The organism is Acidiphilium sp. PA (assembly GCF_026191915.1).
In the GTDB taxonomy this organism is placed as follows: Bacteria; Pseudomonadota; Alphaproteobacteria; order Acetobacterales; family Acetobacteraceae; genus Acidiphilium.
The window spans coordinates 1-56,628 of record NZ_JAIMBY010000002.1 but is presented as its reverse complement, the minus strand read 5'-3'; the positions used below and the strand labels follow the sequence as shown (position 1 = coordinate 56,628).

General features: G+C 64.3%; 50 protein-coding genes, 1 tRNA gene and 2 pseudogenes (1 of these 53 only partly in view). 21 read left to right on the top strand and 32 right to left on the bottom strand.

Translation table 11 applies throughout. The features are described 5' to 3' along the window. Nucleotides 1-249: the beginning of a hypothetical protein gene (locus AruPA_RS03810; RefSeq protein WP_265635215.1), read on the bottom strand. Its footprint begins 285 nt before the window's first position; only the first 249 of its 534 coding nucleotides appear in the window; its start codon is at nt 247-249; the stop codon falls past the left edge of the window. Between the two features lie 68 nt (nt 250-317). On the opposite strand from AruPA_RS03810, the gene AruPA_RS03805 reads away from it, so the two are divergent. Together AruPA_RS03805 and rnhA are read left to right on the top strand one after the other, a co-directional pair. Further along, nucleotides 318-1,277 (top strand): homoserine kinase, encoded by a 960-nt coding sequence (locus tag AruPA_RS03805; protein ID WP_265635214.1) that lies wholly within the window; start codon nt 318-320, stop codon nt 1,275-1,277. Next, nucleotides 1,267-1,719: a ribonuclease HI gene (rnhA, locus tag AruPA_RS03800; protein WP_265635213.1), complete on the top strand. Its 453-nt coding sequence runs from the start codon at nt 1,267-1,269 to the stop codon at nt 1,717-1,719. The genes AruPA_RS03805 and rnhA overlap by 11 nt, the downstream gene beginning before the upstream one ends. 269 nt (nt 1,720-1,988) lie before the next feature. On the opposite strand, the gene AruPA_RS03795 is transcribed toward rnhA, so the two are convergent. Continuing rightward, nucleotides 1,989-2,378 carry a tautomerase family protein gene (locus AruPA_RS03795; RefSeq protein ID WP_265635212.1) on the bottom strand — a complete coding sequence of 130 codons (390 nt, stop codon included), beginning with the start codon at nt 2,376-2,378 and terminating at the stop codon, nt 1,989-1,991. Between the two features lie 78 nt (nt 2,379-2,456). Between AruPA_RS03795 and AruPA_RS03790 the strand changes: the two genes are divergently transcribed. After that, entirely contained in the window at nt 2,457-2,960 is a 504-nt protein-coding gene (locus tag AruPA_RS03790; RefSeq protein ID WP_265635210.1) for an OsmC family protein, read from the top strand. A 249-nt stretch (nt 2,961-3,209) separates the two neighbouring features. Here the strand turns inward: AruPA_RS03790 and AruPA_RS03785 are convergent, their stop codons facing one another. Beyond that, on the bottom strand, nt 3,210-4,103 hold the full coding sequence (locus AruPA_RS03785; RefSeq protein ID WP_265635209.1) for an N-formylglutamate amidohydrolase: 894 nt from the start codon (nt 4,101-4,103) through the stop codon (nt 3,210-3,212). Between the two features lie 83 nt (nt 4,104-4,186). Between AruPA_RS03785 and AruPA_RS03780 the strand changes: the two genes are divergently transcribed. Next, nucleotides 4,187-4,531 carry a YbjQ family protein gene (locus AruPA_RS03780; RefSeq protein WP_265635207.1) on the top strand — a complete coding sequence of 115 codons (345 nt, stop codon included), beginning with the start codon at nt 4,187-4,189 and terminating at the stop codon, nt 4,529-4,531. A gap of 8 nt (nt 4,532-4,539) precedes the next feature. Here AruPA_RS03780 and AruPA_RS03775 read toward each other — a convergent pair whose 3' ends face one another. The 3 genes from AruPA_RS03775 to AruPA_RS03765 form a co-directional block, all read right to left on the bottom strand. Then, complete coding sequence (locus AruPA_RS03775) at nt 4,540-4,956, bottom strand: DUF4168 domain-containing protein (RefSeq protein WP_265635205.1); 417 nt, start codon at nt 4,954-4,956, stop codon at nt 4,540-4,542. A gap of 123 nt (nt 4,957-5,079) precedes the next feature. Then, on the bottom strand, nt 5,080-8,514 hold the full coding sequence (mfd, locus tag AruPA_RS03770) for a transcription-repair coupling factor (protein ID WP_265635204.1): 3,435 nt from the start codon (nt 8,512-8,514) through the stop codon (nt 5,080-5,082). Beyond that, on the bottom strand, nt 8,511-8,807 hold the full coding sequence (locus tag AruPA_RS03765; RefSeq protein WP_265635202.1) for a succinate dehydrogenase assembly factor 2: 297 nt from the start codon (nt 8,805-8,807) through the stop codon (nt 8,511-8,513). Before AruPA_RS03765 ends, mfd begins: the two co-directional genes overlap by 4 nt. Between AruPA_RS03765 and recG the strand changes: the two genes are divergently transcribed. Both recG and AruPA_RS03755 read left to right on the top strand, forming a co-directional pair. Beyond that, nucleotides 8,742-10,910: an ATP-dependent DNA helicase RecG gene (recG, locus tag AruPA_RS03760; protein WP_408858569.1), complete on the top strand. Its 2,169-nt coding sequence runs from the start codon at nt 8,742-8,744 to the stop codon at nt 10,908-10,910. The two genes, AruPA_RS03765 and recG, sit on opposite strands and share 66 nt — an antisense overlap. Beyond that, a complete protein-coding gene (locus tag AruPA_RS03755) occupies nt 10,907-11,329 on the top strand; it encodes an NUDIX hydrolase (RefSeq protein WP_265635200.1) in 423 nt (140 codons plus the stop codon). Before recG ends, AruPA_RS03755 begins: the two co-directional genes overlap by 4 nt. Here AruPA_RS03755 and AruPA_RS03750 read toward each other — a convergent pair. Next, the gene (locus tag AruPA_RS03750; protein WP_265635198.1) at nt 11,282-13,009 is read right to left on the bottom strand and encodes a Na/Pi cotransporter family protein; all 1,728 of its coding nucleotides are present in this window, start codon (nt 13,007-13,009) and stop codon (nt 11,282-11,284) included. The genes AruPA_RS03755 and AruPA_RS03750 overlap by 48 nt on opposite strands. Nucleotides 13,010-13,011: 2 nt before the next feature. Here AruPA_RS03750 and AruPA_RS03745 point away from each other — a divergent pair, with 2 nt between their 5' ends. After that, nucleotides 13,012-13,203 (top strand): hypothetical protein, encoded by a 192-nt coding sequence (locus AruPA_RS03745; protein WP_265635197.1) that lies wholly within the window; start codon nt 13,012-13,014, stop codon nt 13,201-13,203. Here AruPA_RS03745 and AruPA_RS03740 read toward each other — a convergent pair. From AruPA_RS03740 to AruPA_RS03710, 7 genes are all read right to left on the bottom strand, one after another. Then, nucleotides 13,193-15,556, bottom strand: coding sequence for a TonB-dependent receptor (locus AruPA_RS03740; protein ID WP_265635195.1), 2,364 nt, complete (start codon nt 15,554-15,556; stop codon nt 13,193-13,195). The two genes, AruPA_RS03745 and AruPA_RS03740, sit on opposite strands and share 11 nt — an antisense overlap. Nucleotides 15,557-15,774: 218 nt before the next feature. Further along, nucleotides 15,775-16,257 carry a 1,2-phenylacetyl-CoA epoxidase subunit PaaD gene (gene paaD / locus AruPA_RS03735; RefSeq protein WP_265635193.1) on the bottom strand — a complete coding sequence of 161 codons (483 nt, stop codon included), beginning with the start codon at nt 16,255-16,257 and terminating at the stop codon, nt 15,775-15,777. A 21-nt stretch (nt 16,258-16,278) separates the two neighbouring features. Continuing rightward, a complete protein-coding gene (locus AruPA_RS03730) occupies nt 16,279-17,247 on the bottom strand; it encodes a glycosyltransferase family 2 protein (RefSeq protein ID WP_265635191.1) in 969 nt (322 codons plus the stop codon). An 11-nt stretch (nt 17,248-17,258) separates the two neighbouring features. After that, nucleotides 17,259-18,164 carry a polyprenyl synthetase family protein gene (locus tag AruPA_RS03725; protein WP_265635189.1) on the bottom strand — a complete coding sequence of 302 codons (906 nt, stop codon included), beginning with the start codon at nt 18,162-18,164 and terminating at the stop codon, nt 17,259-17,261. After that, nucleotides 18,161-18,427 (bottom strand): exodeoxyribonuclease VII small subunit, encoded by a 267-nt coding sequence (locus AruPA_RS03720; protein WP_265635187.1) that lies wholly within the window; start codon nt 18,425-18,427, stop codon nt 18,161-18,163. Before AruPA_RS03720 ends, AruPA_RS03725 begins: the two co-directional genes overlap by 4 nt. Nucleotides 18,428-18,466: 39 nt before the next feature. Further along, entirely contained in the window at nt 18,467-19,396 is a 930-nt protein-coding gene (locus tag AruPA_RS03715) for a histone deacetylase family protein (RefSeq protein WP_265635186.1), read from the bottom strand. Between the two features lie 7 nt (nt 19,397-19,403). Then, nucleotides 19,404-19,652, bottom strand: coding sequence for a sulfurtransferase TusA family protein (locus AruPA_RS03710; protein ID WP_265635184.1), 249 nt, complete (start codon nt 19,650-19,652; stop codon nt 19,404-19,406). Between the two features lie 86 nt (nt 19,653-19,738). On the opposite strand from AruPA_RS03710, the gene AruPA_RS03705 reads away from it, so the two are divergent. Next, nucleotides 19,739-20,632: an ROK family protein gene (locus AruPA_RS03705; RefSeq protein WP_265635182.1), complete on the top strand. Its 894-nt coding sequence runs from the start codon at nt 19,739-19,741 to the stop codon at nt 20,630-20,632. Nucleotides 20,633-20,635: 3 nt separating this feature from the next. Here AruPA_RS03705 and AruPA_RS03700 read toward each other — a convergent pair whose 3' ends face one another. Then, nucleotides 20,636-21,007: a hypothetical protein gene (locus tag AruPA_RS03700; protein ID WP_265635180.1), complete on the bottom strand. Its 372-nt coding sequence runs from the start codon at nt 21,005-21,007 to the stop codon at nt 20,636-20,638. Between the two features lie 143 nt (nt 21,008-21,150). Between AruPA_RS03700 and AruPA_RS03695 the strand changes: the two genes are divergently transcribed. The 6 genes from AruPA_RS03695 to AruPA_RS03670 all read left to right on the top strand — a co-directional run bounded on the left by AruPA_RS03695 (nt 21,151) and on the right by AruPA_RS03670 (nt 27,424). Further along, nucleotides 21,151-21,819, top strand: coding sequence for a tetratricopeptide repeat protein (locus AruPA_RS03695; RefSeq protein ID WP_265635178.1), 669 nt, complete (start codon nt 21,151-21,153; stop codon nt 21,817-21,819). Next, nucleotides 21,816-23,174, top strand: coding sequence for a PQQ-binding-like beta-propeller repeat protein (locus AruPA_RS03690; protein WP_265635176.1), 1,359 nt, complete (start codon nt 21,816-21,818; stop codon nt 23,172-23,174). Before AruPA_RS03695 ends, AruPA_RS03690 begins: the two co-directional genes overlap by 4 nt. After that, on the top strand, nt 23,171-24,541 hold the full coding sequence (gene der, locus AruPA_RS03685; protein WP_265635174.1) for a ribosome biogenesis GTPase Der: 1,371 nt from the start codon (nt 23,171-23,173) through the stop codon (nt 24,539-24,541). Before AruPA_RS03690 ends, der begins: the two co-directional genes overlap by 4 nt. 116 nt (nt 24,542-24,657) lie before the next feature. After that, nucleotides 24,658-25,500 carry an undecaprenyl-diphosphate phosphatase gene (locus AruPA_RS03680; protein WP_265635173.1) on the top strand — a complete coding sequence of 281 codons (843 nt, stop codon included), beginning with the start codon at nt 24,658-24,660 and terminating at the stop codon, nt 25,498-25,500. After that, the gene (locus tag AruPA_RS03675; RefSeq protein WP_265635172.1) at nt 25,500-26,672 is read left to right on the top strand and encodes an MFS transporter; all 1,173 of its coding nucleotides are present in this window, start codon (nt 25,500-25,502) and stop codon (nt 26,670-26,672) included. Before AruPA_RS03680 ends, AruPA_RS03675 begins: the two co-directional genes overlap by 1 nt. Further along, nucleotides 26,672-27,424 carry a GDSL-type esterase/lipase family protein gene (locus AruPA_RS03670; RefSeq protein WP_265635171.1) on the top strand — a complete coding sequence of 251 codons (753 nt, stop codon included), beginning with the start codon at nt 26,672-26,674 and terminating at the stop codon, nt 27,422-27,424. The genes AruPA_RS03675 and AruPA_RS03670 overlap by 1 nt, the downstream gene beginning before the upstream one ends. Nucleotides 27,425-27,431: 7 nt before the next feature. Here the strand turns inward: AruPA_RS03670 and AruPA_RS03665 are convergent. From AruPA_RS03665 to AruPA_RS03625, 8 genes and pseudogenes are all read right to left on the bottom strand, one after another. Continuing rightward, nucleotides 27,432-29,213, bottom strand: a pseudogene (locus AruPA_RS03665) (glycoside hydrolase family 15 protein); the annotation flags it as partial. 39 nt (nt 29,214-29,252) lie between these two features. Continuing rightward, on the bottom strand, nt 29,253-30,542 hold the full coding sequence (rpiA, locus tag AruPA_RS03655) for a ribose 5-phosphate isomerase A (RefSeq protein WP_265635169.1): 1,290 nt from the start codon (nt 30,540-30,542) through the stop codon (nt 29,253-29,255). Further along, nucleotides 30,530-31,270 carry a 6-phosphogluconolactonase gene (gene pgl / locus AruPA_RS03650; RefSeq protein ID WP_265635167.1) on the bottom strand — a complete coding sequence of 247 codons (741 nt, stop codon included), beginning with the start codon at nt 31,268-31,270 and terminating at the stop codon, nt 30,530-30,532. Before pgl ends, rpiA begins: the two co-directional genes overlap by 13 nt. Then, entirely contained in the window at nt 31,267-32,088 is an 822-nt protein-coding gene (locus tag AruPA_RS03645; RefSeq protein WP_265635165.1) for a Cof-type HAD-IIB family hydrolase, read from the bottom strand. Before AruPA_RS03645 ends, pgl begins: the two co-directional genes overlap by 4 nt. Continuing rightward, entirely contained in the window at nt 32,085-33,689 is a 1,605-nt protein-coding gene (gene zwf / locus AruPA_RS03640; protein ID WP_265635163.1) for a glucose-6-phosphate dehydrogenase, read from the bottom strand. Before zwf ends, AruPA_RS03645 begins: the two co-directional genes overlap by 4 nt. 2 nt (nt 33,690-33,691) lie before the next feature. Beyond that, nucleotides 33,692-34,699 (bottom strand): annotated as a pseudogene (gnd, locus tag AruPA_RS03635) (phosphogluconate dehydrogenase (NAD(+)-dependent, decarboxylating)); the annotation flags it as partial. 27 nt (nt 34,700-34,726) lie between these two features. Next, complete coding sequence (locus AruPA_RS03630) at nt 34,727-37,555, bottom strand: bifunctional transaldolase/phosoglucose isomerase (RefSeq protein WP_265635161.1); 2,829 nt, start codon at nt 37,553-37,555, stop codon at nt 34,727-34,729. A 142-nt stretch (nt 37,556-37,697) separates the two neighbouring features. Next, a complete protein-coding gene (locus AruPA_RS03625; RefSeq protein WP_265635160.1) occupies nt 37,698-38,456 on the bottom strand; it encodes an ROK family protein in 759 nt (252 codons plus the stop codon). Between the two features lie 162 nt (nt 38,457-38,618). On the opposite strand from AruPA_RS03625, the gene lepA reads away from it, so the two are divergent. The 5 genes from lepA to AruPA_RS03600 all read left to right on the top strand — a co-directional run bounded on the left by lepA (nt 38,619) and on the right by AruPA_RS03600 (nt 46,489). Continuing rightward, complete coding sequence (lepA, locus tag AruPA_RS03620; protein ID WP_265635159.1) at nt 38,619-40,424, top strand: translation elongation factor 4; 1,806 nt, start codon at nt 38,619-38,621, stop codon at nt 40,422-40,424. Further along, nucleotides 40,424-41,794 carry a DNA recombination protein RmuC gene (locus AruPA_RS03615; RefSeq protein ID WP_265635158.1) on the top strand — a complete coding sequence of 457 codons (1,371 nt, stop codon included), beginning with the start codon at nt 40,424-40,426 and terminating at the stop codon, nt 41,792-41,794. The genes lepA and AruPA_RS03615 overlap by 1 nt, the downstream gene beginning before the upstream one ends. A 68-nt stretch (nt 41,795-41,862) precedes the next feature. Next, a tRNA-Ser gene (locus tag AruPA_RS03610) sits at nt 41,863-41,952 on the top strand. A gap of 95 nt (nt 41,953-42,047) precedes the next feature. Next, the gene (locus tag AruPA_RS03605; protein WP_265635156.1) at nt 42,048-45,713 is read left to right on the top strand and encodes a hydantoinase B/oxoprolinase family protein; all 3,666 of its coding nucleotides are present in this window, start codon (nt 42,048-42,050) and stop codon (nt 45,711-45,713) included. A gap of 152 nt (nt 45,714-45,865) precedes the next feature. Continuing rightward, complete coding sequence (locus AruPA_RS03600) at nt 45,866-46,489, top strand: isochorismatase family protein (protein ID WP_265635154.1); 624 nt, start codon at nt 45,866-45,868, stop codon at nt 46,487-46,489. A gap of 109 nt (nt 46,490-46,598) precedes the next feature. On the opposite strand, the gene tatC is transcribed toward AruPA_RS03600, so the two are convergent. The 9 genes from tatC to AruPA_RS03555 are packed head-to-tail and all read right to left on the bottom strand — an operon-like array spanning nt 46,599 to nt 54,550. Next, on the bottom strand, nt 46,599-47,405 hold the full coding sequence (gene tatC / locus AruPA_RS03595; protein WP_265635153.1) for a twin-arginine translocase subunit TatC: 807 nt from the start codon (nt 47,403-47,405) through the stop codon (nt 46,599-46,601). 9 nt (nt 47,406-47,414) lie between these two features. Further along, complete coding sequence (tatB, locus tag AruPA_RS03590; protein ID WP_265635151.1) at nt 47,415-47,861, bottom strand: Sec-independent protein translocase protein TatB; 447 nt, start codon at nt 47,859-47,861, stop codon at nt 47,415-47,417. Between the two features lie 48 nt (nt 47,862-47,909). Beyond that, complete coding sequence (gene scpB, locus AruPA_RS03585; protein ID WP_265635149.1) at nt 47,910-48,476, bottom strand: SMC-Scp complex subunit ScpB; 567 nt, start codon at nt 48,474-48,476, stop codon at nt 47,910-47,912. Next, a complete protein-coding gene (locus AruPA_RS03580) occupies nt 48,469-49,224 on the bottom strand; it encodes a ScpA family protein (protein ID WP_265635147.1) in 756 nt (251 codons plus the stop codon). The genes scpB and AruPA_RS03580 overlap by 8 nt, the downstream gene beginning before the upstream one ends. Further along, on the bottom strand, nt 49,211-49,906 hold the full coding sequence (locus AruPA_RS03575; RefSeq protein ID WP_265635145.1) for a site-2 protease family protein: 696 nt from the start codon (nt 49,904-49,906) through the stop codon (nt 49,211-49,213). Before AruPA_RS03575 ends, AruPA_RS03580 begins: the two co-directional genes overlap by 14 nt. After that, nucleotides 49,903-50,829 carry a beta-N-acetylhexosaminidase gene (gene nagZ, locus AruPA_RS03570; RefSeq protein WP_265635143.1) on the bottom strand — a complete coding sequence of 309 codons (927 nt, stop codon included), beginning with the start codon at nt 50,827-50,829 and terminating at the stop codon, nt 49,903-49,905. Before nagZ ends, AruPA_RS03575 begins: the two co-directional genes overlap by 4 nt. A 7-nt stretch (nt 50,830-50,836) precedes the next feature. Further along, nucleotides 50,837-51,598 carry an SPOR domain-containing protein gene (locus AruPA_RS03565; RefSeq protein WP_265635142.1) on the bottom strand — a complete coding sequence of 254 codons (762 nt, stop codon included), beginning with the start codon at nt 51,596-51,598 and terminating at the stop codon, nt 50,837-50,839. Nucleotides 51,599-51,611: 13 nt separating this feature from the next. Beyond that, entirely contained in the window at nt 51,612-53,402 is a 1,791-nt protein-coding gene (locus AruPA_RS03560) for an arginine--tRNA ligase (RefSeq protein ID WP_265635140.1), read from the bottom strand. An 8-nt stretch (nt 53,403-53,410) separates the two neighbouring features. Then, a complete protein-coding gene (locus AruPA_RS03555) occupies nt 53,411-54,550 on the bottom strand; it encodes a deoxyguanosinetriphosphate triphosphohydrolase (protein ID WP_265635138.1) in 1,140 nt (379 codons plus the stop codon). 144 nt (nt 54,551-54,694) lie between these two features. Between AruPA_RS03555 and erpA the strand changes: the two genes are divergently transcribed. Continuing rightward, on the top strand, nt 54,695-55,024 hold the full coding sequence (erpA, locus tag AruPA_RS03550; RefSeq protein WP_408858568.1) for an iron-sulfur cluster insertion protein ErpA: 330 nt from the start codon (nt 54,695-54,697) through the stop codon (nt 55,022-55,024). 12 nt (nt 55,025-55,036) lie between these two features. Beyond that, on the top strand, nt 55,037-55,807 hold the full coding sequence (locus tag AruPA_RS03545; protein WP_265635136.1) for an exodeoxyribonuclease III: 771 nt from the start codon (nt 55,037-55,039) through the stop codon (nt 55,805-55,807). Nucleotides 55,808-56,628: the final 821 nt, after the last annotated feature.

The following is a 56,628-nucleotide window of genomic DNA, read 5'->3' as shown; positions in this document are numbered from 1 at the left end:
GTTCACGGTTTCCATGTGTTTGCCGGCTTCGTGGCATGTGCCGGCGACCCCGGTGATCCGCGCATCGAGCGTCTGTGCTGCGATATCGTTGCTGTTGCCGTTGGCCAGGATGACGCGGCTGGCCTGCTGGAGGACCGCGACCTGCGGGCAATAGAGGTCCGGCGCCTTGCTGCCGGTGCAGGCTGAGACGGACAGGGTCGCGAGCAGGATCGGGGCGAGCCGAACGAGGCGATGGGCGGATCTGGTCACGAGCGTCTCCTGAAGAGTGGTCCCGCCTCCCTTGCCATCAAATCGCCGATCGGTCATCTCCACCCCCCATGGCAGTCTATACCGAAGTGACCGATGATGCGTTGGCGGGGTTCCTTGAAGCCTATGACATCGGCCGCGTCGTCGCGTTTCGCGGGATCGCCGAGGGGGTCGAGAACAGCAATTACTCGCTGCGCACCACCACCGGCGATTTTATCCTGACGCTCTATGAAAAGCGGGTCGATCCGGCGGAACTGCCGTGGTTTCTGGGCTTGATGGAGCATCTCGCCGCGAAATCCCTGCCCTGCCCGCTGCCGGTACGCGCACGCGATGGCCGCAACCTCAATCCGCTTGCCGGGCGAATCGCCGCGATCACCACGTTTCTGCCCGGCATCTGGCCACGCCGGCCAACCGCCGCGCATTGCGCACCGCTCGGCGCGGCCCTGGCGCGGTTGCACATCGCGGGGGCGGATTACCAGGCCGAACGGGTCAATGCGCTGGGCCCGACCGGCTGGCGGCCGCTGCTCGAACGCTGCGGCGACAGCGCAGACGGCGTCGAGCCCGGGTTGGGGGGCGCGTTAGCGGCTTCACTCGATTATATTCTGGATCACTGGCCGCAGGGCCTGCCGCGCGGGCAGATCCACGCCGATCTGTTTCCAGACAACGTGTTCTTCCTGGATGGCGCCATCTCCGGCCTGATCGATTTTTATTTCGCGGCGACCGATTTTTTTGCCTACGATATCGCGGTCTGCCTGAATGCCTGGTGCTTTGAGGCCGATCTGAGTTTCAACATCACCAAATCACAGGCCCTGCTGCGCGGCTATCAGAGCGTGCGGCCGCTTGGCGCCGAGGAAGGCGCGGCGCTGCCGGTATTGAGCGCGGGGGCGGCCATGCGGTTTCTGCTGACGCGACTGTATGACTGGATCAACACACCGGACGGCGCGTTGGTGACCCGCAAGGACCCGATGCCCTACTACCGCCGGCTGCGCTTTCACACCCAAACCAGATCGGCCGCCGATTATGGACTCTGACACCGAACGTCTGGTCGAAATCTGGACCGATGGCGGGTGCAAACCCAACCCCGGCGCCGGCGGCTGGGCCGCGGTGCTGCGATTCGGCGATCATGAGCGGGAATTGTCCGGCGGTGAAGCCGCGACCACCAACAACCGGATGGAACTGACCGCCGCCGCCGCTGCGCTCGAATCGTTGAAACGTCCCTGCAAGGTACGCCTGCACACCGACAGCGAATATCTCCGCAATGGCATCACCCGCTGGCATTCCGGCTGGGTGCGGCGCAACTGGCGCAACGCCAAGGGCGATCCGGTCGCCAATTACGAATTATGGCAACGCGTGCTGGCGGCGGCGAAACCGCACAGCATCGAATGGGTGTGGGTACGCGGCCACGCCGGCGATACGATGAACGAACGGGTCGACGTGCTGGCGACGAAAGCCCGCGAAACCCTCGCGCCGTGAAAGAGAACCAGCAGCCATAATTGGCCGCTGGTTCTCCTGTGGCGGCGGGGGTGGGGAGCCCGCGCCGTATCGGGTCAGCCTGATGTTACGGCATCAAAAGGCGGCTGAGACCCGAAGCTGATTCGATCACCCCGTCCTCTTTCCTTCAGGTGTTTGCGGTCAACTCAGACAGGGACACTGACGAGTATAGGACCGAACTCAGCGTAACGCGATAGCTCCGTTGCGAACGGTTCGAATGCCATCGCGGTCCGTAAGCGCGACGAAGCGGTTTACAGCGCGCCGGTCAGGAACTGCGCCTCGCCGTTGCCGAAAGACCAATCCTCATCGGCATTTTCGGTGATCGCGATTACCACGTCGGAGGGCGCGATACCGCAACGCTCCTGCAACGCCGCACAAAGCCCGGTATAGAACGCCTGCTTTTCCGCCCGCGTGCGCGGACGGGAGGTGACCTGAAACACGACCACGCGATCGCTGCGCGCAATGCCGAGGCCGGTATCCTGGACGATCAGGCGCGAGGGCTTGTGCTCATGGACGATCTGGTAACGATCGCGCGCCGGCACCCCGAATGCCGCCAGCATCGCGCCATGGGCGGCATCCAGCAGGGTTTCGAGTTCCGCATCGCTGCGACCCTCCAGCATATCGATTCGCAGCAGGGGCATGATACTCTCCTTGAGTTGGTTCGCCGCGATATGGTGCGCCGCAACATGATTGACCAGACTGCCGCAAGGGGAAACACCATGAACGCCACTGAACTGCGCGCCATGCAGGCGCCGATCAAACAAGCCTACCGCGACCACCCGGAAACCGCCGTGATTCCGGCGCGCGCCACCGGGCGGATCGATCAGACCGCACTCGCCTGCATCATTGAAACCGCACACGCCACAATCAAGGCCGGACTCCACCCCGCCGCAGGCGGCGATGGCAGCCTGGCATGCTCGGGCGATATGCTGCTCGACGCCGTGGTGGCCTGCGCCGGCGTGACCCTCGCCGCCGTGGCGACCGCCATGGGCATCACCATCCATCACGGCACCGTCACCGCCGAAGGCCATTGGGACGCCCGCGGCACCCTGGGCACCGACCGCACCGCACCCGTCGGCGTCACCGACATCACCCTCCGATTCGCCCTCGATACCGACGCCGATGCCGCCACCACCACACGACTGATCGCAACCACAGAACGCTACTGCGTCGTGCTGCAAACCCTCCGCAATCCACCGCAGATCACGGTCGATCCGGGTTAGACCGGGGCTGGGACGCTCGTGAAGAAAGTAAGGCCAGGGGCTCTGCCCCTGGACCCCGTTAAAGGCGGAGCCTTTAAAATCCATTCGTTTTAGGCAAGGGGAGGGCGACACAGGCCAGATCAGCGGAAAGTCCGAGGCAGCGCCCTCCCCTTGCCTAAAACTAGCGGGTTCTAAGGGCTCCGCCCTTAGTGGGGGTCGAGGGGGCAAAGCCCCTCGCCTTGCTTCCTTCAGAGCGCCCCAGCCTTGGTCTCACACGAAGCTCGCGGCTGATTGTGCGATGGCGGCGATGGCGCGGGTGAGGCTGGCTTGGACGTTCGGGAAGTTTTCGTGGCGGGTGATGGTGCGTTCGTCCATGTAGAGTGGTTTGGCGATTTCGATCTGCAGGACGTGGGTGCGTTCGCGGGGGCGGCCGTAGTGGCGGGTGACGTAGCCGCCCGCGTAGGGGTCGTTGCGTTTCACGATATAGCCTTCGGTGCGCAGCGCCTGTTCGACGAGGGTGACGATGGGGCGGGCGCAGGCGGCGCCGTGGGCATCGCCCAGTACGATATCGGGGCCGTGGCCGTGTGTGATGCCGTACGGTTTCGGCATCGAGTGGATGTCGAGCAGGAGGCAGGCGCCGAAGGCCACCCGGGTTTCGGCCATCAGGGTATTCATGGCGTCGTGGTAGGGTTGCCAACAGGTGGCGATGCGTGATGAGGCTTCGGCGAAGGTGAGTTTGCGCCGGTAGATCGGCTCGCCGGAGGCGACGACGCGGGCGATGGTGCCGAGCCCGGCGGCGACGCGGGGGCTCGTGGTATTGACGTAGTCCGGCAGCCGGTCCTCGAACATGGCGGGGTCGAGTTCCCAGGGTTCGCGGTTGGCGTCGCAATAGGCGCGGGGGAACGCGGCGGTGATCAGCGGGACGCCGAGGCCGGGGGCGGCGGCGCAGAGTTCATCGACGAAACTGTCCTCGCTTTTGCGCAGCGACCGCGCATCGAGGCGGGAGGCGGCGAGGAATGCCTGCGGATAGAGGTTGCCCGAGTGGGGCGATGCGATCACGATGGGGGCGGTTTGGCGGAGCGGGCGGGTGATTGTGAAGGTTTCGCGCGGCAGAGCCTCGGATTGCGGGGGATCTTCCGACCGGTGCGGGGCGCTGACATCCATGACCATTGCTGCCCCTCATAAAGCCGATGCGGAGCGCGTTGGTCAATGTTATGTGAAGCAACCAATCAGGGGGAGTGCAGACAATGCCCGATATTCTCGTGGTTACCGTCAACGAGGTTGCCCATGCGCAAATCAGCCGGGTGATCGGACCGGTCTATGGCACGTCGATTCGCAGCCGCACCATCATCGGCAACATGCTTGGCGGCATTCGCGCGATTTTCGGCGGGTCGCAGGGCGGTTATATTGCAATGGTCAACCAGACGCGTGATGAGGCGATCGAGGCGCTGAAGGCCCACGCCGCCTCGCTGGGCGCCAATGCCGTGGTGGGCATGCGGTTCGATTCCAGCGAGTTCGACGCGGGGCAAGGCCAGGCGATGAACGAGGTGACCGCTTATGGCACGGCGGTACTGATCCACCCGGTCAACTGAGCACGGATTTAGTTGTTGGCGGTCGCACCCGCCGTGCTGAGCAGCTGCTGGCGGACGGCGGGGTTGCTCTGCGCCGAGGCGAGCACCTGATTGTATTGGCTGACCGTGAGACCCTGCGCGCTGATGGCTGCCACGGCCTTCTGCTTGGCGGCTGCGATGATCTGCGCTTTTGCCGCGGGATCGGTCGTCGCACTCATTTTGGCGCCGTAGGATTGATTGATTGCCATGACCTGCCGCATCGCCTTACCGGCTTTGGCAAGGGTGGTGCGTGACACGTTGGCGGCGGGCATCGAACGGCCCATTGCCTGCGGCGTGACGGGGTGAGTGGTCGCGGTCTGCGCGAGGGCCGTGCCGCTTGCCAGCGGTACCGCGATGAGGCCGGCGGCGAGTGCCAGACGAGACATGAAGCGCGTGTGCTGTTCCATCGTCAAAATACTCCTTCTGATGGGACGACCCGGCTTGGGACGTCTTCATACCAGGCAGATGAGACCGCCTGGCCGTGATGCAAATTGCAATTCGGTCATCACCGGGTAATCACGAGGCCGAAATTACGCCGCTTTCGCCTGATCGATCAGTCGCTGGAGATTCGCGACGATGTCGCGCGCTGCCACCAGCCTCGCCTGGACGTCCATCTCGCGGGCCATCACCAGTTTGTGGTCCGGCCGCAGGCGGAGCAGACCGCCGCGGGTGGCGAGCCAGGCGATCAGGCCGCCGGGGTTGGCGAAACTGTTGCCGCGGAAGCCGATCACCATGCCTTTCGGTCCGGCTTCGAGTTTTTCGACGCCGATGTCGCGGCATGTACGCTTGAGGGCGACGGTTGCCAGCAGGTTCTCGACCTCGGCCGGCATTGGGCCGAACCGGTCGACCAACTCGGCCGCGAGGGCCTCGCTCTCGGCATCGGTGCCGAGCGAGCCGATCCGGCGATACAGGCCGAGGCGGACCGGCAGTTCGGTGACGTAGGCTTCCGGGATCAGCACCGGCAGGCCGAGGCTGATGTTGGGTGTCCAGTCGCGGGCGGATTCGCGTTCGGTCTTGCTGCCGGAAGCGCGCAGATCGGCGACCGCATCTTCGAGCATCTGCTGGTAGAGCTCGATGCCGACTTCGCGGATATGGCCCGATTGTTCATCGCCCAGCAGGTTGCCGGCGCCGCGCAGATCGAGATCGTGCGAGGCGAGGGTGAAGCCGGCACCCAGCGTATCGAGCGTCTGCATCACTTCGAGGCGTTTCTGGGCGGAAGCCGCGAGTTTGTGGGTCGCGGGCCAAGTGAGATAGGCGTAGCCGCGCTGCTTGCCGCGCCCGACCCGGCCGCGCAGCTGGTACAGCTGGCCGAGGCCGAACAGATCGGCACGCCAGATCAGGATGGTGTTGACCGCCGGCATGTCGAGCCCGGATTCGATGATGTTGGTCGCCAGCAGGACGTCGTATTTGCCCTCGCTGAATTCGGTCATCACCCGTTCGATCTCGGTGGGCGCGAGCCTGCCATGGGCGGTGGCGCAGCGCAGGTCGGGCGCGATTTCGGCCAGGCGCTCGCGCATCCGGTCGATATCCTCGATATGGGGCACGACGCAGAACAACTGCCCGCCGCGGAAGCGTTCGCGCGCGATGGCTTCGCGGATCACCAGCGCATCCCACGGCATGATGAAGGTGCGGACGGCGAGGCGATCGACCGGCGGGGTGGTGATCAGCGAGAGGTCGCGTACGCCGGTCAGTGCGAGTTGCAGGGTGCGCGGGATCGGCGTGGCGGTGAGGGTCAGCACATGGACATCGGCTTTGAGCTGTTTCAGCCGCTCCTTGTGGGCGACGCCGAAATGCTGCTCCTCATCGACGATCAGCAGGGTCAGATCGGCGAATTCGATCGATTTGGCGAGAATCGCATGGGTGCCGACGATGATGCTGACGGTGCCATCCGCCAATTCGGCGCGGGTTTTCGCGGCATCCTTGGCGGTGACCAGGCGGGAGAGTTGTGCCACCTTGATCGGCAGGCCAGCGAAGCGTTCGGCAAACAGGCGGTAATGCTGGCGGGCGAGCAGTGTGGTCGGCACCACGACCGCGACCTGGGTGCCGGCCATGGCGGCGACGAAGGCGGCGCGCAAGGCGACTTCGGTCTTGCCGAAGCCGACATCGCCGCAGACCAACCGGTCCATCGGTTTGCCGGAGGCGAGGTCTTCCAGCACATCGGCGATGGCGCGGGCCTGATCCTCGGTTTCGGTGTAGGGGAAGCGCGCGCAGAATTCGCCGAATGCGCCGTCTTCGGCGGCGAGCAGCGGCGCGTCGTGCAGCTTGCGTTCGGCGGCGATGCGGATGAGGCCGGCCGCCATATCGCGGATGCGGTTCTTGGCACGGGCCTTGCGCGCCTGCCAGGAGGCACCACCCAGCCGATCGAGCCCGACGCCGCCGGTTTCGGTGCCGAAGCGTGACAGCAGATCGATGTTCTCGACCGGCAGGAACAGCTTGTGGTCGCCATCGTACAAAAGGCGCAGGCAGTCGTGCGGCGCGCCGTCGACGCTGAGGGTAACCAGCCCGTCGTAGCGGCCGATGCCGTGCTCCTGGTGGACCACCAGATCGCCCTCGGCAATTTCGGTCGCATCGGCGATGAACTGATCGGCGCGCTGGCGGCGGCGCGGCGGGCGGGCGATGCGCGCGCCGAGCAGATCCTGTTCCGCGACGATGGCGAAATCATCGGCGACATAGCCGCGTTCGAGCCCGAGCACCGCGAGCAGCACGGCGTCGCCCTGGGCGATACGGGCTTCGGCTGCGTTGTCGATCGGGATCGAACGCATGCCGTGGTCGCGCAGCAGGGCGGCGAGGCGATCGCGCGAACCGGCACTCCAGGCGGCGAGGACGACTTTGCGCCCGGCTTCACGCCAGCGCGACGCGAGCATCCTGAATTCGTCGTAGACCGAGACGCCGGATTGGCCGGTTGCCAGGATCGCACCGGGCCGGCCGCCGGCTTCTACGCCTGCCGCGCCCTCGGGCCGGCCGAACGGCGAGAAGCTGGTCGCCTGGCGTCTGGCGAGGGTCTGCTCGAAACCTGCTGCGTCGAAATACAGCAGGTCCGGCTTGATCGGGCGGTAGGGCAGATCGCCGGGCCGGGCAGGTGCCAGGCGGGCCTGATAATGATCGGTGATCATTTCGAACCGTGCGGCGGCGGCGCCCTCGGCCTGATGATCGAGGCTGACGGCAGCGTTCGGTACATAGTCGAAAATGGTTTCCATCGCACCGGCGAACAGCGGGGCGAAATGTTCCATGCCCGGCTGGCGGCGACCATCGGAGATCGCCTCGTAGGTCGGGTCCTTGACTGCATCGGCGCCGAACATCTCGCGGAACGCCGTGCGGAACCGGCTCACCGAAGCGGTGTCGAACGGCAGTTCCGAGGCCGGGCGGAACACCAGAGTGGCCACCGTCTCGCCGCTGCGCTGGGTGCCGGGATCGAAACGGCGCAGGGTTTCCACCACATCGCCGAACAGGTCCATCCGCGTGGGCGTGGCCTCGCCGGAGGGCCAGACATCGAAAATACCGCCGCGGATCGCGAAATCGCCCGGCTCCATCACGGTGCCGACCCGGTGGTAGCCGTGCTGTTCGAGGAAGCGGGCGAGGTCTTCGGGGGCGATACTGCCGCCGGGCGCGATCGCGAGGCTGGCACCCTTGAACTGGGCGCGCGGCGGGGTGCGCTGCACCGCCGCGTTCACCGTGGTCAGCACGATGCGCTGGGTGGTCGGCGCATCGAGCAGCCGGGCCAGCGCGGCGACACGCTCGGCCATGATGGCGGGATTGGGCGAGACGCGGTCGTAGGGCAGGCAATCCCAGGCGGGGAACCGGATGATCTCGGCCTTGGGTGCGAAGAAGGTCAGCGCATCGGCGAGCCGCGCGAGGCGGGCATCGTCACGCGCGATGTGCAGGATCGTGCCGGTTTCCTCGGCACGGCGGGCGATCAATGCGGCATCGAACCCCTCGGGCGCGCCGTAGACGGTCAGCAGGCTCATCGTCCCTGCTTGGCCTGCGCAACCTCGGCGGCCTGATCGCGGATGCTGCGGAGCATCGGGGTATCCACCTCGTCGGGGATTGGCAGGCGGCCGGTCAGCCAGTCGGCCAGTTCGGCGTCCGGATGTTCCATCACCGCCTCGAATTCATCGAGCGAAACCTCGTCCATCGTTGCGATGTGCTTGTGGGCGTAGCCGCCGATCATCAGGTCGTTCTCGTAGGTGCCGCGATGCGTGGCGCGATAGAGCAGTCGGCGGCGGCGTTGCTGCAACGCGTCGGTGGGATCGGTGTGCATGATGGCTTGCGATATAGAGGACGGCCGCGCCACTGTCAGCCCGTGACGACCGATCCTGCCGATTCGCTTGCGTTTTTTCGCGCGCCACTGACCAGCCTGCCCGGATTGGGGCCGCGCCTGTCGGTGCTGCTGGCGCGCGCGGTGGGCGGGGGAACCATCCGCGATCTGTTATTTCACCTGCCGGAGCATTTCATCGATCGGCGGTCGCGCTATCTGCTGAGCAACGCCATACCCGGCGCGATCGGCACGTTCACGGTCGAGGTGATGCGCCACGACAAGGGCGAGCGCGCGAAATCGCCCCAGCGGGTGGTGATCCGCGATGCCAGCGGCTTCGGCGAGATCGTGCTGTTCCATGCCGGGCGGCTGGCGCAGTTTCCGATCGGCGCGCGACTGACGGTTTCGGGCAAGGTCGAGCGGTTCAACGACCGGGTCTCGCTGCCGCATCCCGATTACGTGGTGCCGGCGGAAAGCGAGGCCGGGTTGCCGCTGGTCGAGCCGGTCTGGGGGCTGACCGCAGGACTGGTGCCCAAGGTGGTGGCGCGCGCGATGAACGCGGCGCTCGCGCGTTTGCCTCCGCTTGCCGAATGGCAACAGGACCAGATTTTGCGCGCGCGGGGCTGGCCCGGCTTCAACGCCGCTTTGCGTGCGTTGCAGGCACCCACCGACATCCCCGATGACAAGCCGGCCCGCCGCCTCGCGTATGATGAATTGCTGGCCCGCCAGGTCGCCTTCGCGCTGATCCGCAGGCGGCGGCGCAAGCGGCCGGGCCGGTCGTTTGCGGGTGGCGCGGACCTGCGGCGCACCGCCCTCACCCGCTTCGGCCATCGGCCGACTGAAGCCCAATTATCGGTGCTCGCCGAGATCGACGCCGATCTGGCGGCACCGCACCGGATGCTGCGGCTGCTGCAGGGCGATGTTGGTTCGGGCAAGACGCTGGTGGCGATGCTGGCGATGCTGCGGGTGGTCGGCTCCGGCGCGCAGGTGGCGTTGCTGGCGCCGACCGAGTTGCTCGCGCGCCAGCATTTCGCCACGCTCTCGCGGCTCTGCCCGGTGCCGGTGGCGCTGCTGACCGGGTCGCTCAAAGCCGGTGAGCGGCGGCGGACGCTGGCCGGCATCGCCGATGGGTCGATCCCGATCGTGATCGGCACGCATGCGATCTTTCAGAAATCGGTTCAGTTCCATGATCTGGGACTTGCGGTGATCGACGAGCAGCACCGCTTCGGCGTCGATCAGCGGTTCGCGCTCGGTGCGAAAGGTGTGGCGACCGACATGCTGGTGATGACCGCGACGCCGATTCCACGCACGCTGCTGCTGTCGCACTGGGGCGAGATGACGATCAGCCGGATCACCGAAAAGCCCGCCGGGCGCACGCCGATCCGCACCTCGCTGCACCCGATCGACAAGATGCCCGAGGTGATCGAAGCGATCGAGCGGATGATCGGCCAGGGCGGGCGCGTTTATTGGGTGTGCCCGTTGGTGTCGGAGAACGAGATGCTCGATATCGCCGCCGCCGAACTGCGCCATGCGGCGCTTGCCGAGCGGTTCGGCAGCCGGGTGGCGCTGGCGCATGGGCGCCAGACGATCGAGGTGCGGGCAGCGGCGCTCGATGGGTTTGCGCGCGGCGCCGTCGATATCCTGGTCTCGACCACGGTGATCGAAGTCGGCGTCGATGTGCCGGATGCCAATGTCATGGTGATCGAGCACGCCGAGCGGTTTGGCCTCGCGCAGTTGCACCAGTTGCGCGGCCGGGTCGGGCGCGGCCGGGCCGCGAGTTTCTGCCTGCTGCTGCACGACAAGCTCACCAAGCCCGCGCGCAAGCGCCTCGCGATCCTGCGCGAGACTGAGGATGGGTTTCGCATCGCCGATGAGGATTTTTCGCTGCGCGGCGGCGGGGATGTGCTGGGCGCCAAGCAATCCGGCCTGCCGGGGTATGTGCTGGCGGATGCCGAGCGCGACGGCGATCTGATCCCGATGGCCCACAAGGACGCGACCATGCTGATCGATGCCGACCCCACCCTCGCCTCGCCGCGCGGACTCGCGGTGCGCACGCTGCTGCATCTGTTCGACCAGGCGCGCGCGATCCGCGCGCTGGTGGCCGGATGAGCCGGCGCTACCCCGATGCGCCGCGGGTGGGCATCGGCATCGTCGTGCTGCGCGGCGAGGCGGTTCTGCTGGTGCGGCGCGGTCAGCCACCGGCACAGGGCGCGTGGAGCCTGCCAGGCGGCGGGCAGGAATTGGGCGAAACCGCCGAGGCCGCGGCGCGGCGTGAACTGTTCGAGGAAACCGGGCTCACGGTGGGCGCGCTATGGCTCGCGGGCGCGGTCGATTCGATCCATCGCGACGCTGAAGGCCGCATCGAATACCATTACACGATCCTGGATTTCGCCGCCGACTACCAGGGTGGCGAGGCACGGCCGGGCGGCGATGTCAGCGCCGTCGCCTGGGTCGCTGAAGCTGAGTTCGACGCGTATGAATTATGGGCCGAGGCGCGGCGGATCATCGCCCTCGCCCGCCGCCGCTAGATCAGGCCCCACGCCGGAGGGCGCATCGTCGGGGCGATCGCGGATGCGGCTCGGCAGCAATTCGCCCTTGCTTTCCAGAACCGGATAGGCGGCGGCCGCGACCAGATGGGTGTTGACCCGCTTGAGGTCGCGCAACATGTCGAGATGCAGCGAACTGGTCTCCGTGCTGTCGAGCCGGCCGGCGCGCAGGCGCTGGAAATGCGCCTCGGTCGCGCTCGCCTCGATGTCGCGGAACTCCTGTTTTTCGGCGGCGAGGCGGCGGGCCAACCGTGCGTCGTCGATCACGAACAGGGAGGCCGCTGTGCGGACATTGCCGAGCAGCCGGTCGATCGCGCCCAACAGCTCGGCTTCGCCCTGCGGGGAAAAGGCAAGGCCGCGCTTGATTTTTTTGGATACCAAGCCGAGCAGATTGCGATCGACCACATCGCCCGCGTGCTCCATGTTGGTGGCGAACCGTAAAATCTCCATCGCGCGACGATGATCATCCTCGGTCATCGCCGCCGGATCGAGGCCGACGACATAGGTCTTGATCGCGCCGTTCAGCCGGTCGAGCACGTCGTCGAGCGCCTTGGTCTCGGCAAGTTGTCTGCGGTCGCCCTTTTCGAGCAGCAGGCGCAGGCCGATCAGCATGGATTCCAGGACATCGGCGAGGCGCAGCGATTCGCGGGCCGCGCTGCCGAGTGCCACAAAGGGTGTTTCGACCGCCGAGGCATCGAGATAGCGCGGCCGGGACGGATCGGCGGCGTTGATCCGAGAGGGCAGCAGACGGCGCAGCAGACCGGCATAGGGGGCCAGCAGGGGCAGAAACACCAGCGCGAGCCCGATGTTGAACAGCGTGTGGAAATCGGCCACGGCACGCGCCGGATCGGGCTCGATCGCGCTCATTTCCCGGGCGATCCATGGCAGCAGCGGCACCGCAATTGCAACGCCGAGGGCGCGGTTCAGTACATTGCCGAGCGGCAGGCGGCGATTGGCCGGATCATCACCTTCCGGTCCTTCGATCAACGGGTTGATCGCGGTGCCGAGATTGGCGCCGAGCACCAGCGCGAGGGCGGCTTCGACCGGGATGGCCCCCTTGGTGGCGAAGGACATGACCAGCAGCACGATGGCGACCGATGAATGCGCCGCCCAGGTCAGCGCCGCCGCGATCACCATATCCAGCACGGGATAGGCGGTGATCGCGTGGAGCGCGACGCGCAGCCCGGCTACCTGCTCATAAGGGCTGAGCAGGCTGATGAACTGATGCAAGGCGAGCAGCACGAGGCCGAGGCCGATCAGCACGCGGCCGAAATCGCGCGGCCCCTGCATCATCCGGCGGAACATGGCAACGCCGGCCAGGATCAGGATGGGTGCGACGGCGCTGACGTTGAACGACAGCACCTGCACGATCAGCGTGGTGCCGACATTCGCACCCAGCATGACCGCGAGCGCCGGCACCAGGCCGACCAGGCTGTCCGCGGCGAAACCGGTTACCATCAGGCCGGTCGCGGTACTGCTCTGCAACACGGCGGTCACGCCGAGCCCGGCGATGAAGGCCGAGAACCGGTTGCGCAGGGCGGTATCGAGAAAGCCGCGCAGCCGGGCTCCGAAGGCACGCTGCACGCCGGTCTGGATCATTCTGATGCCCCAGAGCAGCAGGGCGACGGCGCCGGCCAGATCGAGCAGGGTGAGGAGAATCATGCTTGATCTATAAATGGGCGGCGCGGTGGGACAAGGGGGGGATTGTCAGGGGAGGAAGCACTTCTTTTTTTGCAAAAAAAGAAGCAAAAAAACTCTCGTTTATTTGGGGTTCTGGCGTTGACGCGGGTGTAGTCCCAATGAGTAGAAGTTTTTTGCTTCTTTTTTACAAGAAAGAAGCGCTTCCTAAAACTTAACCTTAACCCCCACAATCCCCGCAATCGGCGCCGCAATACTATAGCTGCGCGGATTGCTGAAACCCGGGTCCTGCGCCACGTAAACACCGCCGGCCGGCGAGAACGTGCCGTAATTATAGTAGGTTGTGTCGGTGATGTTATCGACCACGCCGAACAATTCGAGCTTGGGCGTCAGCTTGTAGCGCGTGGTCAAGTTCAGCACGACATAGCCGGGCAGCGGTGGGGTCAGGTTCGCGGCATCGCCGTACAGGAACGACGACGTCTGGGCGACGCCGGAAAGGCCGATCGACCATTGCGGCGTGACATCGTAGCTGCCGCCCGCCTTGAACAAATTGCGCGGAATGCCAGGCAGGTAATCGCCTGGCAGGACCGTGATGTTGCCGTTGGCATCCGCGGCGGGATTGTTGGATCGGGTGGTGAAGCCGTTCTGATAGGTCGCATTGACGCGCGAATAGCCGAAATACGCATGCCAGCGTGTCGCATCGAGGCGCAATTGCAGATCGAATCCGGCGCGCCTGACGTTGCCGATATTGCTGAAATAGCCGGTGCCGAGCGGGTTGTACGGCGATTGGAGGAACTCGACGTCGTCATTCGTGACGGTATGATAGTAATCAGCGTCGTAGCTGAAGGTCGATCCGCCCGGCCCGATCGTGGCGCCGCGCAGCCCGACCGCGAAGGTGCGTGCCACGATCTGGCGCAGGTTCGGATCGCCAGAGAGGAAATTCGCCAGCGCGCAACTATCGAGCGGGCTCGCGCAGGACAATTCGGCCGGCGTCGGCGCCGCATTCGCCTCGGAGTAGCCGCCGTAGAGCGTCGTCAACGGCGTGATGTTTTCGGCAAAGCCGAGGGCGGGGTTCAGATGCTCGTAATAATGCCGCCCGCTCAAACCAACGCCGGGGGCGTTTGGGTCGGTCGGGTCCTGGTCGTGCAGCGCGATGTTGGCAATATTGAAGCGGGCGCCGGCGGTGATCGAAAACGTGTCGGTCAGGCTCAACGTGTCCGAAACATAGGCGCCGTAATAGGCATTGCGGATCACGACGCCGACCGGAACGGTACCCGGCTGATCGATTTTGTAGCCCGGATGCGGAATGCCAGGTGGGGTGTAGAACACGCGCGGCAGGCTCAACAGGCCGCCATCATAGGCGGCGGCATCGTATTTGGTGAAGCCGCTATCGTAGCTCAGACCGGCGATGATATGGTTATGCAGACCGAACAGTGGCGTGGTGTTGGAAATCTGGATCGATCCGCCATAGCCGTTCGTATTGGTCGAATTGAGGTCGAGCTGGCCATACTGGTAGTAACCGCCCGGTCCGGGCTGGGGCAGGAAATTCGGGATCGGTGCGCCGCCGCGCATGGTTGCCACGGGATTGCCGGGGCCACCCTGGCACAGATATCCCGCATCCGGCCCCGGCCCGCACGGCAGGTCGCTCGGGCCGTTGCCATTGACCAGATGCTCGAGCAGGTAATCGTAATAGAGCACGCCCTGCACCGAAGTGGTCTTGCTGATCACCGTGTTCAGCGTGGCGGTGAGTTTGGCGTATTTATCGGCGATCACGTTCGGCCCGGTGAACTGGGCCGATGGCGCAACCCTGAGAATCTGCACCGGCACCGTTCCCGGGCCGTTAAGCACGGAATTGGCGATGGTGGCATTGACGTGCAGCGTCGCGTTTGGGCCGCGCCAGCCGAGATCACCATAGAAATTCTGCAGATCGGAGGATTGCAGGTCGCGCCACCCTGCCTCGTGACGCTCCTGCAGGTCAACATAGGCGGCAACATGACCGTGCTGGACACCGTATTGCAGATTGGCATCGAGCTTGCCGAACGACCCGCCGGACAGATTGATCTCGCCGCCGTGATCGTCGAACCCGGTCTTCATTGTGATATCGACCGCCCCGCCGAGCGCGTTCAGCCCGAACAGTGGATTGCCGTCCTCGACGCTGAGCGAATGGATCGCACTGTCGGGCAATGCGCTCATGATCGCGAGATCGCCGAACGGCAGGTTGAAGCGCGCGCCATCGACATAGACGCTCAGCCCGGCCGGGGTGCCCTGGATCGGTGAGAGTTCGAAACCGTGATAGAGAATGTTGGGTTGATAGGGGTTGGCCTGGCTGTTCACCAGATTGACGCCGGCGGCCTGGCGGTTGAGCGCCTGTGCCGCATCCGCCGTGCCGCCGGCGCTGATGTCCCTGGCGTCGAGCACCTGTACGAGGGCCGGAAACTTCGCGATGTTGATGCCGGTATCTGCCAGAGGCGAGGCATCAACCACGATTTTCCGGATGTGAATGCTGGATTTCGGTGCGGCCGGCAGAACGACGATCGGCGCGGCGGCGGGCGGCACGGCCTGGGCCCGCACGTGCACAGCGCCCAGCACAAGCAGAAGCGCTGTGCACGGCGCGATCCAACCCCGCCGGTTCGCGTCAATAACGAGAAGCCTGATCATCGGATTGTTTCGTCCCTGCCCGGCGCCGGTACGTTTGCCGCCGTCATGCGTGACTGTACGGGAGCGTCACGGATCGGACAACAGGATTGACCGTGCTGCAGACGGGCCGCTCATCACAATGTCGCGCCGGTTCAATGGCATTTGAACCGGTCGAACCCCTCGCCGCAGGCGCTGCACCGCCAGATCGCCCGGCAGGCGGTCGCGCCGAACGGGTTGATTTCCTCGACGGCAGGCGACAGACATTTGGGGCAGACCACCGGTTTGTTGCGTTCAGGCGGGGCGATGCCGGCCGCACTTAGTTTGCGCAGTGCATCGGGCGACATCATGTCTGTGCTCCAGTCCGGGCTGGTCACCATGGTAACCTTGACCGGAAATATCCCCGCCGATGTCAGGGCGCTGTTGATTTCGAGCGCGATCATGTCGAGCGCGGGACAGCCCGGATAGGTCGGCAGCATCAACACCTCGACACCACCGCGATAGGGCAGGATATCGCGCAGGATGCCGAGATCGACGATGCTGAGCATCGGCAGTTCTGGATCCGAAATGGCTTCGAGCACGGCGCGCGCCCGGAGCACGATCGGGTGGTTGTCGTCCTGTTGAATGTCGGCGCTCATCGGGGCCTCCGCATGGCGTGTTCAGAACAGAAATCGGCGCTCGGCGTTCCAGGCGGTGACGATCTGCCTGGCTTCCGGCGAGCGATCCTGCAGGGCGCCGTGCTGGCGGGCAAGTTGCTCGGCGTAGTGCAGGGCGAGCATGAAGGCCTTATGCGCAGGATCGCTCGCCCTGGTATAGCGCAAGGGGCCGCCGCGATAAGCGATGGGCGCCGGGATAGCGGCCTCATGATCGACTGGTGGCTTCAGATAACCGGTGTTGGCCAGCAGGGTACCCGGTGCATCGCGCATGCGTTCGAATGGGGTGCGATAGTGCGCGGAACGGCCCTGATCGACCGTGGCCTGACCGGCGGCGAGCACCTTGAGCCAGCCGATCGCCGATTTCTGCATGTCGTGCCAGCCGGAGCGGCGGGGGTAGTGCGCAAGGGCGATGTGATGGGCGCGCGGGGTGGGAACCGGCCTGCCATCAAGCATGCCGCCGTGGTTGCCGGCATCGATGGTGATCCGGGTCCCGAGACCGCCACGAACGAACATTTTGGTGACACCGGTCGGCACGCGTACCCGCCAGCGCAGGCGCACCGGCACGATCAGTTCCGCAGCATCGTCTTGCACCGTGTCGAAATAATGCACCAGCGGTACCGCGATCGCACGGTCCTGCGCCGGCCGCGCGGCCAACAAATCGGCCAGCGGCGCGTCGGTCGTGGTGATGAACTCGTCGGCATCGAGAAACACCACAAAGTCGGCGCGGTGCATCTGGTCGGCCATGCGATAGAGCCAGGTGTTTACCGCGACCTCGTCAAACCCCGCGGCAATGGTTTGGAACACCGACAGCCGCAGCCCTTCCGCCTGCAACTGGCGCAGGATGTCGAGCGTCGCATCGGTGCTGCCGTTATCAAGAAACACCATATGGTCGAGGCTGGCGTGATTATGCCGCACGAACGCCTCGACGATGTCGTCCTCGTTCAGGATGCGCGTGACCGATACGAGGCGCATCGACGCGATGCTCAGTTCCGGCGCGTGACCGTATAGGCCGCGAGGGCGCGGAGCAGCGCCGCCTTCTCGCCGAAGCTTTCCAGATAGGTCGCGGCCTGCTTGGCCAGATGCTCCGCCTGCAGCCGCGCGCGCTCGATTCCCATCACCGAGACCATGGTCGCCTTGCCCTGCGCGGCGTCCTTGCCGGCGGTCTTGCCGAGTGTGGCATCCGACCCCTCGGCGTCGAGGATGTCATCCGCGATCTGGAACGCCGCCCCCAGATCGCGCCCATAGGCGGCGATGAAATGGCGCTGCGGGTTGGAGGCACGGCCGAGAATGGCGCCGGCCTCGGCGCTGTACTGGATCAGCCGGCCTGTCTTCAGCGCCTGCAACCTGGTGATCAGGGGCGGCGCTAGGTCTTTGCCCTCGGAGACGATATCGATCATCTGACCCCCGACCATGCCGCGCGAGCCGGACGCCGCACCGAGGGCGAGCACCAGTTCGCAGCGCACCTCGGCATCGGAGTGGGTGTCGGGCTCGGCCAGCACCTCGAACGCGCGGGTCTGCAGGGCATCGCCGGCCAGAATGGCGGTCGCCTCGTCGAACGCCTTGTGGCAGGAGGGTTTGCCGCGCCGCAGATCGTCATTATCCATCGCGGGCAGATCGTCATGGATCAGCGAATAGGCGTGCAGCATTTCAACCGAGGCGGCAACGCGGGCGGCACAGGTGATGTTGACCGAGAACATCCGGGCGGTCTCGATCGCAAGGAACCCGCGCATCCGTTTCCCGCCGCCCATCACGGCGTAACGCATGGCTTCGACCAGGCGGTGTTCCTCGCCCTCCGGCACCGGCAGCAGGGCATCGAGCTCGGTTTCGATGAGGGCGGCCGCGCCGCTCAACCCGTCGCGCAGCGCAACGGCCTGCATGACTTCACTCATGATGAGGCATCTTTCAATCCGAGCGATCCATCCGCTTTCGCGACGATCGCCTGTACCCGACTTTCGGCCTCGGCGAGGCGCGCATCGCAATGACGTTTCAGCGCGGCACCGCGCTCATAGGCCGCGATGGCATCTTCGAGTTTCTGTGATCCCGATTCGAGACCGCGCACGATACGCTCGAGCTCGGCCAGCGCGTCCTCGAAGCTCAGCGCGCCGATGTCGGCGCCCGTATCGGCCGCCGCCCCTGGTTTATGAACCACCATGGTGAAAACTCCTCGGTTTTGGCCACCGATAGCGGGGGATCAGATGCGCATCAAGGCACGGACATGTGCAGCGGTGCCGGCCGCGAGCGCTGCCAGATCGTAGCCGCCTTCGAGCAGCGAGACGATGCGGCCGCCGCAATGGCGGTCCGCGACTTGCATCAGCGCGGTGGTCAGCCAGGCGAAATCCTCGGTCTCGACATTGAGTTGGGCCAGCGGATCGGCGCGATGGGCGTCGAACCCGGCCGAGATGATCAGCAATTCCGGGGCGAACCGATCAAGCGCCGGGATCAATATGTCGCGCCAGGCGGCGCGGAACTCGGCCGAACCCGATTCGGGCGGCAGGATGGCGTTGATGATATTGCTCGCTATCCCGGTTTCGCTCGGGAGGCCGGTGCCGGGATAGCAGGGAAACTGGTGCGACGAGGCATAGAACAGGTCGGGGTCGTTTTCGAACATCGCCTGGGTGCCGTTGCCGTGATGAACGTCGAAATCGACCACCGCGATGCGGCGCAGCCCGTGGGCGCGGGCATGATTGGCGGCGATCGCGGCGTTGCCAAACAGGCAGAAGCCCATGGCGCGGTCCGGTTCGGCGTGGTGGCCGGGCGGGCGGGTGGCGACGAAAGCGCAGCGCGCCCAGCCTTCCTGCACCGCATCGACGCCGCGCATCGCACCCCCCGCGGCCCGCAGGGCGGCGCGCAGCGTGCCCTCGCTCGCGATCGTATCGGCATCGAGGTGGATTTTTTCATCGCTGGCGGGCGCGAGCGCGAACATGGCATCGACATACGCGTCCTGATGCACGCCGCGAATCGCCGATTCCGGTGCTTCCGGCGCGGCTTCGCGCAGCAGGGGCTGGAACTCGGGCTGTTCGAGGGCGGCAAGGACCGCGCGCAAGCGGGCCGGGCGCTCGGGGTGGTGCGGCCCGGTGTCGTGGTCGAAACAATCGGGATGGGTGATCAGGGCGACGGGCATGTCTTGGTCAGACCTTTGCGGGCGATGGCGCGGGGGCGCATTTGATCGTGAAGCTCAGCACACCTTTCAACTCGCTCCACGAGACAAGGGCATGGCCGGTATCGCGGCAGAAATCGCGGAAATCGAGGACGGCGCCGGGGTCGGTCGCCAGCACGCGTAGCCGGTCGCCTGGCGCGAGCCCGCGCAATGCGCGCGCGGCACGCAGCACCGGCATCGGGCATTTCAGGAATCGCGCGTCTACCATCGCATCCGCCATGGGCTGTATGGTGGCGTGTCGGCCCCTCTTGAGCAAGAGCGACATACGGGAGATAGAGGCGATAATAAAAACGCACAGGACGGACAATGACGTATCGTATCGGCATCGATCTCGGCGGCACCAAGATCGAAATCGCGGCGCTGATGGACAGCGGCGACCTTGAACACCGGGTGCGGGTGCCGACCCCGCCGGATTACCGGGCGACGATCGAGGCGATCGCGGAGCTGGTGGCGGGCACCGAGCGCGCGCTCGGGCGGGCCAACGGCATCGGCATCGGCATTCCCGGCACGATCAGCCCGGCCACGGGTCTGGTGAAGAACGCCAATTCCGAGCGGCTGAACGGCAATCCGTTCGACAAGGATCTCGAGGCACGGCTGGGAAGGCCGGTGCGCGTCTCCAACGATGCGAACTGCTTTGCGATGAGCGAGGCATCCGATGGCGCGGGCGCCGGTGCGCATTGTGTGTTCGGCGTGATCATCGGCACCGGCTGTGGCGGTGGCATTGTGGTCGGCGGTGCGGTGCTCGAAGGGCGGCATCGGATTGCTGGCGAATGGGGCCACACCCCCCTGCCCTGGCCACGCAATGAAGAGGTGCCGATGCGGCGCTGCTGGTGCGGCAAGGTCGGCTGTCTGGAAACCTATCTGGCGGGTCCGGCGCTGGCGGCGGAGGCCGATGGGATCGGCGCGCGCGATGCGGGCGGGTTGCCGGCGCGGGCGGCGGCCGGCGATGAGCGGGCGATCCGGGCGCTGGCGATCCATGCCGAGCGGCTGGCGCGCGGGCTTGCGATGATCGTCAACATCCTCGACCCCGACGTGATCGTACTGGGTGGGGGGCTTTCCAACCTCGATCATCTATACCGCGACGTGCCGGGTCTGATGAAACCCTTCGTGATCAGCGACACGTTCGACACGCCGATCCGCCGCAACAAGCACGGCGATTCATCCGGCGTGCGCGGCGCGGCCTGGCTGTGGCCGGCCTGAGGGTCAGGGCCAGCTGCGGTCGCGGTTCGCGAGTTGCAACGGGCTAAGCTGATAGGGTCCGGCGGCAACCTGCGGCGCGTGGTCCGGCAATTGCGAGGGATCGGCCCAGCACGTCGCGTTACCGAGCGTCTGCGTGCAATAGGGAACCGGCGGCGGCAGCGGATGCGGGTGACGGCAGTAGGATTTGTTCTCGTCGAGGCGGACCATCGAGCAATCCTTGCCGGTGACCAGCGAGATCACCGCATCCGGAATGGTGCGGTGAATCGTGGTGATGGCCAGCACATTGGCTCCGGCGGCGACACCGAGGTCGCCACCGGCGCCGAGGCCGCAGCCGGCGAGCGGGATCAGGCATAGCAGGGCGATCACAAAGCGCATTGCCGCTCAATGCCATGAAATAGTGAAAATCCGGTTACGTTGCCCTGAAACGCGCGCGCCGCTATGGTCCGGCCGCGTCAACCCCGAAATCGGCGCGTTGCTGCCTTGCCGGCAGCGCGCGCATTCCTGAAGCGAGACCCTGCGTGCCCGATATTTTTGACGAAGTTGCCGATGATTTGCGCGCCGAACGCGCCCGCAAGTTCATGGTCCGCTATGCCGGTGCGTTCATCGCCGCGGCCGGGCTGGTGCTGATCGGCATCGGCGGGTGGAAGACGATGCAATGGTATCATCAACGCGAAAACGTCCGCGCTGCAACCGCATATCTCGCGTTGACCGACCGGATCGCCGCGGCCGGGCCCGGCGCGACCAAGGCGAGCGACCTGGCGGATGCCAGATCGCTGGCCGCATTCGCCGCGAAAGCCCCGGCGGGCTACGCAGCACTCGCGCGCTTTCGTGCCGCGGCGCTGTATCAGGGTGCGGGCGATACCAAAGATGCCGAAGCGATCTGGAGCCAGCTGGGCGCCGCGGACAGCGGGGCCGATCCGCTTCTGCGCGGCCTCGCCAACCTGCTCTGGGCGCAGCACGCGATGGGCACGGTGCCGAACGCGACCGTGATGGCGCGGTTGCAGCCTTTGATGGCGGGATCCAATCCCTGGCACGACATGGCCCAGGTGAGTGCCGCGGTGCTCGACATGCAGGACGGCAAGACCAGCGCCGCGACCACCCTGCTGGGCGAAGTCACCGCCGATCCGGCAGCACCGGCCAATGTACGGAATCTGGCCGAAGGGCTGATGGCGAAACTGAACGGATGACCGAAGATACCATGACCACACCACGCGCCATTTCCAACATCGGGCGGCGCGGCGCGCTGCTGATGTCGGCGGCCCTGCTTTCAGGGTGCAGCCTGTTCGAGGGTTCGGACAAGAAGCCGGTACCGGGCATCAAAATTCCGGTGCTGCCGCCCCACGAACCGCTTTCGATCAATGAAAATGCCCCACCGGTGCAGCTGCCGGCACCGACGCCACGCGCCAACTGGCCGCAGGCCGGCGGCAATGCCAAGCATAACACAGGTGTCGCTGCGCTGCCCGAACGGCTCACCGAGGCGTGGCGCACCAGCATCGGCGCCGGGGCGACCTACCGGCGCTCGCTGCATGTGCAACCGGTCGTCGCTGCCGGCAAAGTGTTCACGATCGATGCCAACGGCTTCGTCGATGCCGTGATGTTCGCCAATGGCCGGCATATTTGGCGCGAAAAGATGCGTCCGAAACACGATAGCAGCTTTGCCTTCGGCGGTGGCCTCGCCTATGCGGATGGCGCGCTCTATGTCGCGACCGGCTTTGCCGAGATGCGCATGCTCGATCCCGCGACCGGGGCGACGCGTTGGACCCGCAAGCTCGGCCAGCCCGCGCGCTCGGCCCCCACGATCGGCGGCGGCAATATCTATGTCGTGCTGATCGACAACACGCTGGTCGCTCTCGATGCGAAAACCGGCAATCTGGTCTGGCGGTTTCCGACCGGCTCGTCGTCAAACTCGATGTTCGGCGCTGGTGCGCCGGCCTATGACCAGGGTGTGGTCGTGGCCGGGTTCGGCACCGGCCTGGTGGCCGGGATCAACGCCGCGACTGGTTCGGCGGTGTGGGAGCAGAGCCTGGCGGCAGGATACGACACCGCCAATCCGCTCAATGTTTCGAGCATCGTCGCCAATCCGGTGATCGGCAATAATCTCGTCGTGGTGACGGGGGTTGCGGGTACCACCGTCGCGTTCGATCTGCGGTCCGGCCGGCGGATCTGGGGCAAGGGCGCGGGCGGCGCCGAAACACCGGCGATTGCCGGTGATTGGCTGTTCCTGCTGACCGACGATCAGCGCCTCGCCGCGATCCACATGGCGGAGGGTTATGTCTCGTGGCTGACCGACCTGCCCGCCTTCAAGAACCCTAAGAAATCCTATGGCCCGCTGCGCTGGCATGGGCCGGTGGTGGCCGGCAATGGTTTGATCCTGACCGGGTCGGACCGGCGGATGATCGTGGTGGATGCGCGGACCGGCGTGCTGCTCGCCCAACCCGAAGACAGCATCGAAATGCACGGTGTCGCCGATGAACCGCCGATCGCGGTGGGTGGTACGTTGCTGGCCATGACCCGCGATGCGGTGCTGACCGCGTACCGATGAGCGACATCGAGGCGCCCCAGCCGGAAAACCGGGCGCCGCGGGTTGCGATCTGCGGGCGGCCGAACGTTGGTAAATCGACTTTGTTCAACCGCCTTGCCGGCAAGCGCATCGCCCTAGTGGCCGATGAACCTGGGGTGACGCGCGACCGCAAGGAGGCGTGGGGCGAGCTCTATGGCCGCAAGGTTCAGCTGATCGATACCGCCGGGCTGGAAGAGGCGCCGCCGGATAGCCTGCCGGGGCGGATGCGCGCTTCGACCGGCACTGCCGTCGAACAGGCGGATCTGGTGTTGTTCGTGATCGATTCGCGGGCCGGGTTGCTGCCGGAAGACCGGCATTTTGCGGCCTGGCTGCGCCGCGCCGGCAAGCCGGTGATCGTGGTCGCCAATAAATCCGAGGGGCGCGGCGGGGGTTCGGCGGCACTGGAGGCCTATGCGCTCGGGCTTGGCGAGCCGGTGGCGATTTCGGCAGAACATAACGAGGGCGTTTCCGACCTGATCGACCAGATCCTGGAGGCGTTGCCCGAGACGATCGGCGATGGCGAGCCCGAAGGGGAGCGGCCGTTGCATCTGGCCCTGGTCGGGCGGCCGAACGCCGGCAAATCGACCCTGCTGAACCGGCTGCTGGGCGAGAAACGCTCGATCACCGGGCCGGAACCTGGGCTGACGCGCGATGCGATCGCCGCCGAACTGACCGATGGCACCGGCATGCGCTACCGGCTGTTCGATACCGCCGGGTTGCGCAAGCGCGCGCGGGTCGAAGCGGGGCTTGAAAAACTATCGACCTCATCAACGCTCGAAGCCCTGAAATTCGCCGATACTGTGGTGCTGGCGATCGATGCGCATGAGGGTATTCACGATCAGGATTTGCAGATTGCCCGGCTGGTCGAGCGCGAGGGGCGCGCCTGTGTCATCGCGCTGACCAAATGGGATCTGGTCGAGGATCGCGACAAGACGCGCCGGGCGATCAAGGATCGGCTGGAATCCTCGCTGTCGCAGCTGAAGGGAATCGTGACGGTGCCACTGTCGGCCGAGACCGGCGAGGGCGTGGGTAAACTGCTGCCTGCGGTGCGCGAGGCCGATGTGATCTGGAACAAGCGCGTCTCGACCGGCGCGCTGAATCGCTGGTTCGAGGGCGCGCTGGAGCGGTTTCCACCGCCCTTGGTCGAGGGCCGGCGGTTGAAACTGCGCTATATCACCCAGGTGAAGGCGCGGCCGCCGAGTTTCGCGATGTTTGGCACGCGCTGCGAGATGACGCCGGAAACCTATCAGCGCTATCTGATGAATTCGTTGCGCGAGCAGTTTCACCTGGAAGGCACGCCGCTGCGGCTGTCGTTGCGCGGCACCAAGAACCCTTACGCCGATGATTGAGCTTCAGGTGCGCGGCGATGATCGAAACACCTCGCCGCCATTCGCGCCGATTGCGTTTTCCGTCGTGCTTGGCCAGAGAGAGGCGGCGTAGCGACAATCACGCCTGAGGAGTTTGCATGACGCCGTTGATCGCCGTTCTGTTCGCCATAATGCAGGGAGCGACCGAACTGTTTCCGGTCTCGAGCCTTGGTCACGCGGTGATTGTCCCCGCGCTGCTGCATTGGCGCATCGACCAGCACGCGCCTTCGTTCCTGCCGTTCGTCGTGATGCTGCATGTCGGCACCGCAACCGCGCTGCTCGCCTATTTCTGGCGCGACTGGTGGGACATGCTGATGGGTTTGCTCGGCCGTGGCTCTGGCATCGACGAGCAGCGCGGCCTGCTGCTGCGCCTGGTGGTTGCGACGATTCCGGCCGTGGTGATCGGGTTCCTTTTGAAAAAACCGATCCAGCATCTGTTCGCAAGCCCGCTGATTGCGGCGGTATTCCTGATCGTCAACGGCGGTCTGCTGCTTGCCGGCGAGCAATTGCGCCGGCGCAAGGCCGCGCGCGGTATGGGCATCGCGCAACTCACGCTGGTCGATGCCTTCGTGATCGGGCTGTTCCAGTGTCTCGCGTTCCTGCCGGGCCTGTCGCGCTCCGGGGCCGCGATCGTCGGCGGCCTGACCCGGGGCATCGACCATGAGGCTGCCGCGCGCTTCGCCTTCCTGATGGCCACACCGGTAATTGCCGGCGCCACCGTGGTGGAAGTGCCGAAACTGCTGCACCACCACGGCGCAAGCCATGGCATGTTCGGGCTGGCCGTGCTCGCGGCGGTGGTGGCCGGGCTGGTGGCATTCGGTTCGACGGCGTTTCTGATGCGCTATTTCCGCGATCACGATCGCTGGGCACTCGGCCCGTTTGCCGCCTATTGCGCGGTGTTCGGCGTGCTGAGCCTGGTGCTGCTCACCGCCGGCATCTGATGCCGCCGATCCGCCCGGAGGCGAAAAAGCTGATGGGCGCGCGGCTTGCACGCAGCATTGCCCAGGGTGCGCTGGTGGTGGATTTCGCGCTCTATGTCACCAAACTCGGCTGGAGTGCGACGTATCTGGGCGTGGTGTTCGCCTTGGCAATCCTGTTCGCCGTGCTGCTCACCGCAGCGATCGGGCCCGCCAGCGACCGGTTCGGCCGCAAGCGGTTCGTGTTGATTTTCGAAGCCATCTCGATCATCGCATCCCTGCTGGGGCTGCTGAGCCAGGCGCCGTTCGCACTCGCCTTTGCGGCGATCATCGGCGGTTTCGGCCGGGGTGCGAACGGCGCCGCCGGGCCGTTCGCACCGGCCGAGCAATCCTGGCTGTCCGGCTACATCGACAAGCGCGATTTCGGTGCCGTGTTGTCGCTGAACATTGCCATCGGCTTCTTCGGCATGGCGATCGGCGCGGTTCTGGCCGGCGTGATCGGCGCGCGGCAACCGCTGTTCATGCTGCCGCTCGCGGCATCGCTGGTTGCAGCAGCGCTGCTGATCATCACGCCGGATCGTGCCCGCAGCGTGGAGGCGATCCGGAACAATGAAACTGAGGCCAACGAAGTCGAGAACGGCCTGCTCTGGCGGCTCGCCGGGTTGAACGTGTTGAACGGGACCGGCATCGGCCTCAGCGGACCCTTCATGTCCTGGTGGTTCGCCGCGAAATTCCATGCTTCGGCTTCGTCGATTGGCCCGGCGCTGGCGATCGGGTTCATGGCTGCCGGATTGGCGTCGCTGACCTCCGGCCGTCTGACGCGGCGATTGGGCACGGTGCGCACCGTGGTGCTGATGCGCGGCATCGGCCTGGTCAGTCTGTTCGCGCTACCGTTTGCGCCAAGTTTCGCGGTAGCAACATTTATTTACGCGGTGCGCTCCGCCTTCAACCGCGGCACCGCCGGCGCCCGGCAGGCGGTGGCGTTGGGGTTGGTACGCGGCGACCGGCGCGGTCTCGCCGCCAGTGTAAACACGATTTCCGTGCTTGTACCCCGCGGCATCGCTCCCGCCCTGGCCGGCGTACTATTTGAAACCGGCGCCCTCGCCGCGCCGTTTCTGCTCGCCGGCCTGTTTCAGGGCGCCTACCTGTTGCTCTATCCGCGCGTGTTTGCCGCGCATGATCCTTCGAGGTCCTGATGCTCCATCGTCTGCTGCTCGTCTTTGCCTTGCTCACCGCACCCGGCATTGCCGCCGCGCGTGTCAACTTGGCGGCGGCGCCGATCGGGCGGATGGATCTGCCGTGGTGGCGCGCCGGATTCGAGGCCACGCTGGCGCAGGCGCGGACCGATCGCGATGCTCAACTCGTCTGGCTCGGTGACTCGATCACCTATTACTGGCAACGCACCGGCGCCGCGCCGTTTGAACAGATCAAGCCGGTCTGGCAGCACTATTACGGGCGCTATCACCCACTCGACTTCGGCCTGATCGGCGATACCACATCGAGCGTGATCTGGCGGATCGACCATGGCGAATTCAACGGCCTGCACCCGAAGCTGGTGATCGTGCTGATCGGTGCCAATAATCTGGGTGCCACGCATTGGGGCGCGCATATGACCGTGCCAGGCATCGAGGCGGTGGTGGCCGACCTGCACCGCCACGTGCCGCACGCCAAGATCCTGCTGCTGGGCGTGCTGCCGTCAATACGCTCGGCCTGGATTTCCGCAGAGACCGTCAAGATCAATCGGGATCTGGCGCGGATCTATCAGCACAACAACCTTGTCACATTCCGCAACGTGGGCGCTGTGCTGGAGCATGACGGCAAACCCGACGCTTCGCTCTACGTCGATCCGCGATTGCGGCCGCCGCAGCCGCCGCTGCACCCCGATGCTACCGGGATGCGGCGGATCGCCGTCGCCCTGGCGCCGACCGTTGCCGCACTGATGAAGTAACCGCGCGTTATTCGCCGGCACATAGCCGCAACGCCGAATTCACAAGTGCGACATGGGTGAACGCCTGCGGAAAATTGCCGATCATGCGACGGTTGACGGTGTCGTACTCTTCGGAGAAGAGCCCGAGATCGTTGCGCAACGCGATAAGTTTTTCGAACAAGGTTTCGGCATCATGCCGCCGGCCCATCATCGTGTAGTTATCGACCAGCCAGAAACTGCACGCCAGAAACACCCCCTCCGAACCGCTCAGCCCGTCATTGCCGCCAGCCGTGTTATAACGCCGGACGAAGCCGTCCTGCATCAAATTTTGCTCGATTGCGGCAACGGTCCCAATAATCCGATGATCGGTTGCCGGCAGAAATCCCACCACCGGTAGCAGCAGCAGGCTCGCATCGAGCAGTTTAGAGCCATAAGCCTGCACGAAGCTGCCCAGAGCGGCGTCGTACCCCTCGGTACACACCTGCGCATGGATCGTATCACGGATTGCGCGCCATCGATCAACCGGGCCGTCGTAGCCGAATTCTTCGACCGAGCGGATCGCGCGATCGAACGCCACCCAGGCCATCACCTTGGAGTGAACGAATTGCTGCCGGCCGCCACGGACTTCCCAAATCCCCTCATCCGGCAGCGACCAGATGGTTTCCAACTGTTCAAGCAGATTGATCCGCACGTTCCAGCTGTTCTCGTCGTGGTGCAACCCGCCTTTGTGGGCTTGATACAGCGTATCGAGCAGCTCGCCATACACATCGAGCTGCGTCTGCCCGGCGGCGGCGTTGCCAATCCGTACCGGTTTTGAGCCCTCGTAGCCACCGAGCCAAGCGACCTCCCATTCCGCCAGCCGTCGCTCGCCGGCAACGCCGTACATGATCTGGATATCGGCGGCATTGCCCGCCACCGCCCGGTCGAGCCAGTGACGCCAGGCCGAGGCTTCATCCCGATACCCCGCAGCCAGCAGCGCCTGCAGCGTGAAGCTCGCATCGCGCAGCCAGCAATAGCGATAATCCCAATTCCGCTCGCCGCCCAGTTCCTCCGGCAAGGATGTGGTCGCCGCAGCGACGATGCCGCCGGTCTCCCAATGTGTCAGCGCTTTGAGCGTGATCAGTGAACGCTTAACGACGTCTGCCCAATGACTTTTCGCAGGCAGCCGGCCGGCCCATTTCTGTGATCGCTCTGTTGCGAGCGCAATTCCGTGCTCGGCATCGAACGCGCGCGGGATACGGTGATGCGATTGCAGCCACGCCATCGAAAACGTCACCGTCTCACCGGCCCTGACGGTAAATTTCGCTTCGGTGTGCCGGTTACGCCCTTCTAACGGTACCTCGGACCAGACCACGACCATATCCGGGCCCGCGACCGCCACCAACCCCTCGCCTTGCGGCAGACGCCGCACCCAGGGGATGATCTTGCCGAAACCGAATCGGAATACGAGCTCCATCTGCATGACGACTTCACCGTCAAGCCCGGTCACCTGTCGCACCATGCGCGAGGTGTCGTGCGGGTGCGGCACCATGCAATCGGTCAGGCGAACCGTTCCGGTTGCGGTCGTCATTTCGGTTTCGAGCACTAGCGTGTCGTCGCGATAATACCGATGCGTTTTAGCAACGGGCTCAGCCGGCGCGATCAACCACCGACCGTTCTCCCGCGTGCCGAGCAACGCGGCAAAACACGCATCGGAATCAAAGCGCGGCAGACACAGGAAATCGATCGAGCCATCCCGCCCAACCAACGCGGTCGTCTGCCGATCGCCGATCAGCCCATAATCCTCGATCCGTAAAGCCATGCGGACCCTCCTCCATCTCTGGTGATTGCGTGTTACTGATCGGCGTGCTCAGACGCCGTCGGTCAAACGCTGCATGATCGAACTGACAATCGCGATCGGCGATGCGTCAACGTCGATATTCATCACGGTTTCATCGGCACCGGGTGGTTCCAATGTCGCAAACTGGCTGTCGAGCAGATCAGGCGGCATGAAATGCCCGTGCCGCCCTGCCGCGCGCTTCGCCAGCAGATCGCGCGTGCCGGTCAAATTCACCAAAATCAGGCCCGCACAGCCGGAGCGGACCAGATCGCGATAATGACGCGTGAGCAACGAACTCACGATCACACCGCCGCAACCCGCGTCCCGCCATGCACGCAGCGCGCCGGCAATACGATGCAGCCACGGCAGGCGATCATTGTCGTTCAGCGGATGCCCCGCTTGCATTTTTTCGCGATTGCTTTGCGGGTGCAGATCATCACCATCGATGAACGCAACCCCCAGGCACGCCGCCAGCAGGGCGCCAATAGTCGATTTTCCTGAAGCCGAAACCCCCATGACCGCAATTACCGGCTTGGGATGCGGCTGCGGCAACCCCATGTTGCGCAGCGTTGCCAAATACGATGCCACGCCGGCCCGTGCCCAAGGGTCACCATCGAAGCGCCGCGTGCTGCCATCCGTCATGCCGATGATCGCAGCGGCGCAGCCGTGGGTGAACAGGCCGGTCTCGACCACGCCGGCGATGGTTTTCAGCGCTGCATGGATCTGGTCCGGCACCATACCGGGTGCCATGCTGCAATCGACGATCCGGTTACCATTGTCTGTCCGGTACGGCGTCATTGCATCGCTCATGCGGAGCACACCCGACAGGCCGATATCTCCGATCCGCGCGACGGTCCGCTCGACCGCGAAGTCCACAATTTCGACCGGCAGCGGTGCGCGCTCGCCAAGCCGGCGCACCAATTTGCTTTCATCGGCAATCACAACGAACTGGCGCGCGGATTCGGCAATCTGCTTTTCGCGCAGCAATGCTCCGCCCAGTCCCTTGATGAGATGCAACGTGCCGAATGCAACCTCGTCCGCTCCATCGACCGCCAGATCGAGCATGCCGCTCAGCGGCACGATCCCAATGCCGAGTTCAGCCGCGCGGCGCTCGGTCGCGAGCGAGGTCGCAACACAGGTGATGGATATACGCTCGGTCTTTATCCGTTCTGATAACGCATCGAGAAAGTATCCGGTCGTCGATCCGGTGCCGAGCCCCAGATACATCCCCGTCTCGACCAGGAGCGCCGCCTGACGTGCGGCGGCGCGCTTCTGTTGATCGGGTGTGGCAATCGTCGTTTCGCCGGTCACTGCGCCCATCGTCCCGCCGCATCCCGATCGACCAGCCACAGCACGCGGCCCGATGGCCTGATGCGCGAGGCCGGCACCGATGTCTCCGCACCACTCAAAATGCCATCCAGCATCGACCGCTTGCTGCTGCCTGAAACGACAAAGACAATCAGCTTTGCGCTGTTGAGCACCGGGTAGGTCAGGGTCACCCTCGCCTCTGGGCGTCCCTCCGTCACCGGCAGCACCCAGCGGGTACGCTCGTCCAGGAGCCGCTGCTGTCCTGGCAACAACGAGGCCGTGTGCCCGTCATCGCCCATGCCGAGGAAACAGAGATCGAAAAACGGCCGCTCCGTGCTGAGCGTTTTGGCCCCGTACAGCGTCTGAAGCGTCTGTTCATAACGCTCTGCCGCCTGCTGTACAGTCAACCCTTCATAGGGCACCGCGTGAACCCGCGCCGGATCGTGCTCGACATGATTGAACAGCGCGCGATCGATCATTCGCATATTGCTGTCGGGATTATCGGGCGCAACGAACCGCTCATCGCCGAGCACGAAATCGAGCGCATTCCAGCGAATCTGATGATGATAGGGCGGCGACGCCAGGCGCTGATAGACCGATCTCGGGGTCGAGCCCCCGGCCAGCCCGATCACGCAACGCGCTCCCGCCATCGCGGCCGTATCCGCCAGCAATCTGGCCCCCGCTTCCGCGAAAGCCTCGGCATCGGGCACCACCAGCAACTCACCAAACGCCGGTTTCACGCGCCGTGCCCATCGAGAATGAAGCGCTCGATCGCCTTGGCAAATCCCTCGTCCTCATTGCTATCGGTGGTGAATTTTGCGTGTGATTTCACATCGTCATCGGCATTGCCCATCGCGATCGCAACGCCACTACGGCGAAACATCGTCACGTCGTTCGGCATGTCCCCGATCGTTGCGATCCGCTCATGCGGGATGTTCAACAATTCCGAAAGTTTGTCGACGACCGCTCCCTTATTGGCCTTGGCGTTGGTGATGTCGAGGTAATAGGGCTGCGAGCAGGCAGCCGTCACGTGGTCGCCGAATTCCTTTGCCGCCGCGGCGAGGGCAGCTTGCATCTTCGCTTTGTCATCGGTAACGCCTACGATCTTGACGACTGTCTTCCAATCATCGGCTGAGAAATGATCGACAACCTCGGCATCGAACTGCACCGTGCTCGTCTCGCGGGCCACATGCGGTGCCGCGGCATCCCGGATCAACCAGCGCGTCTTGGTATAAATCCAGACATCGAGCCCGTGCCCATCGAGCAGTGCAATCGCCTTGCCGATCACGTCGACCGGCAGATCATAGGCGTTCAGCACCGTCGTCATATCCGGTGCGAGCAGCACGCCGCCGTTGAAACCTGCGATCGGCGTGTCGATGGCCAGCGGCGTGCTCACCATCTCCATGCCGCGTGGCGGACGACCGCTGGTGATGGCGAATTTGATGCCGGCTCGCCGCAAATCGGCCACCGCGCGCTTTGCACGTTCGGTCAGGCGTTTATCATTGGTGACGAGCGTGCCATCCACATCGGCTAACACAAGGTCGATCCGGCCGTTCATGCGCGATCGTCCTTCGCCGGTAGGCTGACGGGACGCCAATGGCGAGTCTTGTCGTCATGGGACAGCAACGCATCCGATGCCGCCGGGCCCGCTCCGCCGCTCTCATAATTCGGGAAATCCGAAGGTTTGGACGACTCCCAATGGTCAATCACACCCTGCACTACACGCCAGGTTTCCTCGACCATGTCAGCCCGCTGGAACAGCGTCTGATCCCCGATCATGCAATCGTACAGGAGCGTCTCATAGCCGACATTCGGTTCTGGCTTGAACCAATCACGGTAGCGAAACTCCATGTTCGCCGGCGCCAGACGCATCGTCTGCCCTGGCCGCTTGACTTCGAATTGCAGGGCAATCCCTTCATCGGGCTGAATGCGCAGCACCAGCCAGTTCGGCGGGAGGGTTTCAAGGGAAGTGTCCTGAAATGCCGCGAGCGGTGCCTTCTTGAACTGGATCGCAATCTCGGTCATCCGACACGTCATGTGCTTGCCGGTTCTGATATAGAACGGCACGCCAGCCCAGCGCCAGTTGTTGATCTTCAAGCGCAAGCCCACGTAAGTTTCGACCGCAGAGTCCTTTGCAACATCTGGCTCGTCCCGATACGCAATGACTGGCTTGCCGGCGACCGTGCCGGCGCCGTACTGGCCGCGCACCGCATCGTCATCCGCCAATGTCTCGATCGAGGCGAACAGATCGTATTTCTTGTCGCGGATCGCTTCTGGCTTGAAACCCACCGGCGGCTCCATCGTCACCATGGCAAGCAGCTGAAACACATGGTTTGGCACCATGTCGCGCAGCGCGCCGGTCTGCTCATAGAATTTTCCCCGCCCTTCGACCCCGACGGTCTCGGCAACCGTGATCTGCACATGATCGATGCGGTCACGATTCCAGATTGGCTCGAACATGCCATTGCCAAATCGCAACGCCATGATGTTCTGGACCGTTTCCTTGCCCAGGAAATGATCGATCCGATAGATTTGCTGCTCCTTTAGTACCGAGAGCACCTGCGCGTTCAGTGCTTTGGCCGAATCGAGGCTGTGTCCGAACGGTTTTTCGATCACCACCCGCCGCCAGGGCGCACCCTCGTAGTCTTTGTGCTCGACCAGCCCGGCCGAACCTAAATGTTCCACGATGGTTCCGAAAAATCGATCGGCGACTGCCAGATAAAACAGCCGGTTGCCGCCGGTGCCATGCTGCAATTCCAGCGATTCCAGCTCGGTCTTCAGCGATCTATAGAAGCCCGCATCGGTAAAATCCCCCTGGACATACGACATATGTGCCGCGAGTTTCGACCAGTTTGCTTCATCAATTGACTTGATCTGGTCCTCGGCATTCGGATCGCCGATGAAGCTCTCCAGCGTCTTGTGCAAGGAGGCTTTCCAGTCATCGATGCTGCGCTTGGCGATATCCGCACCGATCAACACGAATTTCTCCGGCGTCAAGCCGGTATTCGCCAGATTATACAACGCCGGCATCAACAGCCGCTTGGTCAGATCACCGCCGGCCCCGAAGATAACGATGCTGCACGGTCCAGGCGGTTTGGCCGAAGCGGGCTGCGCCGGCGTCGCGGTTTCACCATGCGGATGGTTCATCAGATCGGCCATAATCAATCGCCCTTCGCAACCGGGGTATGGCCCTGCTCCAGATGGCCGCCGAAGCCTTGGCGCATCGCTGAAAGCATTTTCTCGCCAAACGTGTGTTCCTGGCGGGACCGGAATCGTGCGAACAGCGATGCGGTCAACACCTCCGCCGGCACCGCCTCCTCGATCGCCGCCTCGATTGTCCAGCGCCCTTCACCGGAGTCCTCAACATACCCGGTGTAGGCAGCAAGTTTCTCATCTTTGGCCAATGCGGCGGCGGTCAGATCGAGCAGCCACGATGATATCACGCTGCCGCGCCGCCACACTTCGGAAATATCAGCGAGGTTGAGGTCGAACCGCTGGGCCTCCGGCAGATCGGTCGAGGCCTTGTTGCGTAGAATGTCGAACCCCTCCGCATAGGCCTGCATCAGCCCGTATTCGATGCCATTATGCACCATTTTGACGAAATGCCCGGCACCAACCGGGCCGGCATGAATATAGCCCTGCTCGGCTCGCGGGTCGTGTCCCTTGCGATCGGGTGTCTTGTCGATCGTGCCGATGCCGGGTGCGAGCGTCTTGAAGATGGGGTCGAGATGAGCGACGATTTCGGTCTCACCGCCGATCATCATGCAATAGCCTCGATCGATACCCCAGATGCCGCCGGATGTCCCGACATCGACGTAGTGCAGCCCCTTCTCCTTCAGGCTGGCGGCACGGCGAATGTCGTCTTTATAGAAGCTGTTTCCACCATCGATGATGATGTCGTTTGCTGACATCACTGCAGCCAGCGCCTCGATCGTATCCTCGGTAATCTTGCCGGAGGGCAGCATCACCCATACCGCCCGCGGTGCATCAAGTGCCTTGACCATCGATGCCAGATCGGCCGCACCGATCGCGCCATCCGTCTCGAGTCCCTTGACGGCATCGGCCGATTTGTCGAACACGACGCATTCGTGCTTATCACGCATCAGGCGGCGCGCGATGTTTGCGCCCATGCGGCCAAGGCCGATAATTCCGATTTTCATGTGCCGGCTTTCCTTGTTGAGGTCCGTTCGATCGTCTCAGTGAAACGCGTGCTCCAAAGCACGGGTCAGATCCTGCAGCCCGCGCGCGACATCTTTGAAATGAACGCGGATCACCCGTCGCTCGCGCTCGACCAGTACGCTCAGATCGCCCTCGGCCTGCGCGGCCTTCACCTGGCTAAAGCTGTATTTATGGCCAGGCACCGGCAGATCATGCGCGTCATCGGTCGTAATCTGCAGAAACACACCGGTGTTGGGCCCACCTTTGTAAGCTTGACCCGTGGAATGGAGGAACCGGGGACCGAAGCCGAGGCACGTCGCAACCTTGCGGTGCGTCATCAGCCGCTTGCGGACACGCTCGAGCGCAGCAACATGCGCCTTGTCGCGTTCGATGTAGGCCAGAATCGCGATGTAATCACCCGGTTCGGTACGACCGAAATGCTGCTTCAAATATGCCGACAACGAATTATGCCGGCCCAATTCCGCAGCGTTGGTGGCATCGGCAAACACCGCTATGCCGTTCTCGCGAAACACCGGCTCGCCCTGCGGAGCCAAACCGCCCTGCTCATAGGCATCGGTCAAAGCGCGCGTTTTGATTTTGCTGGCCTCGACATCCGGCTGATCGAACGGATTGATCCCGATGATCGCACCGGCAATTGCCGTTGCCATTTCCCAGCGAAAAAACTCCTGTCCGATGCTCATCACATCGCGCACCATGACCCGCACGACGGGATGACCCGCCCGCGCGAGTGCCGCAACATGCGCCGCCTGTCCCTTGTGTTCATCATCGGCGAGGCACAGATACGCAAACACCCTGTCATCGCCATAGACGCTGACATCTTCGAGCGGTTCGCCATCGACCGGGATCAAGCCAAGCCCGAGCTTGCCGGTCGATTCGGCAATCAGTTGTTCAAGCCAGGCCCCGAGATCGGCAATGCCGGGCGAGGCGATGATTGTCACTTTGTCCCGCTTGAACCGTTTCGCCGCAACGCCGAGCAGCAAGCCCAGCTGTGCCCCCGGATTCTGATCGACCGGCACACTGGCGCTGCATGATTTCACCATATGCGCCGTGTGGGCGAGGAATGTTTCAACATCGATACCCAGGGCCGCTGCCGGCACCAGCCCGAATTTCGACAGCACGGAATACCGCCCGCCAATCGATTTCACGCCGTGGAATACATGCGCAAAATGATCCCGATGCGCCAAATGTTCCATCGCGGACCCTGGGTCGGTCACCGCGGTGAAATGCCTCGCCCAGTCGGCCGCACCGACCGTCTCGATCATGCGCCATTTGAAATAGGCGAGGAATATGTTGGGCTCCAGCGTCGATCCTGATTTCGACGACACGATGAACATCGTCTTCTTTAAATCCAGCGCGGCTTCCAGCGTCCGGATTTGCGCCGGATCAGTCGAATCCAGCATGTGAAATTCGGGAAATCCCGCCTGCTGGCCGAAGCTCCGCGCCAGGACTTCCGGCCCAAGGCTCGAGCCTCCCATGCCGAGCAGCGCGATATGCCTGAACCCATGCTCTTTGATTGACTCCGCGAAGCGCGTGAGCGTTCCGGCATGCGCATGCTCATGGTCGACGATATCGAGCCAACCAAGCCATTTGTCTTCATCCGCGCCGGTCCAGACCTGCTTATCCCCGGCCCACAGCTTGCGGATCGTGCCCTCGGCTAACCAATGTTGACCGGCCTCGGCAACCGCCGCCTTCAATGCATCATCCGCTTCGATCGTCGCTTCATTCACTGGCACCAGGGCCGAACGCTTGACCGCCACCGCGCCGAGCAGTTGATCGAACGCGGTTGCGAACTGGCGAACCCCATCGGTCACCAGATCGTCCGTAACAGTCTCAAGCGAAATACCGTGCTGTTCAAGCGATTTCAGAATAGCCATCGCCCCGTCGAGGTCTTGCTCCACCGCATCCGGCGTCGCCTTGCCATGGTCGCGGAACGCATCCATCGTCGCGGGCGGCATAGTGTTCACTGTATCACGGCCGATCAATGTCTCGACATAGAGCGTATCCGGATAGGCCGGGTTCTTCACGCTGGTGGACGCCCAGAGCAGGCGCTGGGTATGTGCCCCCTTCGCTTCCAATGCTTTCCATTTCGCGCCTGAAAATAACTTCTTATAGGCTGCATAGGCTACTTTCGCATTTGCGATCGCCGCCTTGCCCAGTAATGGCTTCAGCGCCGCGTCGCCGCCCGCATCAATTTTTTTCTGCAACTGCTTGTCGATGACATTATCGATCCGGCTGACGAAAAAGCTCGCGACACTCGCGATTTTCGAAACATCACCACCCTGCGCCGCAAAGTGTTCAAGCCCCTCGATATAGGCATGTGCGACGGCCTCATACGTAGGTACAGCGAACAATAGCGTTACATTGATCGAAATCCCCTCGCCGATCAGCGTGCGGATCGCGGGAATGCCAGCGGGGGTCGCGGGTACCTTTACCATCAGATTGGGCTTGTCGACCGCCTTGTGCAGGCGCCGCGCCTCGATGATCGTCGCTTCGGTATCCATCGCAAGATATGGCGAGACCTCGAGGCTGATATACCCATCCCGTCCGTTGGTCGCCTGATACACCGGCAGTAGTACATCGGCCGCTGCCTTGATATCACCGATCGCCAGATGCTCGTAAATCGCCATCGGTTCATGATCGCCATGCTTCACGAAGCGCTCGAACGCCGCGCCATATTCCGGCGCATGGGCGATCGCTTTTTCGAAGATCGAGGGGTTAGAGGTCACACCCTTTAGCCCGTCCCGCTCGATCATTTTCGTCAGCTCGCCGCCCTCGATCAGGTCACGCTGAACGAAGTCAAGCCATGGAGCCTGGCCGGTTTCAGCGAGTTGTTTGAGCGGGTTCATAGTAGAATCTCCTGAAGTTGGTCGTGGATGATGTTCGTTTGAGTAGAGCTTGAAACATCACGGCGCCGATCGTCCGTGCCGACAGGTGGTGCGGCATCGGCCTGAAGTCACGCCCAAGGTGCCGGTTGTGACCGCATCGTGATCACGTCCGGCGCCGGAACACACCGTCCCACAGGCGCACGCCGCCGGTGATACCGGTCTCGTTCGATACCAGATGCACATCGGCCGGCAGCGCAAAATTGATGGCAGTCACGTTGCCGCCGCCGATATAAAGCAGATCGAAATTGACCAGTACCCGCAACGCATCGACCGTGCGCAGCACATGCTTGTTCCATTTCTTGACCCCATCGCGGCTCAGTGCGGCATGACCAACATATTGGTCATAGCTGTATCGCTTGTGAGCATTGTGCTGCCCCATCTCCAGATGCGGCGCCGGTATGCCGTCCGTGAACAGGGCAAACCCCATCCCGGTACCGAGCGTGATCGTGCATTCCAGCCCCCGCCCGGCGATCGCCCCAAGCCCTTGCACCGTCGCATCATTGGCCAGCCGCACCGGACGTGCCAGGCGCGCCGACAGCCGCTCGGCCAGTTTGAACCCATGCCACAAATCATTCCCAAGGTTGGGCGCGGTGAGCACGGTGCCCTCGCGCGTCGCCCCGGGAAACCCGACCGAAACCCGGTCGAATCGCCCGAGCGGCGCGACCAATGTGTTGATCGTGTCCACAATCACATCTGGCTTGCGCCCGAGCGGCGTCACCACGCGCTCATAATTGGTCAGTAACGCGCCATCGGGCGCCACCAGCGCCGCCTTGATGTGGCTGCCGCCCACGTCGATTCCCAGCGTCACCAAGTCCGGCTCGGTGGCGCTTGGCGGCACGGCGGAACGCAGCGGAACATCCATTCGGTCGTCTCCGGCTAAAGACCCTTGCCGCCGATGTGGCGCGAGCGATCGGAGTTTTCAATCGCACCACGAAACTGTCGCATAAACTGCCGCCGCATTGAAGCCCCCGGGCGATCCGGCCGGAGCGCTGACACGGCGGGGTTTTTCGACTATGACGGCAACATGACCTCGACCCCCACCGAACTGATCCGCAATTTTTCGATCATCGCTCATATCGACCATGGGAAATCCACCCTGGCCGACCGGCTGATCCAGGCCACCGGCGCACTCACCGCGCGCGAAATGACCGAGCAGGTGCTCGATAACATGGACATCGAAAAAGAGCGCGGCATCACCATCAAGGCGCAGACGGTGCGGCTCAGCTATCCAGCGAAGGACGGCAAGACCTACATTCTTAACTTGATGGACACGCCAGGCCATGTCGATTTTGCCTACGAGGTGAGTCGCAGCCTCGCCGCCTGTGAGGGCTCCCTGCTGGTGGTCGATGCCTCGCAAGGCGTCGAAGCGCAGACCCTTGCCAATGTCTATCAGGCGATCGACGCCAATCACGAGATCGTGCCGGTCCTTAACAAAATCGACCTGCCCGCCGCGGAACCCGATCGCGTCAAACAGCAGATCGAAGACGTCATCGGCCTCGATGCGTCGGACGCAGTGGAAATCTCGGCGAAAACCGGCCTGAACATCGAAGCGGTGCTCGAAGCGCTGGTCACCCGCCTGCCGCCGCCGGTTGGGGATGACACCGCCCCCCTCACCGCCCTGCTGGTTGATAGTTGGTATGACCAGTATCTCGGCGTGATCATCCTGGTGCGGGTGAAAAACGGGCGCCTGCGCAAGGGCATGCGAATTCGCATGATGTCCTCCGGCGCTGTCCATACCGTCGAACAAGTCGGCGTCTTCGCCCCCAAACTCCGCCCGGAGCCCGATCTCGGTCCCGGCGAGATCGGTTTCATCACTGCGGCTATCAAAACCGTCGCCGATTGCAACGTCGGCGACACAATCACCGATGATCGCCACCCCGCGACCGAAGCGCTTCCCGGATTCAAACCTTCGATCCCGGTGGTCTGGTGCGGCCTCTACCCGGTCGATGCCGATGATTTCGAAAAACTGCGCGAAAGCCTCGGTCGCCTGCGCTTGAACGATGCCAGCTTCCACTACGAGGCCGAAACCTCGGCGGCCCTGGGGTTCGGCTTCCGCTGCGGTTTCCTCGGCCTGCTGCACCTCGAAATCGTGCAGGAACGCCTGTCGCGCGAGTTCGACCTCGACCTGATCGCAACCGCTCCTTCCGTAGTCTACCGGCTGACCAAGACCAACGGCGAGACCATGGATCTGCACAACCCGGCCGATATGCCGGATGGTTCGTTGATCGATCACATCGAGGAGCCCTGGATCAAGGCGACCATCATGGTGCCCGATGATTATCTCGGCGCCGTGCTCACTTTGTGCAACGAACGCCGCGGCCAGCAGGTCGACCTCACCTATGTCGGCAATCGCGCAATGGCGGTCTACCGCCTGCCGCTGAACGAAGTCGTATTCGATTTCTACGACCGGCTGAAATCCATCTCCCGCGGCTACGCCAGTTTCGACTATCAAATGGACAATTACGTCGAAAGCGACCTCGCCAAAATCTCGATCCTGGTGAACCTTGAACCGGTCGACGCGCTAGCTTTCATCGCCCATAAATCGGTGGCAGAAACCCGCGGCCGCGCGATTTGCGCCAAACTGAAGGATCTGATTCCCAAACAGCTCTTCAAAATCGCGATCCAGGCCGCCATCGGTGGCCGCGTCATCGCCCGGGAGACCATCAGCGCCCTCTCGAAGGATGTCACCGCGAAATGCTACGGCGGTGACATCTCACGCAAGCGCAAGCTGCTCGACAAGCAAAAAGAGGGCAAAAAGCGCATGCGCCAGTTCGGCAAGGTCGAAATCCCGCAGACTGCGTTCCTGGCCGCCCTCAAAATGGACGCCTGATGCTCCCCATCGAGGCCGGGCTCGCCATCGTCGGCATCCTGCTGATCCTGATCCTGATCCTCCTGCTCCTGCAGACCCGCCGGATCGCTGGCCTACCCCCCACCCTCGCAGAACAAGCCCGCACCGGGCTGGCCGGCGGCATCGAACGCCTGCAGGACGGTGCCCGCGCGCAGGCCGACCAGCTTGCCCGCAGCCACGCGGCGCTCGGCGCGACCATCACCGACCTGTCGCTGATGGTCTCCCAACGGCTCGGCGAAGCCGAAAGCGCCGCCCAATCCGGCCGCGCCCAAACCCTCAGCGAAACCCTTGCCGTGATCGCCCGGCTCACCGAAAGCCAGACCAGCCTTGCCGATCGCGTCAGCCGCGACCTGGCGTCGGTCTCGGTCACGCTGCGCGACGAACAGGAAAAATTGCGCACCCAGGTCGAAGCCAAACTCGAGACGATCCGCGAGAGCAACGAGGCGAAGCTCGAAGCCATGCGCCGCGCGGTTGATGAGCAATTGCAATCGGCGCTAGAAAAACGCATCGGCGAGAGTTTCCAGCGGGTGTCCGAGCAATTCGCCCAGGTACAGCAGGCGATCGGCCAGGTGCAGAACGTCGCGGTGCAGGTCGGTGACCTCAAACGCCTGTTCGCTAACGTCAAATCCCGCGGCGGCTGGGGCGAAGCGCAGATCCGCCAGACCATGGAAGACACGCTGCCCCCGGGCACGTTCGAGGCTAATTTCCGCCCCGACCCTGCCAGCGCCGAAACCGTTGAATTCGCTTTGCGCATGCCGGTGCGGGAAGCCGACCAGCCGGTCTATCTGCCGATTGATGCGAAATTCCCCACCGAAGACTATGACCGCCTGCTGCTCGCCGCCGAAGCCGGCGACCGCGCCGCCGAGGACGCCGCCATCGCCGGCCTTGCCACGCGCATCCGCAATGAGGCAAAAAAAATCGCGACCAAATACATCCGTCCGCCCCGTACCACTGACATCGCCATTCTCTATCTGCCCAGCGAAGGCCTGTTCGCAGAAGTCGCCCGCATCCCGGGGCTGATCGAAACCATCCAGCGCGAAACCCGCGTGCTGATCCAGAGCCCCAGCCTGCTGCCCGCTCTGCTGCACACCATCCGCGTCGGCCATTTCACTGTGCAGCTTGAACGCAAGGCCGGAGAAATTGGCAAAATCCTTGGTGCGGTCAAGGCGGAATGGGCCAAGCTTGGCGACGCGATGGACAAACTCGCCAAACGGGCCACCGACATGAGCGGCGAAATCGACAAAACCCAAATCCGCATCCGCGCCGTCGGCCGCACCCTGCGCGAAGTGGAAGCCATTGACGACACGCAGGCCGCCCCGCTGCTCGGCTTGCCCGCTCAAACCGAACCGTAATGCCTGCCACTCACGGCGCCGGAAGCCCTTGTTCCCCCTGAACTTGTTGGCTATGAACCGCCCACGCCGGAGGGATGGCCGAGCGGTTTAAGGCGCACGCTTGGAAAGCGTGTGTGCGTGAAAGCGTACCGTGGGTTCGAATCCCACTCCCTCCGCCAGTTAATCGCGATCAGGGCGGCCTCACCTAGCCGGGGTGATTGACGAGCCGGTCATCATGTGCGCGCCTTCATTTCACGATGAAAAGCGACTCATAATGCCAAACGTCTCCCGCTTCGCGCAGACCACCCCAGCACCCGTACCCGACGTCGGCTGGCGTTTTTGGATCGATCGCGGCGGCACCTTCACCGACATCGTTGCGACCGCGCCCGATGGTACGCGCCACACCAGCAAACTTCTATCCGAAAATCCGGATCAGTATGACGACGCTGCCCTCGCCGGCATCCGCGCGCTACTCGGCCTCACCGCGACCGAACCGGTGCCGCCGGCTGCGATCGAGGCTGTCAAAATGGGCACCACCGTCGCCACCAATGCCCTGCTCGAGCGCAAGGGCGCGCGTGTGCTGTTGCTGACAGATCGCGGCATGGCCGACCTGTTGCGCATCGGCTCGCAGGCCCGCCCGCGGCTGTTTACCTTCAATATCCGCCTCCCCAGCATGATCTATGAGCGCGTTGTGGAACTCGGCGGCCGCATCGGCGCCGATGGCGCCGTGATCGAGCCGCTCGATGAAGCCGCCGCACGCGCCGTACTTATCCAGGCGCGCGCCGATGGAATCGACAGTGTAGCCATCGCGCGGATGCACGCCTGGCGCTACCCCGCACATGAGCAAACGCTCGCAGGCCTCGCCACCGCCGCGGGCTTCCCCCAGGTCTCGGCCAGCCACGTTGTCAGCCCGCTGCTCCGCTTGGTGCCGCGCGGCGATACCACGGTGGCGGATGCCTATCTCACCCCTATCCTGCGCCGCTATGTCGATCGGATCACGACCGGCCTGCCCGGTACGAAACTCTATTTCATGCAATCCCACGGCGGCCTCGCCGAGGCGCATCACTTCAGCGGCAAAGACGCCATCCTGTCCGGCCCGGCCGGCGGCATCGTCGGCGCCGCGCGCACCGCCGGCATGGCCGGCCTCGAGCGGATCATCGGGTTCGACATGGGCGGCACCTCGACGGACGTGTCGATCTACGATCGCGGCTTCGAACGCAGTTTCGAGACCGAAATCGCCGGCGTCCGCCTGCTGGTGCCGATGCTCGCGATCAATACCGTCGCCGCCGGCGGTGGTTCGGTGCTCGGCTTCGATGGTGCGCGCCTGCGGGTCGGGCCTGACAGTGCCGGCGCCAACCCCGGCCCAGCCTGCTACCGGCGCGGCGGCCCGCTGACCGTGACCGATGCCAATCTCTGCCTCGGCAAACTGGCGCCACAGCATTTCCCGCCGATCTTCGGCCCCGCGCAGAATCAGCCGCTCGATGCCGATGTGGTGCAGCGCGCATTCACCCACCTCGCCCAGCGCATTAACGCGGCCACCGGGGCGACCCATTCGATCGAACAACTCGCCGCCGGCTTCATCACCATCGCCGTCACCAGCATGGCCCAAGCGATCAAACAAATCTCGATCCAGAAAGGCCGCGACCCCGCAGGCTTCGCCCTCGCCTGTTTCGGCGGCGCCGGCGGCCAGCACGCCTGTCTGGTCGCCGAAGATCTCGGCATGAGCACGATTTTCATCCATCCGCTGGCCGGCGTGCTGTCGGCCTACGGTATGGGCCTGGCCGACCAGATCGTGCTGCGCGAACAGGCAGTCGAAACCCCGCTCACCGATGCCGCCATGCCGGGCCTGCACGCCACCGCGGCCGAGGTCGCCGATGCTGCCCGCCTAGCCCTGATCGCCCAAGGGGCCGAACCAGCGGCACTCCACATCAACCACCGCGCCCATCTGCGGTACGCCGGCACCGACACGCCGCTGATCATCGATCTGACCAACCCCGCGACCATGCGCACCGATTTCGAAGCGGCCCACCGCCGCCTGTTCGGCTTCATCGCACCCGGCCGCGCCCTGATCGTCGGCGCCATCGCGATCGAAGCCATCGCACCCGGCGAAACCTTCATCGAGCCCGCTCTGCCGCCCCGCACCACCGGCGCGCCGCCCATTTGCGAAACCACCCGCATGTTCAGCCGCAACGCGTGGCACGATGCCACCGTGTTCGATCGCAACAGCCTGCTCGCCGGCGATATTATTGAAGGCCCGGCGATGCTGCGCGAGGCCAACGCCACCACCATCGTCGAGCCGGGCTGGCGGGCCACCATCACCGACCGCAACCACCTGATCATGACGCGACAGGTGCAACCGGTCTGCGCGATCATCACCGAGACCAATCCCGACGCCGCGGCATCCTCCGATCCGGTCCAACTCGAATTGTTCAACAACCTGTTCATGGCAATCGCCGAGCAAAGCGGCGCCGTGCTGCGCAACACCGCGAGCAGCGTCAACATCAAGGAACGGCTCGATTTTTCCTGCGCCCTGTTCGACGCGGATGGCGCGCTGATCGCCAATGCCCCCCATGTGCCGGTGCATCTCGGCGCGATGAGCGAGAGCGTGCGCGTCGTGCTGCACCGGCGCGGTGTCACGCTGCGCCCCGGCGATGCCGTCGCGCTGAACAACCCGTTCAACGGCGGCACCCACCTGCCCGACATCACCGTCATCACGCCGATGTTCGATGATGCCGGCGCCACCCTGCGCGGCTTCGTCGCCTCGCGCGGCCACCATGCGGATGTCGGCGGCCAGACCCCCGGCTCGATGCCGCCGTTCGCGACCACGCTGGAACAGGAAGGCGTGATCATCGACGATATGCTGGTGGTCGCCCAGGGCGTGTTTCAGGAAACCACCCTGCGCGATGCGCTCGGCAGCGCGCGCTACCCGGCGCGCAATCCCGATGAATCAGTGGCCGATCTCAAGGCCCAACTCGCCGCCAACGCCGCCGGTATCGCTGCGTTCGAGGCGATGGTGACGCAACACGGCTGGCAGATGGTGCAGGCGTACACGCGCCACGTCATGGACAACGGCGAAGCCAGCGTCCGCACCGCCATCGAACGCCTGCACGATGGTACGTTCGATTACCGGATGGACGACGGCACCCCGCTTGCCGTCCGCGTCACGATCGATCACGCCAACCGCGCCGCCACCATCGACTTCACCGGCACCGGCGCGCAGCATGCCGGTAATTTCAACGCCCCACCCGCCGTCACCCGCGCCGCCGTGCTTTATGTGTTCCGCTGCCTGATCGATGACGATATCCCGCTCAACGAAGGCTGCCTCCGCCCGCTCACCATCATCAACCCGCCCGGCAGCTTCCTCAACCCGCAACCGGGCGCCGCGGTGGTCGCCGGCAATACCGAAGTCAGCCAGGCCGTCACCGCCGCCCTGCTCGGCGCGCTCGGCGTCTGTGCCTCGGCCCAGGCGACCATGAACAACCTGCTGTTCGGCAACCAACGCTACCAATATTATGAAACCATCTGCGGCGGCGCCGGCGCCGGACCCGGTTTTGACGGCTGCTCGGCCGTTCACACCCACATGACCAACACCCGCATGACCGACCCCGAAGTGCTAGAATTGCGCTACCCGGTCCGCGTCGAAGATTTCGCGATCCGGCGCGGCTCAGGCGGTGCCGGGCAACACCGTGGCGGCGATGGCGCCATCCGCCGCCTGCGCTTCCTCGAACCCATGACCGTCACCATCCTCGCCTCGCGCCGCACCATCCCGCCGTTCGGCATGGCCGGCGGTCTGCCCGGCGCCACCGGCACCCAGTGGATCGAACGCGCCGATGGGAGCACCGAGGCGCTGGGCGGCCGCGATCAGACCGAACTGCAGACCGGCGACGCCATCGTGATCGAAACCCCCGGCGGCGGCGGCTTCGGCCCGCCGCCGCTCTGAACCCCGTGCATCACCCGCCGCAAGTGCCACCACCCCACGCCGCATCGCCAATCACCGCACCGCGCGCTACGCTCGGCCGAGCCACCAAACTCATCTCAACCATCCTGCGAAGGCCAAAGATACCCATGGCAACCCGACCCAGCCGTCAGATCATGCAATACCTAGTAGGCGCCGCTATCCTCGGGGGCGCCCCACCCGCTGCCCGGGCAAACGATCTGATCCGCAACTGGGCCCGCATCACTGCACCACCCGCTCCCCTTGTGCACAAGGTCACGCTCGATCCGAAAACCACCGCCCTCCTGTTGCTCGATTTCGTCACCCAAACCTGCAGCAACGCCAATCGGCCGCAATGCGTCGCCACCATCCCCGCCGTCCGCACCCTGCTTGCCACCGCCCGGGCAAATCATGCCACAATCATCTATTCCTACGTGCTCAGCGGCACCAAAGCGGATATCAACGCTGCCCTCAAACCCCGCCCCGGCGAAGCCAGCGTCCAGTCCGGCCCGGATAAATTCCTCCATACCAACCTCGCCCGAATCCTCCGCCGGAATGGCATCAAAACCGTCATTGTCACCGGCACCGCCGCCGAGGGTGCGGTGCTCGCGACCGCCAGCGAAGCCGCCTACCGCAACTACACCGTCATCGTGCCTTATAACGGCATGTCCTCCACTCATCCCTATGCCGAACAATACGTCGCCTGGGACCTCCTGAACGCCCCCGCCACCAGCCAGCACACCATCTTCACGAGCCTTGGCCTGATCCGGTTCGGATCGTAGCCGAAGGGGGTGACGCGGTGGCACCACGGCAGGTTCCCGCCTCCATCACCTAGGCTTGCGCCGCAACGAAAGGTGGCTCGGCTTCGGCTCGCCTCCCGCTGACGCCCATTTACGCGTCGGCGGCCATTTCGCTCTTCGGCTGCACCAGCTTCACCGCAAAAATTGAAATTTCGAACAGCGCGATCAGCGGAACAGCAAGGCCGGTCATGGTGAAGACGTCCGGTGGGGTCAGAATGGCGGCGACGATGAAGCAGCCGACGTAGGCGTAGCGGCGGTATTTTTTCAGCCCGGCGGCAGTGACGATGCCAACGCGGCCGAGCAGGGTGAGCAGGACCGGCAGTTCGAAGCAGAGGCCGAAGGCGAAGATCAGTTTCATGACGAGATTGAGGTAGTCGGAGACTTTTGGCAGCACGTCGATCGAGAATTGGTGGTTCGCAGGGCTGGTCTGAAAGCTCAGGAAGAAGCGCCAGGCGTTGGGAAAGATCACATAATAAGCGAGCGCGCCGCCCGCGAAGAACAGAATGGGGGTGGCGAATAGGAACGGCAGGAAGGCGCGTTTTTCGGAACGGTACAGACCAGGGGCGATGAACAGCCAGATCTGGGTTGCGATTACGGGAAACGAGACGAAGGCGGCGGAGAACACCGCAACCTTCACATAGGTGAAGAAGGCTTCGTAGAGCGCGGTATAGATCAGTTCGGGCTTCTGGCCGCGCTCTTCCATGATGTGGACGAGCGGCTGGGCCAGGAAATAATAGACGTCTTTTGCGAAATAGTAGGAGACCAGAAACGCGACCAGGAAGGCAACCGCGGACCACAGTAAGCGCTTGCGCAGCTCGGCAAGGTGGTCGAGCAGGGGCATTTCCTTGTCGTGGATCGGATCGTGCGGCGCATCCGTCGGGGTCGGGTCGATATCCATGGTCCGCGTTTACCAGAGACGCGTGCCGGGGGGAATGAAGGCGGGCACCGGGCGGTGGCGGGCCTCGTTGGGCGGGATGAAGGCCGGCGCATCGATTGGCGGCTCGGGGTCGTGGGTTTCGACCGCATCGGCGCCGATCATCGGCGTGGTCATGTCGTGCGGGTCGCCGCTGGCGGGGTCGAAGGCGTGGCGGAGATCGCCATCGGGGTCGATATGGCGTTCGGCAAGGCTGCCGAGGTCGAAATTGCGCAGGCTGCGCAGGTCGTTGCCGACATCCGCAAGATCAGCCTCACGCATCAGATCCTGGACATGGCCCTGGAACTCATTGGCGAGGCCGCGCATCTTACGGATGGCAGCACTGGCCGTGCGGATCGCCACCGGCAGATCCTTCGGGCCGATGACGACCAGAGCCACCATCATAATGACCAATATTTCTGACCAGGAAAATCCGAGCATAACAATCCACTGTGATCGAGGCGTGTGCTAGCAGAGACGCGCGGCAGGTCAAGGATCGGCGGGCGTCGGCTCGGTCGCGGGAGCGGTGGGTTCGACCATCAGGTCGGCCCGGCGGGGCAGGTCGCGCAGCGATTTCAGGCCGAACTGGATCAGGAAATGCGGCGTGGTGGCCCAGAGCGCGGGGCGCCCTGGGGCCTCCTTGTAGCCGGCGGGGGCGACCAGATCGGCCTCGAGCAGAGCATCGAGCGTGTTCTGCGACAGGCTGACGCCGCGCAGATCTTCTATTTCGGCGCGGGTGATCGGCTGGTGAAAGGCGATGACGGCGAGGGTTTCCATCGCGGCGCGCGGCAGGCGGCGCGGCACTTCGACAACGCGCCGGAGGTCGGGCGCGAGATCGGGGGCGGAGCGGAACATCACGCCGGAGCCGATGTCGCACAGCTCGAAGCCGCCACCGGTATGGCGGGCGCGAATGGCGACGAGCACGGCGTCGAGATCGGCGGCGTCGGGCAGCAGTGTCGCAAGGGTGCGCAGCGGCACGGGGTCGCGGCTCGCGAAGATCACCGCTTCGAGCAGGCGTTCGGCGTGGGGGCGAGCGCTACCAGAATGATCACTCATGCTGCCCCCCCTGGCGGACCATGATCGGCGCGAAATCGGCATCCTGACGCAGGCTGAGCACGCCGTTGCGGGCCAGTTCGAGACTTGCCAGCAGCGTGCTGGACAGGGCGGCGCGCTGGCCGAGCGGCGATTGCGGCGCTTCGGGCAGGAACTGCGTGAGGTCCGACCAATCCGGCATGCTGCCGATCAGCCGGGTCAACCGTTCCAGCGCCTGTTGCACGGTCCAGTAGATGACCGGCTTGGGGCGGTATTGCCGTTTTGCGCCCGAGCGGCGGCGGGCCACGAGATAGGCGGAAAGGAGCGCCGGTAGATCAAGCTTCAGGCGTGAGCGATCGAATTCGGTGAAATCTTCCGGCATGCCGCGCGCGAAGACATCCTGACCGAGTTGGGGGCGTGCGCCCAACCAGGCGGCGCCGGCGCGGATGGCTTCGAGCGCGCGCAGGCGGTCGGCCAGAATGTCGGCGGTGAGTTCGGCTTCCTCGATCGCTTCGGGGTCGGGCAGCAGCAGACGCGATTTAAGCCAGGCGAGCCAGGCGGCCATGACCAGCCAGTCGGCCGCGAGTTCGAGGCGGATTTTGCGCGCGCCTTCGATGATCGCGAGATATTGATCGACCAGCGCAAGGATCGAGATGCCGGCGAGGTCGAGCTTCTGGCTGCGCGCGAGGTCGAGCAGCAGGTCGAGCGGGCCCTCGAAGCCTTCGAGCTGGACGATGAACGCCTCGGTCGGCGCGGGTTCAGTAGCCGGCATGCACACCCGCGACATGCAAAAAGGCCGTGGCGACGCGGGGCACCCAATGGTCGAGGACGTCCGACACCGGGTTGAAATGGATGCCGAACTGACCGAGTGCCGCGGGCAGGATAAACACCAGGAACAGGATGACCAGAATACCCAGCCGTTCGACCTGAGCGAGCGCGCGAGCGGCGGCGAGTGGCAGGATGCCGACCATGATCCGCCCGCCATCGAACGGCGGCAACGGGACGAGGTTGAACAGCCCGAGCAGGATATTGAACAGCAGGAAATAAAGCAGGAAATCGGCGATGACGCCCCGGGTGCCGATGGCGGCGAGGATGAAGGCGGACAGCAACGCGAGCAGGAAATTCGAGGCGGGACCGGCGGCTGCGACGATCGCCATGCCGCGGCGCGGATTGTGGAAGCCGGATGGGTCGATCGGGACGGGTTTCGCCCAGCCGAACATATAGGCGATCCGGCCGATGGTGAGGAGTTGGAACGCGATCAGCACGGCGGGCAGGATGATGGTGCCGACCCGGTCGATATGGCGCAGCGGGTTGAGCGAAAGCCGGCCTTCGCGCTGGGCGGTGTGATCGCCCATCGCCAGGGCGGTGAAGCCGTGGGCGAGTTCGTGCAGCACGATGGCCAGCACCGAGGCACAGACCCCGATGGCGATGCTGCGGATCAGGTCGTTGTTCATGACGTCTGGGTCGCCTTCAACCGGGGGATAAGGGCCGGGTCGAGATCGGGGATGGCGGCGAGGACGGCGCGGTTGGCATCGAGCGCGCCGGGGCAGAACAGCGCGATGTCGCACCCCGCTTCGAGCGCGCGGATGGCGCGGTGCTGCGGCCGTCCGGTGAGCGCGCCCATCGCCAGATCGTCGCTGACCAGGATGCCGGTGAAGCCGATGCGGGTGCGGATGATGTCAGTGATGATACGTCGCGAGAAAGTGGCGGGATTTTCAGGATCGAGCGCCGTGTAGACGATATGGGCGGTCATGCCCCAGGGCAGGCTGCGATTGGCGGCGAAGGGGGCGAAATCGGTATCGAGCGCGGTGGCGTCGATGCGCGGCAGGGCGTGGTGGCTGTCGAGCGTGGCGCGGCCGTGACCGGGCAGGTGTTTCATCACCGGCTGGATGCCCTGGAACAACAGGCCCCAGGCGATATCGGCACCGAGCGCGCCGACCGCGACCGGGTCGGCGCTGATCGCGCGATCGCCGATCACGGCGTCGGCGCCCGGGGTTGGGACGTCGAGCACGGGGGCGGTGACGATGTCGAACCCGGCGTCGCGCGCGATGGCGCCGAGGGCGGCACCATGCGCGCGGGCGGCGTTGCGGGCGGCTTCGGGGTCGGTTGCGAACAGGGCACCGAGCGTGGCGGCGGGCGGCAGGTCCGGCCAGTGCGGCGCGCGCAGGCGGGCAACGCGGCCGCCCTCTTGATCGACCATCAGCACCGCTTGCGCGGGCAGTGTAACGCGCAGATCGGCCACCAAGGCGGCGAGTTGGGGCGGCGAGACGATGTTGCGGGCGAACAGGATGACGCCGGTGGGTGGGAATTCGGCAAGCAGCGCGCGCTCGGGATCGGTCAGGGTAGGGCCGGCGATGCCGATGATGGCGGCTTTCATGAACGGATCACTTGGGAATGTAACAGGTCACGCCGCGCGATTTCAGCCGGTCGCAGAAATTCCCAGCGGCGGCGGCATTGGCAAAACCAACGAGGCGCAGGCGGTAGAAGACTTTGCCGTGGACGGTACCAGGAACGACGACGGGCTTCTGGCTGCCCAGGATATCCGGCACGCGAGCGACCAAGGTCTGCCAGGCCTGGTTGGCTTTGGCCATACTGTCGAGCGCGCCGAGCTGCACGGCATAGGGCCCGGAGCCGGTCGCCTGGGTGGGGGGCGTGATCGGCGGCAAGATGCTTTGGCCGGCGGGCGCCGGCGTCGTGGCGGCATGGTCTGGCGACGGTGCCGGCGGCGGCAGTGGCAGCGCACTGGCCACGGCGGGCGGTGCTTGCTTCGGGGTCAGCGGCGCTGGTGGTGCAGGTTTTGCCGCCGCCGCCTCCTGATCGAGTTTCGAGAAATCGGGCGCGGGGGATGCGGGCGCCAGTTCGGGCGGGCCGGAGGCGACCTGGCCCGACATGATCTGTTCATGCGCGCCTGGCACCTGCAGCCCCCCGGGATTGATCGGCGCCGTACGCATTGGACCGGCCGGCGGTTTGATGACCGGCGGCGGTCCGAGTCCCGTGTGAATGCCGCTCCAGATTAGGGCGAGGGCGATGATGCCGACACCCAGCCCGCCGGCGATGATTGCCATGCGCTTGGTCTCGGTGTCGACGCCGCGTGCGCGCAGGCGTGGCGAGGCGTAGGGCGGAATGTCGATATCGGGGTCTTCCATCACGCAGTCCCTTTCAGCGCATCTCCTCGACCGGGGCCACTCCCATGACCGCAAGGCCGGAGCGAATGACCACCGCCGTCGCGGCGACCAAAGCGAGGCGGGCTCGGGTCGGTCCCGGCGCTTCCGCCTGGATGAAGCGCAAACTGGCTTCGGTGCGGCCCGCGTTCCACAGCGCGTGGAAATCGCCAGCCAGATCATACAGGAAAAATCCGATTCGGTGCGCTTCCCGCGCGATGGCGGCGGCTTCGATCAGGCGCGGCCAGGCCGCAAGCCGGCGGATCAAAGCGAGTTCCTCGGGGGCGGTGAGCGATGCGAGGTCGGCAGCGGCGAGGCCGGCGTCAGAGGTATCCCCCAGTTCTGACGTGGTCGCCGCCGCGCGCAGCACCGAGCGGCAGCGGGCATGGGCGTATTGGACGTAGAACACGGGGTTTTCACGGGTCTGGGCCACGGCGGCATCGAGGTCGAATTCCATCTGTGCGTCGGACTTGCGCATCAGCATGATAAACCGGACGACATCGGGACCAACCGCATCGATCAGGTCGGCGAGTTCGATATAGGTACCGGCGCGTTTGGACATGCGCATCGGCACGCCGTCCTTCAGGACCCTGACGATCTGGCAGAGCACGATGTCGAGTTGCGCGGCCCCATTACCGGCCAGCGCGCGCACGGCGGATTGCATGCGCTTGACGTAGCCGCCGTGATCAGCACCCCAGACGTCGATCATCTGATCGAAGCCACGTGCCATCTTGTTGGCGTGGTTGGCGATATCGTTGAAGAAGTAGGTGTTCGAGCCGTCGGATTTGCGGACCGGGCGATCGACGTCGTCCCCGAAATCGGTGGCCCGGAACAAGGTTTGTTCGCGGGGTTCCCAGTCTTCCGGAGTCTTACCCTTGGGCGGTTCCAGGATGCCCTCGTATAGCAGGCCGCGCGCCCGCAAGGCGGCTTCCGCGCGCTCGACACCGCCGCCGGCGATGAGGGCCGCTTCGCTGGTAAAAACGTCGTGGCGCACGTTCAGGGCGGCCAGATCGGCGCGCACCAGATCCATCATGGCGGTAACTGCGAAGCTGCGTACAATGTCGAGCCAGAGTGCCGGATCGGCGACGGTGAAGCCAGGGCCTGACAGCGCATCACCGTGGGCGGCGGCAAGTTGCGCACCGAGCGGTACCAGATAATCTCCAGGATATTGCAGGCCGGTCGGCGTCGCGGTGGCGAACTCGGCTTCGGTCATTGTCGTGCCAAGTGCTTGCAGGTAGCGCCAATAGACCGACCAGGCGAGCGCGATGACCTGCGCGCCGGCATCATTGATGTAGTATTCCCGCGTCACATCGTAGCCGGCCTTGGCGAGCAGGTTGGCCAGGGCATCGCCTACCACCGCGCCGCGGCAGTGACCGACCGTGAGCGGTCCGGTGGGATTGGCTGAGACGTATTCGACATTGACCTTGGCCCCCTGCCCCAGTTTGCTGGCACCGAACGCCTCGCCGCTGTGCAGGATGGTGAGGATCTGCGCCTGCCACGCCGCCGGGGCGAGGGTGAGGTTGACGAACCCTGGGCCGGCGGGTTCGGCTTTGGTGACGAAGGCGCGGGTCAGCAGCGCGGCCGCGAGCGCATCCGCGATGGCGCGCGGCTTGAGGCCGAGGGGCTTGGCGGCAATCAGCGCGGCGTTGGTTGCAACATCGCCATGCGCAGCTTCGCGCGTCGGCGTGATTTCGATGCGCGCGAGGGCGTCGGGCGCCAGGTCTGGATAAAGGGCGGTGATCGTGTCGAGCACGAGGATGCGCAGATCGGCGAACAGATTATCGGACATAGGAACCTTCAGGCGGCAGCGGTGGGGTCGGTCAGGCGGCGATGCTCGTCGAGCGCGAAACGATCGGTCATGCCGGCTATGTAGTCGCGCACGGCGGCGGCCGTGGCCTCGGAGTGCGGCGCGGAAGCGCGGTCGCGCCAGTCATTGCGCAGCAGATCGGGACGATCGAGGAACAGGGTTGCCATGTCGCGCACCACGCCCTCGACCTTGTGGGTCATGCGGTTGACCCGCCAGTGGCGGTACATGCGGGCATACAGGAAGGTGCGAATCGCCTGGTTGGCCGCTGCGAGATCGTCCGCGAACCCGATCACCGGATGATGGGCGGCGCGGATATCATCGGCCGATGCCGGTTGCAGCGCGGCAAGACGCCGACGGCTTTCGGTCAGCGCGCCACCCACGAAGACGCCGATGGTCTGGCGCACCATATGTGCGCGGACGCGGCGCGGATCGCTGGTAAGGGCGCGCGCCTCGGCCAGCATGGCACCGACCACTGGCAGGGCTTCCAGATCGCCGATGTCGAACAGGCCGGCGCGCAACCCATCGTCGATATCATGTGCGTGGTAGGCGATATCATCCGCGAGCGCCGCAACCTGCGCCTCGGCGGCGGCCTGGCGGGTCAGGTCGAGCGGGTAGCCGGCGTCGAACGCCGCGATGTAGGCCGGCGGCGCCGGCAACGGCCCGTTGTGCTTGGCGATGCCTTCGAGCGATTCCCAGGTAAGGTTCAATCCGTCAAACCCAGGATAGCGGCGTTCCAGCAACGTCAGGCTGCGAAGACTCTGGGCGTTGTGGTCGAAGCCGCCATGGGCTGCGAGCGCATTGTTCAATCCGGTTTCGCCGGCATGGCCGAACGGTGGATGGCCCAGATCGTGCGCGAGGGCGAGGGTTTCGGTGAGGTCTTCGTCGAGCGCGAGGCCACGGGCGATGCTGCGGGCGATCTGGGCGACTTCGAGGCTGTGGGTCAGGCGGGTGCGATAGAAATCGCCCTCGTGGATGACGAAGACCTGGGTCTTGTATTGCAGCTTGCGAAATGCGTTCGAGTGAAGCACGCGATCGCGGTCACGCTGAAAAGCGCTGCGGGTGGCGCTTTCCGGTTCGGCAAACTGGCGGCCGCGCGATTCGGCGGCGTGGGACGCGTAGGACGCAAGCATCCGGCTGGCTTACAGGAGTGCGCGCCGCTCTCCAAATCAGGGGATGACCGATGCTCAGGAGGTCCTTCTCTCAAAAAAACGACCTTGGCGATGGCGCTGGTCGTGACGGCACGACGCGCCTATATAAGGTGCATGAGCGAAACCATGGATCGATTCAAAATCAGCGAGAGCGCGGCGGCACGAGTCGCTACCATCATGGCCGGCGAGAACGGCACGATTGCGCTGCGGGTCGAAGTGCTGGCGGGCGGCTGCAACGGGTTTCAGTACAAATTCGACCTGACCGGCACGATCGATGCCGAGGATTACGTGGTCGAGCGGAATGGCGCGAAAGTGGTGGTCGATCCAGCCAGCCTCGACCTGCTTGACGGCGCTGAACTCGACTACAAAGATACGCTGATGGGATCGTATTTCGCGGTGGGTAACCCAAATGCGAAGACATCCTGCGGGTGCGGCACATCGTTTTCGGTCGATTAAGCCGTAACTCCCATGAAGATCGCCACCTGGAACGTCAATTCGGTGCGGACCCGTGCGGCGCTGGTCGCCGACTTCCTGATCCGCGAGCAGCCAGATCTGCTGCTGATGCAGGAAATCAAATGCGAGGCGCATCAATTTCCGGGCGATGTGTTCGAGGCGGCGGGGTATCGAGCCGCGATCGTCGGGCAGAAATCGTATAATGGTGTCGCGGTGTTATCGCGCGAAGCGGTAGACATCCGCGAGCGCGCCCTGCCCGGTGAGGCGGAGGGTTCTGCCTCACGCTATATCGAGGTGGAGTTGCGCGACCTCATCGTGGGCAATCTTTATTTGCCGAACGGCAATTCCGGCGGTGACGAGGGGTTTCGCGCCAAGCTGGACTGGATGGGCAAGCTGCACGACCATGCGGCAGGGCTGCTCGATGCGGACCGTGATTTCATCCTGGCCGGTGACTACAACGTCTGCCCGACCGACGTCGATTACGCCAAAGGCACGCTGGCGCAAGACGACGCTTTGGTTCGACCCGAAACGCGCGCTGCGTTTCGCGCCCTGATCTGGCTCGGCCTGACCGACGCGCTGCGCGCGCTGCATCCGGCCGAGACGCTCTATACGTTTTGGGATTATCAGGCCGGTGCGTGGCAGCGCGACCGAGGCTTGCGGATCGATCACGCACTGCTTTCGCCACGGGTGAGCGAGCGGTTGGAGTCGGTGCTGGTCGCAAAGGGCGAGCGTGATAAGGTTCAACCATCCGATCATGTGCCGGTGATCGCGGTGATCGGGCAATAGATCGGCGAACCCGCGGTAAAGCAAACAAAGGCAAGCCGGTTTGCTTGAACAAGGCCGGCCTGCCGTTGCGGTATAGCAGAAAAGTATGATCGATCATGCGTTAAGGCGCTGTAAGCGGCTTGACTGGCAGACATCGTGTCTGAACATATCTCACGATCTGATGATCAGCACTTGCTTGACCCGCATTATGCGCGCACTCCATTGTCTCCGGTCAGACTTGGACGGTGTTCGTCGGACAAACTCGAACTGTACGTCGAAGTATAGCGATGTAGCAACTAGGGTGGGTGCATAGGGCGAATACAGTGCCAGGATTTGAAGTCCGATTTGGTCAATTAACCGATTTCTGCTGCTTCTCGTGACATTGTCGGTCGTCAAGGTGCCGTTTGGATCGACTCGGATTCTTATGCGTACTGTGCCGAATCGATCACCGACATCAATTGGAAGATTTTCAAAGCCTTGTCGTCTCTCGATGTCATCATGCAACTGTTGAGCAATCATTCGCGCTGAGGCATCACCAAGGACGATTTCGGTCTCAATCGCCGCTACGTCTCGCCCTTCCCTGATGAGGCAGGATTTGAACTGGAGCGTACCGACAATGAAGCCAAGAAACTGGCACAATTCGGGAACGGTTCGAGTCGGTCTCGGAGGTTGAGCGCAAGTTGTCAACCCAACTGAAGTGGACCCGCAGGGCTATCGCATTTGGGTTGAACTGAATGCGGCGAGCAGTTTGGTCAGGAAGGCATCGTTCCAACCGGCCTTTTTGAGTTTGCCTTTCATCGATCCTTTGGAGCCTTCGAGCTTGGCGAGATTGAGGGCCAGGC

Bases quoted from the DNA above. Each gene is read 5' to 3' on its own strand.
- erpA (WP_408858568.1), top strand. From the start codon at position 54,695: ATGGATCGATTCAAAATCAGCGAGAGCGCGGCGGCACGAGTCGCTACC.
- AruPA_RS03605 (WP_265635156.1), top strand. From the start codon at position 42,048: ATGCCAAACGTCTCCCGCTTCGCGCAGACCACCCCAGCACCCGTACCC.
- AruPA_RS03775 (WP_265635205.1), bottom strand. From the start codon at position 4,956: ATGGAACAGCACACGCGCTTCATGTCTCGTCTGGCACTCGCCGCCGGC.
- AruPA_RS03725 (WP_265635189.1), bottom strand. From the start codon at position 18,164: ATGAGTGAAGTCATGCAGGCCGTTGCGCTGCGCGACGGGTTGAGCGGC.
- AruPA_RS03710 (WP_265635184.1), bottom strand. From the start codon at position 19,652: ATGGCGGATGCGATGGTAGACGCGCGATTCCTGAAATGCCCGATGCCG.
- AruPA_RS03575 (WP_265635145.1), bottom strand. From the start codon at position 49,906: ATGAACAACGACCTGATCCGCAGCATCGCCATCGGGGTCTGTGCCTCG.
- der (WP_265635174.1), top strand. From the start codon at position 23,171: ATGAGCGACATCGAGGCGCCCCAGCCGGAAAACCGGGCGCCGCGGGTT.
- AruPA_RS03555 (WP_265635138.1), bottom strand. From the start codon at position 54,550: ATGCTTGCGTCCTACGCGTCCCACGCCGCCGAATCGCGCGGCCGCCAG.
- AruPA_RS03675 (WP_265635172.1), top strand. From the start codon at position 25,500: ATGCCGCCGATCCGCCCGGAGGCGAAAAAGCTGATGGGCGCGCGGCTT.
- AruPA_RS03750 (WP_265635198.1), bottom strand. From the start codon at position 13,009: ATGATTCTCCTCACCCTGCTCGATCTGGCCGGCGCCGTCGCCCTGCTG.
- AruPA_RS03700 (WP_265635180.1), bottom strand. From the start codon at position 21,007: ATGCGCTTTGTGATCGCCCTGCTATGCCTGATCCCGCTCGCCGGCTGC.
- zwf (WP_265635163.1), bottom strand. From the start codon at position 33,689: ATGGCCGATCTGATGAACCATCCGCATGGTGAAACCGCGACGCCGGCG.
- AruPA_RS03785 (WP_265635209.1), bottom strand. From the start codon at position 4,103: ATGGATGTCAGCGCCCCGCACCGGTCGGAAGATCCCCCGCAATCCGAG.
- AruPA_RS03680 (WP_265635173.1), top strand. From the start codon at position 24,658: ATGACGCCGTTGATCGCCGTTCTGTTCGCCATAATGCAGGGAGCGACC.
- tatC (WP_265635153.1), bottom strand. From the start codon at position 47,405: ATGGATATCGACCCGACCCCGACGGATGCGCCGCACGATCCGATCCAC.
- mfd (WP_265635204.1), bottom strand. From the start codon at position 8,514: ATGAGCCTGCTGACCGTCTACGGCGCGCCCGAGGGGTTCGATGCCGCA.
- AruPA_RS03780 (WP_265635207.1), top strand. From the start codon at position 4,187: ATGCCCGATATTCTCGTGGTTACCGTCAACGAGGTTGCCCATGCGCAA.
- AruPA_RS03600 (WP_265635154.1), top strand. From the start codon at position 45,866: ATGCAATACCTAGTAGGCGCCGCTATCCTCGGGGGCGCCCCACCCGCT.
- AruPA_RS03645 (WP_265635165.1), bottom strand. From the start codon at position 32,088: ATGAACGGCCGGATCGACCTTGTGTTAGCCGATGTGGATGGCACGCTC.
- AruPA_RS03705 (WP_265635182.1), top strand. From the start codon at position 19,739: ATGACGTATCGTATCGGCATCGATCTCGGCGGCACCAAGATCGAAATC.
- AruPA_RS03765 (WP_265635202.1), bottom strand. From the start codon at position 8,807: ATGCACACCGATCCCACCGACGCGTTGCAGCAACGCCGCCGCCGACTG.
- AruPA_RS03615 (WP_265635158.1), top strand. From the start codon at position 40,424: ATGCTCCCCATCGAGGCCGGGCTCGCCATCGTCGGCATCCTGCTGATC.
- AruPA_RS03690 (WP_265635176.1), top strand. From the start codon at position 21,816: ATGACCGAAGATACCATGACCACACCACGCGCCATTTCCAACATCGGG.
- lepA (WP_265635159.1), top strand. From the start codon at position 38,619: ATGACCTCGACCCCCACCGAACTGATCCGCAATTTTTCGATCATCGCT.
- tatB (WP_265635151.1), bottom strand. From the start codon at position 47,861: ATGCTCGGATTTTCCTGGTCAGAAATATTGGTCATTATGATGGTGGCT.
- AruPA_RS03670 (WP_265635171.1), top strand. From the start codon at position 26,672: ATGCTCCATCGTCTGCTGCTCGTCTTTGCCTTGCTCACCGCACCCGGC.
- AruPA_RS03545 (WP_265635136.1), top strand. From the start codon at position 55,037: ATGAAGATCGCCACCTGGAACGTCAATTCGGTGCGGACCCGTGCGGCG.
- AruPA_RS03560 (WP_265635140.1), bottom strand. From the start codon at position 53,402: ATGTCCGATAATCTGTTCGCCGATCTGCGCATCCTCGTGCTCGACACG.
- recG (WP_408858569.1), top strand. From the start codon at position 8,742: ATGCGTGGCGCGATAGAGCAGTCGGCGGCGGCGTTGCTGCAACGCGTC.
- AruPA_RS03790 (WP_265635210.1), top strand. From the start codon at position 2,457: ATGAACGCCACTGAACTGCGCGCCATGCAGGCGCCGATCAAACAAGCC.
- AruPA_RS03755 (WP_265635200.1), top strand. From the start codon at position 10,907: ATGAGCCGGCGCTACCCCGATGCGCCGCGGGTGGGCATCGGCATCGTC.
- scpB (WP_265635149.1), bottom strand. From the start codon at position 48,476: ATGAGTGATCATTCTGGTAGCGCTCGCCCCCACGCCGAACGCCTGCTC.
- AruPA_RS03795 (WP_265635212.1), bottom strand. From the start codon at position 2,378: ATGCCCCTGCTGCGAATCGATATGCTGGAGGGTCGCAGCGATGCGGAA.
- nagZ (WP_265635143.1), bottom strand. From the start codon at position 50,829: ATGAAAGCCGCCATCATCGGCATCGCCGGCCCTACCCTGACCGATCCC.
- AruPA_RS03805 (WP_265635214.1), top strand. From the start codon at position 318: ATGGCAGTCTATACCGAAGTGACCGATGATGCGTTGGCGGGGTTCCTT.
- AruPA_RS03565 (WP_265635142.1), bottom strand. From the start codon at position 51,598: ATGGAAGACCCCGATATCGACATTCCGCCCTACGCCTCGCCACGCCTG.
- AruPA_RS03630 (WP_265635161.1), bottom strand. From the start codon at position 37,555: ATGAACCCGCTCAAACAACTCGCTGAAACCGGCCAGGCTCCATGGCTT.
- AruPA_RS03720 (WP_265635187.1), bottom strand. From the start codon at position 18,427: ATGGTGGTTCATAAACCAGGGGCGGCGGCCGATACGGGCGCCGACATC.
- AruPA_RS03625 (WP_265635160.1), bottom strand. From the start codon at position 38,456: ATGGATGTTCCGCTGCGTTCCGCCGTGCCGCCAAGCGCCACCGAGCCG.
- AruPA_RS03580 (WP_265635147.1), bottom strand. From the start codon at position 49,224: ATGCCGGCTACTGAACCCGCGCCGACCGAGGCGTTCATCGTCCAGCTC.
- AruPA_RS03730 (WP_265635191.1), bottom strand. From the start codon at position 17,247: ATGCGCCTCGTATCGGTCACGCGCATCCTGAACGAGGACGACATCGTC.
- paaD (WP_265635193.1), bottom strand. From the start codon at position 16,257: ATGAGCGCCGACATTCAACAGGACGACAACCACCCGATCGTGCTCCGG.
- rnhA (WP_265635213.1), top strand. From the start codon at position 1,267: ATGGACTCTGACACCGAACGTCTGGTCGAAATCTGGACCGATGGCGGG.
- AruPA_RS03715 (WP_265635186.1), bottom strand. From the start codon at position 19,396: ATGCCCGTCGCCCTGATCACCCATCCCGATTGTTTCGACCACGACACC.
- rpiA (WP_265635169.1), bottom strand. From the start codon at position 30,542: ATGGGCGCAGTGACCGGCGAAACGACGATTGCCACACCCGATCAACAG.